The organism is Xanthomonas bromi (assembly GCF_900092025.1).
GTDB lineage: Bacteria > Pseudomonadota > Gammaproteobacteria > Xanthomonadales > Xanthomonadaceae > Xanthomonas > Xanthomonas bromi.
Genome location: NZ_FLTX01000027.1, coordinates 114,026 through 168,544, shown reverse-complemented (window position 1 = coordinate 168,544; position 54,519 = coordinate 114,026). Strand labels below are relative to the sequence as shown.

At 64.0% G+C, this 54,519-nt stretch carries 39 protein-coding genes and 5 pseudogenes (1 of these 44 running past the window's edge); 24 read left to right on the top strand and 20 right to left on the bottom strand.

Features of this window, described 5'->3' with window-relative positions; genetic code table 11:
- Positions 1–22 precede the first annotated feature (22 nt).
- Together XBLMG947_RS09790 and XBLMG947_RS21455 are read left to right on the top strand one after the other, a co-directional pair.
- Positions 23–2,437 (top strand): annotated as a pseudogene (locus tag XBLMG947_RS09790) (pyridoxal-phosphate dependent enzyme).
- Positions 2,434–3,156, top strand: coding sequence for a GNAT family protein (locus XBLMG947_RS21455; protein ID WP_083992996.1), 723 nt, complete (start codon positions 2,434–2,436; stop codon positions 3,154–3,156). Before XBLMG947_RS09790 ends, XBLMG947_RS21455 begins: the two are co-directional and overlap by 4 nt.
- 96 nt (positions 3,157–3,252) lie before the next feature.
- On the opposite strand, the gene XBLMG947_RS09780 is transcribed toward XBLMG947_RS21455, so the two are convergent.
- Positions 3,253–4,071 (bottom strand): IS5 family transposase, encoded by an 819-nt coding sequence (locus tag XBLMG947_RS09780; RefSeq protein WP_245228141.1) that lies wholly within the window; start codon positions 4,069–4,071, stop codon positions 3,253–3,255.
- 542 nt (positions 4,072–4,613) lie between these two features.
- Positions 4,614–6,119 carry a GGDEF domain-containing protein gene (locus XBLMG947_RS09775; RefSeq protein ID WP_181093181.1) on the bottom strand — a complete coding sequence of 502 codons (1,506 nt, stop codon included), beginning with the start codon at positions 6,117–6,119 and terminating at the stop codon, positions 4,614–4,616.
- A 267-nt stretch (positions 6,120–6,386) separates the two neighbouring features.
- On the opposite strand from XBLMG947_RS09775, the gene XBLMG947_RS09770 reads away from it, so the two are divergent.
- The 8 genes from XBLMG947_RS09770 (at position 6,387) to XBLMG947_RS09730 (ending at position 15,969) form a co-directional block, all read left to right on the top strand.
- On the top strand, positions 6,387–7,394 hold the full coding sequence (locus XBLMG947_RS09770; protein WP_065468142.1) for a zinc-dependent alcohol dehydrogenase family protein: 1,008 nt from the start codon (positions 6,387–6,389) through the stop codon (positions 7,392–7,394).
- A 444-nt stretch (positions 7,395–7,838) separates the two neighbouring features.
- The gene (gene paoA, locus XBLMG947_RS09765) at positions 7,839–8,489 is read left to right on the top strand and encodes an aldehyde dehydrogenase iron-sulfur subunit PaoA (protein WP_065468140.1); all 651 of its coding nucleotides are present in this window, start codon (positions 7,839–7,841) and stop codon (positions 8,487–8,489) included.
- Complete coding sequence (locus XBLMG947_RS09760) at positions 8,486–9,436, top strand: FAD binding domain-containing protein (protein ID WP_065468138.1); 951 nt, start codon at positions 8,486–8,488, stop codon at positions 9,434–9,436. Before paoA ends, XBLMG947_RS09760 begins: the two co-directional genes overlap by 4 nt.
- A gap of 1 nt (position 9,437) precedes the next feature.
- Entirely contained in the window at positions 9,438–11,645 is a 2,208-nt protein-coding gene (paoC, locus tag XBLMG947_RS09755; protein ID WP_065468136.1) for an aldehyde oxidoreductase molybdenum-binding subunit PaoC, read from the top strand.
- Complete coding sequence (locus XBLMG947_RS09750) at positions 11,642–12,655, top strand: XdhC family protein (RefSeq protein WP_065468134.1); 1,014 nt, start codon at positions 11,642–11,644, stop codon at positions 12,653–12,655. Before paoC ends, XBLMG947_RS09750 begins: the two co-directional genes overlap by 4 nt.
- A 407-nt stretch (positions 12,656–13,062) precedes the next feature.
- Positions 13,063–13,671 carry a nucleotidyltransferase family protein gene (locus tag XBLMG947_RS09745; protein WP_065468133.1) on the top strand — a complete coding sequence of 203 codons (609 nt, stop codon included), beginning with the start codon at positions 13,063–13,065 and terminating at the stop codon, positions 13,669–13,671.
- A gap of 663 nt (positions 13,672–14,334) precedes the next feature.
- A complete protein-coding gene (locus XBLMG947_RS09735) occupies positions 14,335–14,550 on the top strand; it encodes a hypothetical protein (protein WP_065468129.1) in 216 nt (71 codons plus the stop codon).
- 168 nt (positions 14,551–14,718) lie between these two features.
- Entirely contained in the window at positions 14,719–15,969 is a 1,251-nt protein-coding gene (locus tag XBLMG947_RS09730) for a DUF819 family protein (RefSeq protein WP_065468127.1), read from the top strand.
- Positions 15,970–16,100: 131 nt separating this feature from the next.
- Here XBLMG947_RS09730 and XBLMG947_RS09725 read toward each other — a convergent pair.
- Positions 16,101–16,682: pseudogene (locus tag XBLMG947_RS09725) on the bottom strand (XVIPCD domain-containing protein); the annotation flags it as partial.
- Positions 16,682–16,939 (bottom strand): annotated as a pseudogene (locus XBLMG947_RS23170) (ankyrin repeat domain-containing protein); the annotation flags it as partial. The pseudogenes XBLMG947_RS09725 and XBLMG947_RS23170, both read right to left, overlap by 1 nt.
- Positions 16,940–17,130: 191 nt before the next feature.
- On the opposite strand from XBLMG947_RS23170, the gene XBLMG947_RS09715 reads away from it, so the two are divergent.
- Positions 17,131–17,835: an HAD family hydrolase gene (locus tag XBLMG947_RS09715; RefSeq protein WP_065468123.1), complete on the top strand. Its 705-nt coding sequence runs from the start codon at positions 17,131–17,133 to the stop codon at positions 17,833–17,835.
- Between the two features lie 624 nt (positions 17,836–18,459).
- Here XBLMG947_RS09715 and XBLMG947_RS09710 read toward each other — a convergent pair.
- Both XBLMG947_RS09710 and XBLMG947_RS09705 read right to left on the bottom strand, forming a co-directional pair.
- Positions 18,460–18,684: a YbdD/YjiX family protein gene (locus XBLMG947_RS09710; protein ID WP_005926176.1), complete on the bottom strand. Its 225-nt coding sequence runs from the start codon at positions 18,682–18,684 to the stop codon at positions 18,460–18,462.
- Positions 18,684–20,756, bottom strand: a complete 2,073-nt coding sequence (locus XBLMG947_RS09705; RefSeq protein WP_065468121.1) for a carbon starvation CstA family protein — start codon at positions 20,754–20,756, stop codon at positions 18,684–18,686. Before XBLMG947_RS09705 ends, XBLMG947_RS09710 begins: the two co-directional genes overlap by 1 nt.
- Positions 20,757–20,987: 231 nt before the next feature.
- Here XBLMG947_RS09705 and XBLMG947_RS09700 point away from each other — a divergent pair, with 231 nt between their 5' ends.
- A complete protein-coding gene (locus XBLMG947_RS09700; protein WP_065468119.1) occupies positions 20,988–21,845 on the top strand; it encodes a pirin family protein in 858 nt (285 codons plus the stop codon).
- 699 nt (positions 21,846–22,544) lie between these two features.
- On the opposite strand, the gene XBLMG947_RS09695 is transcribed toward XBLMG947_RS09700, so the two are convergent.
- The 3 genes from XBLMG947_RS09695 to nfi all read right to left on the bottom strand — a co-directional run bounded on the left by XBLMG947_RS09695 (position 22,545) and on the right by nfi (position 25,006).
- The gene (locus XBLMG947_RS09695) at positions 22,545–23,006 is read right to left on the bottom strand and encodes a hypothetical protein (RefSeq protein WP_065468117.1); all 462 of its coding nucleotides are present in this window, start codon (positions 23,004–23,006) and stop codon (positions 22,545–22,547) included.
- A gap of 247 nt (positions 23,007–23,253) precedes the next feature.
- Complete coding sequence (locus XBLMG947_RS09690) at positions 23,254–24,150, bottom strand: pirin family protein (protein ID WP_065468115.1); 897 nt, start codon at positions 24,148–24,150, stop codon at positions 23,254–23,256.
- A 148-nt stretch (positions 24,151–24,298) separates the two neighbouring features.
- Positions 24,299–25,006 carry a deoxyribonuclease V gene (gene nfi / locus XBLMG947_RS09685; protein ID WP_065468113.1) on the bottom strand — a complete coding sequence of 236 codons (708 nt, stop codon included), beginning with the start codon at positions 25,004–25,006 and terminating at the stop codon, positions 24,299–24,301.
- Positions 25,007–25,109: 103 nt separating this feature from the next.
- On the opposite strand from nfi, the gene gpmA reads away from it, so the two are divergent.
- The 4 genes from gpmA to XBLMG947_RS09665 all read left to right on the top strand — a co-directional run bounded on the left by gpmA (position 25,110) and on the right by XBLMG947_RS09665 (position 30,506).
- Complete coding sequence (gene gpmA, locus XBLMG947_RS09680; RefSeq protein WP_065468110.1) at positions 25,110–25,859, top strand: 2,3-diphosphoglycerate-dependent phosphoglycerate mutase; 750 nt, start codon at positions 25,110–25,112, stop codon at positions 25,857–25,859.
- 200 nt (positions 25,860–26,059) lie between these two features.
- Positions 26,060–26,320, top strand: coding sequence for a hypothetical protein (locus tag XBLMG947_RS09675; protein ID WP_245228145.1), 261 nt, complete (start codon positions 26,060–26,062; stop codon positions 26,318–26,320).
- Positions 26,321–26,614: 294 nt separating this feature from the next.
- Positions 26,615–28,717, top strand: a complete 2,103-nt coding sequence (locus tag XBLMG947_RS09670; protein ID WP_065468108.1) for a M13 family metallopeptidase — start codon at positions 26,615–26,617, stop codon at positions 28,715–28,717.
- A 226-nt stretch (positions 28,718–28,943) separates the two neighbouring features.
- Positions 28,944–30,506 (top strand): phospholipase D family protein, encoded by a 1,563-nt coding sequence (locus tag XBLMG947_RS09665; protein WP_065468106.1) that lies wholly within the window; start codon positions 28,944–28,946, stop codon positions 30,504–30,506.
- A 233-nt stretch (positions 30,507–30,739) separates the two neighbouring features.
- Here XBLMG947_RS09665 and XBLMG947_RS09660 read toward each other — a convergent pair whose 3' ends face one another.
- The 10 genes from XBLMG947_RS09660 to XBLMG947_RS09615 form a co-directional block, all read right to left on the bottom strand.
- Positions 30,740–31,879: a protein-glutamate methylesterase/protein-glutamine glutaminase gene (locus XBLMG947_RS09660; protein WP_065468104.1), complete on the bottom strand. Its 1,140-nt coding sequence runs from the start codon at positions 31,877–31,879 to the stop codon at positions 30,740–30,742.
- A complete protein-coding gene (locus XBLMG947_RS09655; RefSeq protein WP_065468102.1) occupies positions 31,876–32,682 on the bottom strand; it encodes a CheR family methyltransferase in 807 nt (268 codons plus the stop codon). Before XBLMG947_RS09655 ends, XBLMG947_RS09660 begins: the two co-directional genes overlap by 4 nt.
- 3 nt (positions 32,683–32,685) lie before the next feature.
- Positions 32,686–33,969 carry an EAL domain-containing response regulator gene (locus tag XBLMG947_RS09650; RefSeq protein ID WP_065468100.1) on the bottom strand — a complete coding sequence of 428 codons (1,284 nt, stop codon included), beginning with the start codon at positions 33,967–33,969 and terminating at the stop codon, positions 32,686–32,688.
- Positions 33,970–33,995: 26 nt separating this feature from the next.
- Positions 33,996–34,511: a chemotaxis protein CheW gene (locus XBLMG947_RS09645; RefSeq protein ID WP_065468098.1), complete on the bottom strand. Its 516-nt coding sequence runs from the start codon at positions 34,509–34,511 to the stop codon at positions 33,996–33,998.
- Positions 34,512–34,521: 10 nt separating this feature from the next.
- Positions 34,522–36,675 carry a methyl-accepting chemotaxis protein gene (locus XBLMG947_RS09640; RefSeq protein WP_065468095.1) on the bottom strand — a complete coding sequence of 718 codons (2,154 nt, stop codon included), beginning with the start codon at positions 36,673–36,675 and terminating at the stop codon, positions 34,522–34,524.
- A gap of 68 nt (positions 36,676–36,743) precedes the next feature.
- Positions 36,744–38,768 (bottom strand): chemotaxis protein CheA, encoded by a 2,025-nt coding sequence (locus XBLMG947_RS09635; RefSeq protein WP_065468094.1) that lies wholly within the window; start codon positions 38,766–38,768, stop codon positions 36,744–36,746.
- 18 nt (positions 38,769–38,786) lie between these two features.
- A complete protein-coding gene (locus XBLMG947_RS09630) occupies positions 38,787–39,116 on the bottom strand; it encodes an STAS domain-containing protein (RefSeq protein ID WP_065468088.1) in 330 nt (109 codons plus the stop codon).
- A gap of 454 nt (positions 39,117–39,570) precedes the next feature.
- Positions 39,571–43,035, bottom strand: coding sequence for a transcription-repair coupling factor (gene mfd, locus XBLMG947_RS09625; RefSeq protein ID WP_065468082.1), 3,465 nt, complete (start codon positions 43,033–43,035; stop codon positions 39,571–39,573).
- Between the two features lie 580 nt (positions 43,036–43,615).
- Positions 43,616–44,158, bottom strand: coding sequence for a GNAT family N-acetyltransferase (locus XBLMG947_RS09620; RefSeq protein ID WP_065468080.1), 543 nt, complete (start codon positions 44,156–44,158; stop codon positions 43,616–43,618).
- 405 nt (positions 44,159–44,563) lie between these two features.
- A complete protein-coding gene (locus tag XBLMG947_RS09615) occupies positions 44,564–45,472 on the bottom strand; it encodes a 23S rRNA (adenine(2030)-N(6))-methyltransferase RlmJ (protein WP_065468165.1) in 909 nt (302 codons plus the stop codon).
- Positions 45,473–45,642: 170 nt separating this feature from the next.
- Between XBLMG947_RS09615 and creB the strand changes: the two genes are divergently transcribed.
- Together creB and creC are read left to right on the top strand one after the other, a co-directional pair.
- On the top strand, positions 45,643–46,347 hold the full coding sequence (gene creB / locus XBLMG947_RS09610; RefSeq protein WP_181093186.1) for a two-component system response regulator CreB: 705 nt from the start codon (positions 45,643–45,645) through the stop codon (positions 46,345–46,347).
- A 48-nt stretch (positions 46,348–46,395) separates the two neighbouring features.
- Positions 46,396–47,846, top strand: a pseudogene (gene creC, locus XBLMG947_RS09605) (two-component system sensor histidine kinase CreC).
- A 130-nt stretch (positions 47,847–47,976) separates the two neighbouring features.
- Here creC and XBLMG947_RS09600 read toward each other — a convergent pair.
- Positions 47,977–48,795, bottom strand: a complete 819-nt coding sequence (locus XBLMG947_RS09600) for a C1 family peptidase (protein WP_065468079.1) — start codon at positions 48,793–48,795, stop codon at positions 47,977–47,979.
- A gap of 443 nt (positions 48,796–49,238) precedes the next feature.
- On the opposite strand from XBLMG947_RS09600, the gene creD reads away from it, so the two are divergent.
- The 6 genes and pseudogenes from creD to gltX form a co-directional block, all read left to right on the top strand.
- Positions 49,239–50,543 carry a cell envelope integrity protein CreD gene (creD, locus tag XBLMG947_RS09595; protein WP_065468078.1) on the top strand — a complete coding sequence of 435 codons (1,305 nt, stop codon included), beginning with the start codon at positions 49,239–49,241 and terminating at the stop codon, positions 50,541–50,543.
- Positions 50,544–50,550: 7 nt separating this feature from the next.
- Positions 50,551–50,972 (top strand): annotated as a pseudogene (locus tag XBLMG947_RS09590) (hypothetical protein).
- A 34-nt stretch (positions 50,973–51,006) separates the two neighbouring features.
- Positions 51,007–51,618 carry a GNAT family N-acetyltransferase gene (locus XBLMG947_RS09585; RefSeq protein ID WP_065468077.1) on the top strand — a complete coding sequence of 204 codons (612 nt, stop codon included), beginning with the start codon at positions 51,007–51,009 and terminating at the stop codon, positions 51,616–51,618.
- A gap of 126 nt (positions 51,619–51,744) precedes the next feature.
- A complete protein-coding gene (locus XBLMG947_RS09580) occupies positions 51,745–52,629 on the top strand; it encodes a carbon-nitrogen hydrolase family protein (protein ID WP_065468076.1) in 885 nt (294 codons plus the stop codon).
- A gap of 20 nt (positions 52,630–52,649) precedes the next feature.
- Entirely contained in the window at positions 52,650–53,741 is a 1,092-nt protein-coding gene (locus XBLMG947_RS09575; protein ID WP_065468075.1) for a DUF3616 domain-containing protein, read from the top strand.
- A 68-nt stretch (positions 53,742–53,809) separates the two neighbouring features.
- On the top strand, positions 53,810–54,519 hold the 5' portion of the coding sequence (gltX, locus tag XBLMG947_RS09570; protein ID WP_065468074.1) for a glutamate--tRNA ligase. The gene runs 694 nt beyond the window's last position; only the first 710 of its 1,404 coding nucleotides appear in the window; it begins with the start codon at positions 53,810–53,812; its stop codon lies off the right edge, out of view.

The following is a 54,519-nucleotide window of genomic DNA, read 5'->3' as shown; positions in this document are numbered from 1 at the left end:
CCTTAGCTCAAACAATCGAAGGGTGTGGGCGAAACTGGAGTGTCTGCAGCGTACTGGCTCTTTCAAATTGCGCGGGGCCTATAATGCGCTGCACTTGCTTGCCCCCGGTGCCTCTGTCTATACGGCCTCGGCAGGCAATCATGGGCTGGCAATTGCCACATTGGCGCGTGAACTCGGCTTAAAGGCAAATATCTTCGTACCGTTGACCGCTTAGGAAATCAAGATTCGTCGGCTGCGGGCAGTGGGGGCGCGAATCGTGCAGGGAGGTAGCGATGTCTCTGAGGCCTATGTCGCGGCCGATCAGGAGGCACAGGAAAACGGCGGATACTATATCTCACCGTTTGACCACCCTGACGTGGTCGCCGGCCAAGGTTCACTGGCGCTGGAAATCGCTGAACAGGACGACCGGCGGTTTGATCACATCCTGCTGCCATTTGGCGGTGGCGGCCTGCTCACTGGTTTCGGCTGTGCGGCCGCCAGGCTATGGTCGGAGACAAGGTTGCATGGAGTGCATCCGGCTACTTTCGGTCGGAACCTGGATAAAGGCTTCGATGGTCAGCAGATGCTTAAACGCGTCATGCCCACGCTTGCCGATGGCCTTGCGATCGAGCACGAACCAGACAACTGGCTGTGGCCGTTGATACAGACATTGGCACCCACTTTTCACGCAGTGCCCGAAGAGCGCATCAAGACCAGCATGATGACGCTCTTGCATCAGGAAAGCATCCTGTCCGAGGGAGCAGGGGCCATCGCCTTGGCGCCCTTGCTGTTCGACGAGAGCCCGACTCTGGAAGGCGATATTCTGGTTCTTGTCAGTGGTGGCAATATTTCTGTTCCGCTGCTGGCGAAAGCCATGACTACCGTCATCGAAGACCAGAAACTGCGCAAGATAAACGGCCTGAGAGCAAGCACACTCGGCATTGAGCTATCGGCCTCCGCGTCAGGTAATACATGTCAGAGCGTCGAAAAAGCCAGTACTTGCAGTACGGCGCCAACCAGCGAGGCCACGCTCCTGTCGATGTGGCTGCAATTGGTAGATCGTGTGGAGCAAGCCTTGAACGAGTTACAAGCAACCCTGCAGCAACACCTGTCGTTTGCCCTGCGCGAGTCGTTACCCGTAGACCCCCTGGTTGAAAGCTTCATGGGCGATGCGCTGGACATCAGCCGTAAAATGATCAGAAGTTGCCGCAGCCCGGGTCTGGACGGGCGTCAGGTCGCGCAGCGATATCGCTTGTTGATTCAGCAGTTCGGACTCGCCCGCTCAGCATTGAACTGGTGCAGTGCAAGTACAGATCAAAGCACAGAGATCATGTTTTTCGATCCTGCGGACCTGCAAACCAGCTCGGTGAACTACGAACGCTATGGTTCGGTGGCCCTGCGCGAACTTGAATTGAACTTGGTGCGTGCGATCGGCTTCGGCGGTGGAGTACTCACAGCGTTGCTAACCTCCAGCGGCCAAGCGGCCTACTCGACGCTGGAAAGCTTTCTTTTACGCGAAGTCTTTCCAAAGCATCCGGAAGCAGCCCGCGTAGCAAGGGTCCCCTATCTATACTTTGAGGCGCTGGAACAACTGGAAGCACTCCCGCAGGTTTCAATGACGATCGCGGAGGACTGGAGTGTAAAGGCGTTGATCGAGTGCGTGGAGCGCACTGACAGCCATGTTGTGTTCGCGGATCCCATGGCTAATATCGGTGAATTGCCCTGCTTTGATTTTCAAGCGCTGGCCAACGCTTTGCGGACCCGCGACTGGCGAAACCGCTGGCTGGTTATCGACGGCACCATGATCTCCGGTGGCTTCAACCCTTTCACGCTATTCGATGCGCCAAATCACCCGCACATCCTGTACTTCGAGAGCGGTAGCAAATACCTGCAGTTGGGTCTGGATCTGCAAATGCTCGGCGTCATTGTTTGCAACGAGCAACATGCGCCTGCCCTTGCCCGGCATCGACGCAACCTCGGCACTGGCCTGTACCAGAATCAGGTAGCGCGCTTTCCGTTGTTCGACCGAGAGCAGCTTTTGCAACGTATGCAGCGTTTGACGCGCAACGCAGAACATCTGGCGGCTTCACTGGATGCCATCGAGCACCCACGCACTCAAGTGCGTGTCGCCTATCCGCGCGACTGGCGCGAGCGCCAGTGGAACCATGGTGGAGGTGTCGTCGCCATCACGTTCGGCGAGCCGGGTTTGAATAATCGGCATTGCCTGGAGGGATTGATCGAACTCATTATCAACAGCTGCCGAAGCGCTGGCGTATCGATCACCAAAGGCGTGAGCTTCGGTTTTGGCGTTACCCGTATTTCAGCGGCTGCGGCAATAGCGGAGTCAACAGACCCCTTCTTGCGTTTCTCGATGGGTGAAGAAACCAGCGAGCAGCTGGAACAGCTGGTCGCCTGCGTTACCCAGTCCATCTACATCTTTCTGGAAACCTTCGAATGAACCTCGACATCAGCGCCGATACCGCATTGATCCGTGCAAGCTTACAGACGCGTGCTGGGTTATTGACGCTGCGCGATGCGGCTGCGCAAGACGCCGACGCCTTTGTCGAGTATTGGACAGGTAGTCCGGCGTCCTACCTGGAAATATTAGGCGTGGATACAGCGCGCTTGGGCGATGCGCAGCAAGTTCGTGAGCGCTTTCTGCGCAACATGCCCTCCAGCGAGCCGCTCATACAATCAACCCTTATTTACTCGTTGTATCTTAATGATACTCTGATTGGTTGCAGCAATATCAATCGATACGACGCTCAGGAGAATTACGTGCATCTGCACATCTATCGTAAAGCTTTGCGTCAAGCGGTAGGTCAAGGTCCGAAACCACAAGCAACCGGAGGTGGCATAGCGGCTTGTCTCATAGGTGTGGGCATAGCGTATTGTCTGGAGAATTTTGACTTGGAGCGTCTGGTTCTCCAGACGCGCACTCGAAACAAACTGATCAACCGTGCGCTAGATCTGTATCTGCCAGCTTCCAACACGTGCTATTTCGAAAAACCTGATGGTCTTTCCGCGCCTGGAAATTTTCAAGTCCGCTTCGCTTATAAAGGTCAGCACCATTTTTACCAAGAGCGAGCGCAGGCATTGTCCAGACAAGAGAACACAGCTGAAACGAATAATGACTTGCTCGAAAATACCGCGTTGGGGAGTCTGCAAAATTTTTAGGCAAGGTCTGAACAACGTTACAGACCACATGAATTCCGCCATCTTGAACACCAGGGGCGCGCAAAGCGGGTTTGCCCGACGATGTTTTGCGCTTATCTAGGGATTTATCCCACGCCAGGCAGCATTACCCTCTGGCCGGCAGCAACTGCCGGTGCACCATCCATAAATTGGAGAGCGTGAACAAGGTCGGGACCTGCGCCGTGTTCTTGACCAGCCGCGATAGCGGCCCTTGGTGTCGTCGAACTGGCGCTTGATCACCCGGAATGGATGCTTGACCTTCGCGCGCACGCTGGCCTTGACGTATTCCCAACGCTGTTCCCGAGCGCGCTCGCGTTTGTTGCCGATGCCTTGAATCGTCGAGGGCCTGGCGGCGATAAAGAATGCAGCCTTGCGCGCCTGCAGTTCTTCGCGTTTGGCCGCGCCGATGTAGCTGCTGTGCCGAACACGCTGTCTTCCTTGCCATGCAGCAACGCGTGCGTCACCGTGACATCGGCGATATTGGCAGCCATGCAGCGGACCTGGTGCAACACCCCGGAATTCATCCACGCCGATGTGCGCCTTCGTCCCCAAATGTCCTTGATTGCCCCTCCTGGTCTGATGCATTGCAGGGTCGCGCGCGTGGTCGGCATTCTTGGTTGAACTGGGCGCAGCGGTCAGCGTCGCATCGATGATCGTTGCCGCCCGCAGGCTCCGGCCATGCCGCGCCAGAGGCGCGTTGACGGCGTCCAGCATCCGTGCAGCAAGCTGATGGGTCTCCAGCAGACGCCGAACGCTGAGAATCGTGGCCTTGTCCGGAACGTCGTCCAAGCCGCCGAGCTGGGCAAAACGCCGCAGGGTTGGGATCTCGTGCAATGCCTCTTCCATCGCCGGATCGCTCAACGGGTACCAGTGCTGCAACAGATGAATCCGCAACATCGTGGCCAGCGCGTACGGCTGCCGCCCCGGCCGCCCTGACGCCGGATATGCGGCTCGATCAGAGCAATCAAGGCGTCCACGGAACGATGCGCTCCATCTCGTCCAGGAAGATCTCGCGCCGGGTCTGCTTGCGCTTGCCCAGGCCTTCAGCATCACCGAACGTCAGTTGCATGGATGCCTCCTCACTCCGAACCGGTAGCGTCGCGTATTTGTGGCGCGTTGTTCAGAGGTTCCCTGACGTGGGGAGGAGGTCAGCTCATGCAGATGTGCACAACCGTTTTGAGGAGCGGCCGGTCGCTGCTTTATCCAGAAAGGCCATCAGTGCGCTCAGACGACGGCAGGTTTTCGTCAGCGCGGCGCCACGAGCGTAGCGGGTATTGTCCGTGGTTGGATGGAGCGCGCGCCGTGCGCGCGGCACCTGTGGCCGCCGTACACGCAACGCGCCCGGTGCGCGAGCTGTGTCTGCGTTCCCTGGATCGGTGACCTCCACCTCGCAACAGCAGCGTGACCTCCAAGGCAAGCCGCCCGCACCGTCTGCATGTCTACGCCGACGTGCGATTCCGTCCCTTCTGCTTGGCGCGATACAGCGCCGAATCGGCATCGTGCACGATGGCGTTGGGACTCAAGGGCGCCTCGCCCGGTTCGAACGTCGCCGCGCCAATACTCACCGTGACATGCGCACTGGTGGGGCTGGACAGGTGCATCAGGCCGAGCTCGGCAACCGCATTGCGCATGGCGTCGGCCAGGCGCAGCGCGCCGGTAGCATCGGTGTGCGGCAGAATCATCCCGAATTCTTCGCCGCCGTAGCGCGCGGCCACGTCTTCGCTGCGTCGCGAGCAGCCGGCAATGGCGCCCGCAATCAAACGCAGGCAGGCATCGCCGTTCACGTGACCATAAGCGTCGTTGTAGAGCTTGAAGTGGTCGACATCGATCATCAGCACCGACAACGGCACTTGCAGGCGTACCGCTTCCTGCAGCGCGTGCGATAGCCGGTGGTCGAAGGCGCGGCGGTTGGCGATGCCGGTCAATGCATCTACCCAGGCTTCGGTGCTCAGCTTGGCTTCGTTGCGATGCATGCGACGCAGTTGCAGGTCCAGCCAGATCCCCACGCCCAACAGCAGCGCGCAGCCCAGCGCCGCCACCACGATGCGCTGGCGTGCCGTTTCCCGCCAGGTCGCCAACGCATCGTCGACCGAGACGCCGGTCAGCACGGTCAGCGGATACGGCCGCGCCGGCGCAAAACTGGAGATGCGCTCCACGCCGTCGATCGGCGAGCGATAGGTGGCTGTGCCGTGCTTGCGTGTGCGCAAGGTCGCGTAGATCGAGGTACCCGCGATCGAGGTGCCGATCACGCCCTGTTTGTCGGGTCTGCGCACGATCACGATGCCATCGTCGTTGGTCATGCCGATGGTGCCGTGCGGGCCGACTTCAAAGGTGCTGTAGTAATTCTGGAAATACTTCAGCTGCAGCGTGACCAGCACCACGCCGGCGAAATCGCCAGTGGGGGTGTTGAGGCGGCGGCTCAACGTCAGCACCCAGGAGCCATCCGAACGGCTTTGCACGGGCGGGCCGACCAACGACAAGGCATCGCGATGGTCGCGGTGATATTTGAAATAGGCGCGGTCGGCGTTGTTGTGTGTCCGGGGGGTGCTGTCCAGCGACGAGCTCACCCAGCTGCCGTCCGCTGCATAGATGAAGATGCCATGCAGGCGATCCGAGCGGCGCGCTTCGCGCACCAGAAACGCATGCATTGCCGAACGTGCGGCGGTCGAGCTCTGGTCGTGTTCGACCCGCGCCACCAGCCCGGACAACACCGCGTCTGCGATGGACAAGGTGTCGCTGGCATGCTGCGCCAGCGAATTGGCCAAGTTCAATGACTGCGCCTGAGCGCTCCCCAGCGCGGTTGCGCGCTCTTCGTGGATGGACCAGTATTCCGAACCGAGCAGTAGCAGGCAGGACGCAGTCAGCACGAAATGCAGCGCGATGCGCTGTGCACGTTGCCGCCACCGCTTGGTTGTTGACGTCACTGTGGCTACCTGTCTGGACATCAAGGCGATGCAACCGGCGTGCCAGCCTACGCGTCGCGGGCCGCGCGGTTAGGTGCGAAGTAGCGCGCAATGACGGATCTGTGATTGATGCCTCACCCAGCACGCAACAGCCCGCTTGCGCACGCGCCTGCAAGCCATGCTGCTGCATCAGCGCTCGCTGTGCATGCGTCAACAACCGCCGCCAGATTGAGTGAAAGCCAGCTCGACTGCGGGTGCATAACGGACTGCGTGGTATCCCAGGCATTGAACATGCTGAGGAGTCCGCCCATGCAAGCCATTCGTCTGCGCAAACCTGCCGCAATCGCGTCGCTACAGTCCGTTGCATTACCCGACCCAGGGCAGCCGGCAGGTGGCCAGATCTGTATGCGCCTGCATGCTAGCTCGCTCAACTTTCATGATCTGGGCGTCGTGCTCGGCCGGATGCCAACCGAAGACGGGCGTATTCCGATGTCGGACGGCGCCGGCATGGTGGAAGCCGTGGGGCCGGAGGTTGAGGAGTTCGCAGTAGGCGACCATGTGGTTTCTACCTTTTTCCCGCAGTGGTTGGATGGCGAGCCGCGGCATGCCGGTTTTGCCACCACCCCAGGCGACGGCGTCGATGGCTACGCGCGAGCTGCGGTGGTGGCCGATGCACAGGCATTCACCCACGCCCCCAGCGGATACAGCCATGCCGAAGCCGCCACGCTGACCACCGCTGGCGTGACTGCGTGGCGTGCGCTGGTGGTCAATGGCGGCCTCACGGCCGGCGACAGCGTGCTGTTGCTGGGCACCGGCGGTGTGTCGATCTTTGCGCTGCAATTGGCCAACGCGATGGGCGCGCGCGTGATTGCCACTTCGTCATCCGACGAGAAGTTAGAAAAGGTACGTGCGCTCGGAGCCGACCACCTCATCAATTACCGACAGCATCCCGAATGGTCGGCGCAGGTGCTGGACATCACCGACGGGCGTGGCGTTGATCATGTGGTCGAGGTCGGCGGACCGGGCACGTTGACGCAATCGATCCGTGCGGCGCGTGTCGGCGGGCATATCGCCTTGATCGGCGTGTTGACCGGTGCTGCCGGGGAGGTGCCGACCGCCGAAATGATGGGGCGCCAGCAACGCCTGCAAGGATTGGTCGTTGGCAGCCGCAAGCATCAGCAGGACCTGGTGCGCGCGCTGGATGGCTTGCCGCTGCGCCCGGTGATCGACCGCAGCTACGGCTTGGAGGAGATTGGTGAGGCCTTCGAGCTGCAGAAATCCGGTGGCCACATCGGCAAGATCGCGTTGGAGTTCTGACGCAGCTTGCTGCGATGCGAGCCGGCGGTGCAGGGCAGTGCCCGCGCCTGAATCCACTGCGCCAGCGCTCGCAAGCAGTACCGCATGCGTAATGCGTTTGGGCGAACGGAACCGACATCTATCGCTAGCGCTTCGATCGCAAGCGCAGTGGCAGTGATACGTGCTGCAGCACGCAACGATCAATCGAGCGCGGAGCGCTATCCCGTGCGTCCGCCCCCATCTTCGGCGATGCCTGAGTTCGTCTAACGCCGTGAGTGGCGTCGTTCATAGGCGCATGCGGTGGTCAGCGCCACTATCGGCGAAAACGGGCGTTAGAGCAGGCACTACCGCAGCGTCACTCCTCCAATCACTCACGCGCACTCACGCGCACTCACGCGCTTGTGACCGACGGCGCTGCACATTAATTAATAACTGTAATAGCCAGCATTGTTGGAGGTGCCAGCCATGAGAGACATCAAGATGACCCGTCGCGAGGTACTGATCGCGGGCACGGCATCCGCAGCCAGCGTTGCCGCCACCCATTCGATGGCCGCCACCGCCGCCACTGCGATATCGCAGCGGCAGGCAGTCGAGCCGGCCAATGCATCCAGCCAGGTTGCTTTCGAAGTCAACGGTAAACCGGTGAGTTTGAACCTGGATAACCGCACCACCTTGCTGGATGCGTTGCGCGAACACCTGCATCTCACCGGCACCAAAAAGGGCTGCGATCACGGCCAGTGCGGCGCATGCACGGTGATCGTGGATGGGCAGCGCATGAATTCGTGCCTGTCGCTGGCAGTGATGCATCATGGCGCCAAGGTCACCACCATTGAAGGGCTGGGCACGCCTGACAAGCTGCATCCCATGCAAGCAGCATTCGTCAAACACGATGGTTACCAATGCGGCTACTGCACGCCCGGTCAGATCTGTTCGGCAGTGGCGGTGCTGGACGAAGTGAAGCGCGGTATTCCCAGCCATGTGACTGAAGACCTCACCGGCAAAACCAAACTCACCACACCCGAATTGCAGGAACGCATGAGCGGCAACATCTGCCGCTGCGGTGCGTATTCCAATATCGTCGAAGCCATCAATGACGTTGCGGGAGACCGCGCATGAAGGCCTTCAGCTACGAGCGCGCCACCTCGCCAGCCGATGCGGCGGCCAAGGCCGCACGCCAGCCCGATGCCAAGTTCATCGCAGGCGGTACCAATCTGCTCGACCTGATGAAGCTGCAGATCGAAACGCCTTCGCATCTGATCGACGTCAACGGCCTGAGCCTGGACACCATCGAGGCCACGCCCGATGGTGGTTTGCGCATCGGTGCGTCGGTACGCAATACCGACCTTGCGGCCGACCAGCGCGTGCGCCGCGATTACGCGGTGTTGGCGCGCGCGCTGCTGGCTGGTGCCTCCGGGCAGTTGCGTAACCGCGCCACCACCGCCGGCAATCTGCTGCAACGCACGCGCTGCCCGTATTTCTACGACACCAATCAGTCCTGCAATAAACGACTGCCCGGCAGCGGCTGCGCGGCCATCGGCGGATTCAACCGCCAGTTGGCGGTGATCGGTGCCAGCGAAGCATGCATCGCGACCCATCCAAGCGATATGGCCATTGCCATGCGCTTGCTCGATGCCGTGGTGGAAACGGTGCGCCCGGATGGCCAGACGCGCGCCGTGGCGCTGTCCGAGTTCTATCGTGCGCCGGGTACGACGCCGCATCTGGAAACGGTGCTGGAACGCAGCGAGCTGATCACCGCAGTGACCTTGCCCAAGCCGCTCGGTGGCATGCATGTGTACCGCAAGGTGCGCGACCGTGCATCGTATGCATTCGCGTTGGTGTCGGTTGCCGCGGTCGTGCAGCGCGATGGAACTGCGCGCGTCGCCGTCGGTGGCGTGGCGCATAAACCGTGGCGCAGCGAAGCAGCCGAAGCCCAATCGAAAAACGGCGCCCGCGCCATTGCGTCTGTGTTGCTCGACGGCGCACAGCCCACCGAACACAACGCCTTCAAGGTGCCGCTGGTGGAACGCACCTTGACCGCGATCCTGGCCGACACGAGGGCCTGATATGAAATTCGACACTCCCGCCGGTACCAATCCCATCGATCAGCTCAAGGTCGTCGGCAAGCCTGTCGATCGCATCGACGGACCACTCAAGACGACCGGGCAAGCGCCGTATGCCTACGAACATCACGATCTGCCTGGTCGCGCGGCCTACGGACATGTGGTGGGCGCGGGTATCGCCAAAGGGACCATCCGCAGCATCGACCTGAGCGCTGCGCGCAACGCGCCGGGCGTACTCGGGATCGTCACTGCACAGAACGCCGGCAAGTTGCAAAAGGGCAAGTTCAATACCACCACGCTGCTGGGCGGGCCGGACATCGCGCATTACCATCAGGCGATTGCGGTGGTGGTGGCGGAGACGTTCGAGCAGGCGCGTGCAGCCGGCCAGTTGATCAAGGTCGATTACGGTCGCCACGTCGGCGCCTACGATCTGGAAAAGGCGCGCGCCGGCGCCAAGGTCACCAAGAAGGGCGACGCGCCCAACAGCAATGTCGGCAATTTCGACGCAGCGTTCGCTGCTGCGCCTGTGCAGCTGGACGCCGAGTACACCACGCCCGATCATTCGCACGCCATGATGGAGCCGTACGCCTCGATCGCCATGTGGGACGGCGACAAGCTCAGCGTGTGGACTTCCAATCAGATGATCAACTGGGGCGCTGGCGATCTGGCAAGAACGCTCGGTATCCCGCGCGAAAACGTGCGGATCATGTCGCCGTACATTGGCGGCGGCTTCGGCGGCAAGCTGTTCCTGCGCGCCGACGCGGTGCTGGCATCGCTGGCTGCGCGTCAGGTCGGGCGTCCGGTCAAGGTGATGCTGCCGCGGTCGCTGATTGCCAACAACACCACGCATCGTCCGGCCACGCTGCAGCGGATTCGCCTTGGTGCTGAACGCGATGGCAAGCTCACCGCGATCGCACATGAAAGCTGGTCGGGCGATCTGCCCGAGGGTAGCCCGGAAATTGCCGCCGCACAGACGCAACTGCTATACGCCGGTGCGAATCGCCTGATTACGACCCGACTTGCGGTACTCGATCTGCCCGAGGGCAACGCGATGCGCGCGCCCGGCGAGGCGCCCGGATTGATGGCGTTGGAAGTGGCGATGGATGAGATGGCCGAAAAGCTCGACATTGACCCGGTCAAGTTCCGCATCGTCAACGATACCCAGGTAGATCCAGAAAACCCGCAGCGTCCGTTCTCGCAGCGTCAGCTGGTCAAGTGCCTGGAAGAGGGCGCACAGCGCTTCGGGTGGTCCAAGCGCAAGGCGACGCCGGCCAGTACCCGCGATGGTCGCTGGCTGGTGGGCATGGGCGTGGCGGCGGCCTTTCGCAACGCGCCGGTCATGACTTCTGGCGCGCGCATGCGCCTGGAGCAGGGTGGGCGCGTGGTGGTGGAAACCGACATGACCGACATCGGTACCGGTTCCTACACAATCATTGCGCAGACCGCTGCCGAAATGCTCGGCGTACCGTTGAACTGGGTCGACGTGCGGTTGGGCGATTCCAGCTTCCCGGCCTCTGCTGGCTCCGGTGGGCAGTGGGGCGCGAACAGTTCCACCGCAGGCGTGTATGCGGCTGCGGTCAAACTGCGTGAGGCGGTCGCCAAGCAACTGGGCCTGGATCCGGTCGCGGCCGAATTTGCCGATGGTCATGTGCGTACCGGCGGCAAGCGCATGGTGCTCGGCGATGCCGCAGCGAATGGCGCGTTGGTGGTGGAAGACAAGATCGAATTCGGCGACCTGAGCAAAACGCATCAGCTTTCGACATTCGGCGCGCATTTCGTCGAGGTGGGCGTGGATATCGCAACCGCCGAAGTACGTATCCGGCGCATGCTGGCCGTGTGCGCCGCGGGGCGCATTCTCAACCCGAAGTCCGCACGCAGCCAGGTCATCGGCGGCATGACCATGGGCGCCGGCGCCGCACTGATGGAAGAGCTGGCGGTGGATAAACGCCTGGGCTTTTTCGTCAACCACGATCTGGCAGGGTATGAGGTGCCGGTGCATGCGGACATCCCGCATCAGGACGTGGTGTTCCTGGAAGAAAGCGACCCGTTGGCGTCGCCGATGAAGGCCAAGGGCGTCGGTGAGTTGGGCATCTGCGGTGTGGCTGCCGCGATCGCCAATGCGGTCCATAACGCAACCGGCGTGCGTGTACGCAACTACCCGGTGACGCTCGACAAGCTCCTGCCGCATCTGCCAGAGATGCTGCGCGCGTGAGTGCTATCGTTGCCCCGTTGACGCAGGCGCCGCCAGCCGAGTCGGCGTGGCCGGCCTGGCCGGGCTATGCGCTGCATGACGATTTGCTGCCCACACTGACTGCGTGGCATCGGGCCGGACACCGCGTGGCCATGGCGACCTTGATCGACGTTCAAGGATCCTCGCCGCGCCCGCTCGGCAGCGAGATGGCGATCAGCGCCGATGGGAAAGTGGCAGGATATATATCTGGCGGCTGCGTGGAAGCAGCGGTGGCGCATGAAGCCATGGCGGCGCTGCGCGATGGCCAGCCAAGGTGGCTGGATTATGGCGAAGGCAGCGACGTGCTGGATATCCAGCTCAGCTGCGGCGGCCGTATCGGCGTGCTGGTATGGCCAGTGCCGGATCTTGGCGAACATCTCGCGCGCTGGCGCAACGCGCGTCAGCATCGGCGCGCGTTTCATGTGGCGTTGGATCGTGTGTCCGGTGCGATGCGTTATCCGGCCAGCACGCAAGATGCGCGGACGGACGAATTTGTGCGGACCCATCGGCCGCCGTTACGCCTGGTGCTGGTCGGCGCCGACCCTGCGCTGCTGGTGCTGGTGGCGCTGGCCAGCCAGATGGGCATCGAGGTGCGCGTGCTGCGGCCGCATGGTCCGAGCGAACCGCCGCCAGGCTTGGCATCCGGGCACTACGACCGACGCGCGTTGGGCGACGCGCTGCAGGATCTGCAGCTGGATGCCGACACCGCGCTGTATAGCCTGGCCCACGACGCCGAGATCGATCTGCAGGTTGCCAGGCGCGGCTTGGCCTCCACTGTGGCCTGCATCGGCATCCTCGGCAGCCGGCACAAACGCGAAAGCCGTTTGCGGGCGCTGCGTGCACTCGGCTACGACGACGCGGCGCTTGCGCGTCTTCGCTTACCCGCCGGTTGGCGCATGGGGCACTCGTCGCCGCATACCATCGCGCTCGGCATCATTGCCGAGGCCACACAGGCGGTGGCAGATCTGCAGGCTGTCGCGCAAAGACCATAGTTCACCACTGCGCTCGTTTCGCGTGGGTGCACCGTCAGCGTGCAAGACAGCCTGGCTGGGATGAAAAACGGCTTGTTTCAAGCCGAATCGCGTATGGCCGTCGACAGCACGCCGTCATCGGCGTCGTAACTGGCGGCAATTCGCTAACGCAGTGGCAGCGCACGCAAGGTGCAGTCACCTTGCACGCACAGCCGGCGCTCTACGCTGCGGCTATCTTCTAGCAAGCATCACGTCGCCATGACTCTTGTTTCCGATCGCCACGTCGACGTATCGCGCCATGCCGTGCGCATTCGCTTTCTCGCCACCGTCCATCCCTCACGCACTCTCTGCGCGGCTACGCATGAGGTCTTTGCCATAGCGCAACCGGTACCGTGTTTTCCTGCCGCCACGCCAGCAGCGTGCATCGCATGAGCAGCGATCACGCCGCATTGGTGCTCGGCGCAGGGGCGGGGCGTCGGCTTGGCCGTTCGAAGCAATTGCTGATGCGCGATGGCGAGCCGTTGCTGCGTCGTGCCGCGCGCATTGCATTGCAGACGTCGCCACGCCGCTGCGTGGTGGTGCTGGGCGCCGATGCCGATGCGTTGAGCGAGGTGTTGCAGGATCTGGATGTGGAAATCCTCCTGCACGCCGATTGGTCCGAAGGCATGGGCTCCAGCCTGGCCGCGTTACGTCGGCATGTTCAGCACGACACGGCGCTGCGACGCAGCCTGATTCTGGGCTGCGATCAACCCGCGCTGGACGCTCCACATTTGCGCACCTTGCTGGAAGAAGCCGATCGCGCCATCTCCGGTTGTGCGACCAGCGGCTATAACGGCGTGCGCGGCATTCCTGCGGTGGTCACACACGCTGCCTGGGCGGATGTCCCATTGCAGGCAGATAGCGGCCTACGCGGTCTGTTCGCCAGCCTGGACATGCAGCGCCTGGGTTGCGTGAGCGCTCCGGCGTTGGCGCTGGATATCGACACGCCGGCCGATCTTGCTGCCGCGCAGCAGCGTGGCTGGCTGGATGCACAGTGAGACGCCATGCCGGGTGCGGAGGCGAATCTCTGGCAGCCTGAGCCCTCATGTGAGTGGTGCAGCGGCAAGCGAAGAGTGCGGGCACTGCACGATCGAACGACGCGCCCGGATCGGTGCCGATGACTGGCAACGGCCCAGGCGCGTCGTCCATGCGGCGCCGCTAACCGAAACGCACAGCCGGCGCTTTCATGACCCACGCGCTCACGACCATAAAACGACCGCTTCCCTGATCACCAACACATAGCAGACCACCATGGCGGTCTTGATCGGAAACTGAAATTTCCTGAGCAGATCCATACAACCCCTCCCCAGAGGCAGCCCTCAAGAGCGACTGATCACCCCACTGCATGCCGTCCACGCTCGTCTGACGGTCGCTGACGACACGGCGTTCACCGGTCCTGGCCGACTGTAACTCTGCATGTGATGGGTGTCACGTAAGAATTTTCCTACCGTCATGCCAGTGTCCTCCTGACGGCATTGGCATGCATAAAAGAACATTCTTGCTATGCCGGACGCGGGGCCTTTGGCCACTCTCCCGCGGCCCCTTGAGTAAGGGCACGCCGGCATACCGGAGGGGAGACCGCTTCCCAGTCATCGCACACCGCAGCTAACTGCGCGTCTTGTGCTCGCTCGACCGCTACACACGCACTGGCCGGAGGCCTGATGGACGAGTCACGTTACGTCGTACGCATACATCCCGAGCAGGGCGGCTGGTGGGTGACCCGCCCGCAATGGTCGCCGCTGCGCTACCTGCGCGAGCAGGGCGCCCTGGACTTTGCCGAATTGATGGCAAAGCTGCACTGCCTGACTACCGGCCAGCCGAGCGGCGTTGTAGTCAACACCGGCAGCGGCGATCGGGTGGTACGCCGTTACGGCTAAGCGAGCGCAAAACACCGCCGTTGATCGGCAGCAGCTCGTTGAAGACGCTGCGGCGATCAGCAGCAGTGCCGGGTTTGCGCAGACGTCCAGGTCGGCTAGATTCGTGGCATCGGCCGCCGTCGGTCCAGTCCGCATGCTGGCGGCCACTTGTCTGGATGTCCGCCTGTCGTGAATGCTGCCGGTGCTGCGCTGATCCAAAACGATATTGTCGTGTTCGGTCTGATCGCCGCCACCCTGGGGGCGGTGTTCTGGACCTCCGCGCGCGAGCAAGGCCTCTGGCGGCGTTTCTACGCGTTCGTGCCGGCCTTGTTGCTGTGCTATCTGCTGCCCGGCATCTACAACACCGTTGGTGTGATCGATGGTGCCAACACGCGGTTGTACAACCCGATCGCCCGCGACGTACTGCTGCCTGCCGCATTGATCCTGCTGACCTTGAGTATCGATCTGCGCGCGATCCTCCGGCTCGGCCCCAAGCTGGTCGCGATGTACTTGGGCGCATCGCTGAGCATCATGCTGGGCGCGGTCGTGGCATTTTGGGTGATGCGCTGGCTGCATCCGGCCACTGTTGCCGGCGAGACCTGGGCCGGCATGGCGGCGCTGGCCGGCAGCTGGATCGGTGGCGGCGCCAACATGCTGGCGATGCGCGAAGTGTTCGATGTGGACGCAACCACCATCGGGCAGTTCGCGGTGGTCGATGTGGGCGTGGGCTATGTGTGGATGGCGGTGCTGATCTTCCTGGCCGGGCGCGCGCGCGATCTCGATGCACGCAGCGGTGCGGATACGCGGGCGCTGGATGAATTGCAGGAGCGCATGGCGCGCTTCCAGGCCGAGCATGCGCGCATTCCCAGCCTGGCCGACCTGATGGTGATCGTGGCGGTGGCATTCGGCGGCGTCGGCCTGGCGCATGCGCTGGCCAATCCACTGGCTGCGTGGTGCAAGGCGCAGTTGCGTTGGGCCAGCCAGTTCAGTCTGGACACGCCGTTCGTGTGGGTGTTGGTGCTGGCGACCAGTCTTGGCCTGCTGTTGAGCTTCACTCGCACGCGCACGCTGGAAGGCGCGGGCGCTTCCAGGATCGGCACCTTGTTGCTGTATTTCCTGATCGCCTGCATCGGCATGCAGATGGACTTGCTGGCGCTGCTGGACCGGCCATGGTTGTTCCTGCTCGGGCTGATCTGGATCGCCGTGCATATCGGCTTGCTGTGGGGGCTTGGCCGTCTGTTGCGCGTGCCGTTCTTTTATTTTGCGATCGGCTCGCAATCCAATATCGGTGGCCCGGCCTCCGCGCCGGTGGTTGCCGCCGCGTTTCATCCGGCACTGGCACCGGTCGGCGTGTTGCTGGGCACGATGGGCTACGCCACCGGTACTTATCTGGCATATCTGGTCGGCATCACCTTGCGCGCAATGGCCAGTGCGGGATAACACCGGGCGCTGCAATCGGCAGCGCCTGCTTGACGGCTGACAGCGACGATTGAACCTTGCGCACAAGCTCCGGCCGGCTCCGCGGGTGCTTGGTGTCCAGGCATCTACTGGCGCGTAAAGGCCGCGACACTTCAGTGTTCGTGAGTATCCGGCGACTGGGCGTGCTGCTGATTGTGCCGCTGCAGCTGGCTGACATTGGTCTGCGCCGGCTCGTTGGCCGCCGACGCGATTTGCGCATGGCTACGCACATGGGCCGGGTCGTCCATCCGGCCCTGCACCGCAATCAGGCTGTCGCCATCGCGGCTGGGCACCAGGTGATCGATACGCTGCAGGCGATCGCGGCCTGCACGCGCGGCCACGCTGGCAGCAGTGTTGTGAAAGGCCGCGTCGTCGCGTAACCCGAGGCGTTCGCGCTGCCCATCCAACTGCACCACCGCGTCGTTGAACAGCTGGCTGCCGGGCTGCAACGCGGCGCCACGCACCTGATCCTGCGACTGCATGTCCTGCGCCTTCATCACCGACGCGATGCCGTGCAGATCCAGCCGATGCTTGAGCATCATGCCCCGCACCAGACGCTGGCCGAACGACAACGGGTCCGGCTCCGGCAATCCGATCTGATGGCCGGCGGCATCGGGCATGGCCCATTCGAGCGGGATGCTGTCTTCCTGCAGATGGGTGAGGATTTCGTTCTTGACATGGTAGCCGCAGATCAATCGACGGTGGGGGCGAGTGCCTTGATCCGTGCGACATCACCGTGCGCGATGGCCTTGGCGATGTCGGTCAGGGCGGGATTGCGAAAGGCGACGGTGTGGTCCTGCAGCGTCGCTGACATGGTGGCTTGCTCCTTGGCACCGGGCGAGGCGGTGCATGAGACCACGAAAAACGAGGTCGCAAGAACGAGCAGGGCGGGGAGTCGCGGTTGCATCGAAATCTCCTTCTCCTGATCGCAATCCTGATAACGCTGCGGCAAGTCCCGCCACAGCGGGGCGGATCCTAGCAGCTGCAAAAATCGCCTGCGGTAAGATTTCGTGACCTGGCTTTTCCTCGCATGACCCAGGGCTGGCCACATGCTCGGGGCCGCTTGCGCCGAGGACGCAGGCGCTCGCCTGTCACGCCAGCCTGCCGCCCGCCACAGCCAACGGTCACACCCCGACCGGCATAATGGCGCTTTGCGCGCAGATGGGTGCAATGGCGTACGAGCTACTGATCAGTGACTGCGATGGCGTTCTTGTCGACAGCGAGATATTGGCCGACCGGGTGATGCGTGAGGCGCTCGCGTCGTTCGTGCCGGGCGAGCCACTGGAACATCTGCTGGAAACCACGTTCGGGCAGACCACACGTGAGGTGTTGCGGCGGGTGGAAGAGCGCTTCGCGCTGCAGTTGCCGGACACCTTGCTGGCGCAAATCCAGGCGTGCAGCGAGGCCTTGATTCAGGCACAGGTGCAGCCGATCGCGGGCGTGCGCGAGGCGTTGGAACAGATTCCGCTGCCGCTGGCAGTGGCTTCCAACAGCCGGCGTCACAATGTGATTGCATCGGTGGAACGTGTCGGGCTCACCGCGCGTGCGGCGGGGCGCGTTTTCGGTGCGGATATGGTGGAGCGGCCCAAGCCGGCACCGGATGTCTATCTGCTGGCTGCACGCACGGCAGGAGTGTCGCCAGAGCGTTGCCTGGTCATCGAAGACAGTCCCACCGGCGCGACGGCGGCCGTCGCAGCAGGCATGCAGGTCCTGGGGTTCACCGGGGCCAGCCATATTCCGCCGGGACATGGCGACACCTTGCGCCGCATCGGTGTGATCGAGGTGTTTGACGACATGCGTGAATTGCCTGCGCTGTTCGCGCGGTTGGCGCAAAGGCGTGTGGGTTAAGTCGAAAGCTTGGTGAGTGGCGTGTGGGGTGTCCTTACCGCTCGCCGGATACGCCGTGAACCCATCCTTGGTGGCTCGATGGCGGCATCTATGCAGTCAACGGTCCCGCAAGCGGCGAGGACAATGCGCACCAGACAGATCGCGGGTGACCAACGAAAAGCAGTGCATGGCTACGAACAGATGCTGCACGTGTCGATTGGGCTGCTGCGGATCGATTGGCCATGACATCCGACAGAGGCAGCGACAGACATCGAATGAGCCAACGCGTGATCCTGTTGATGGCGTGTGCGATGCATCGCTTGCGTCAAGTATGCCAATCAACTTGACGGGTCCCTAGCCGCCACGTTCGCGGTACCTTGCGTGGCATGGATGCCGCGTACAAGGATGTACTTGCAGCGTGGCCCGCGGTGGTAGGCGGGCAAGGAAACTGCAGCACAACCTCAGATCACCGCTCTGCAGACGAATTGCCGCCCTACTTAATCGCGCTAAACAGCGCTCTTGTCCGTAGTTTCCACTTTTCCCATTTCTCTTCGGTCAGGGCATATGCAACAGGGCGCGATCTGCATCGCGCCCTGTTGCGTTTTCCGCTCTCGATCAACCGATCACGACGCGATCAACCACCCATCAACAACAGCGAAACCCACTCTTGCCGCCATAGCGCGCATCCTGGCGCTCGCGGAAAAACGCGGGGTAATCCATCACCGGTTTATCGGGGTGTTTCTCCAGCATGTGGCGCACGTAGTTGTCGTAGTCGGGAATGCCGCAGCACAACCGCGCGGTTTGTATGAGCCGCCGCCAGATGCGGCGATGCACCTGGTATTGGCTGGCAAGAACGAGTTGAGTGCCCATTACAGGTCTGCCATCTGGTGCGGTTGCAACGCCACGTACGGGGTTTCGCGGTCGCTGCGCTGCGGGTTGCGGCGTGCTGCCACGATCGTCTTGATCGAGTGGATCAGGATCGAGGCCACCACGAACAGGAACAGCACCGTCAGCCCGGTGTTGACGTAGGCATTGGTGACGATCTGCTGCATCTGCGGCACCGTCTTGGCCGGTGCGGTGATGGTGTTGCTGGCGATGGCGGCCTGGAACTTGTGTGCCTGTGCCATGAAGCCTTGCGCCGGATTGCTGTCGAAGATCTTGATCAGCCCCGCGTAGGTGGTGCACAGCAATAGCCACAGCGCCGGCACGATGGTGACCCACGCGTAACGGTCGCGCTTCATCTTGAACAGCACCACCGCACCGAGCATCAGCGCGATCCCGGCCAGCATCTGGTTGGAGATGCCGAACAACGGCCACAGCGTCTGGATGCCGCCGAACGGATCGATCACGCCGGTGTAGAGCAGGTAGCCCCACAGCGCCACACAACCGGCGGTGGCGATGATGTTGGCAGTCCACGATTCGGTCTTCTTCAACGCCGGGATGAAGTTGCCCAGCAGGTCCTGCAGCATGAAGCGGCCCGCGCGCGTGCCGGCATCCACGGCAGTCAGGATGAACAAGGCTTCGAACAGGATGGCGAAGTGGTACCAGAACGGCATGGTGTCTTCGCCTGGCAGCAACTGATGCAGGATCTGCGCGATGCCCACTGCCAGCGTGGGCGCACCGCCGGCACGGGCCAGGATGCTGTGTTCGCCGATATCGCGTGCGGTGGCCTCGAGCACCTGCGGAGTGATCGAAAAGCCCCACTCGCTGATCTTGGCGGCTACCGCGACAGTGTCGGTGCCAACCAGCGAGGCGGGACTGTTCATCGCGAAGTAGATGCCCGGCTCGATGATCGATGCGGCCACCAGCGCCATGATTGCCACGAACGATTCCATCAGCATGCCGCCGTAGCCGATGTAGCGCATGTGGCCTTCATTGGCGAGTAGCTTGGGCGTGGTGCCCGAGGCGATCAGCGCATGGAAACCGGAGACCGCACCGCAGGCAATCGTGATGAACAGGAACGGGAAAATGCCGCCTTTCCATACCGGGCCGTCGCCGGTGGAGGCGAACTGTGTCAGTGCCGGCATTTTCAGGTCGGGCATCACGACCAGGATGCCGATCGCCAGCGCCAGGATGGTGCCGATCTTGAGGAAGGTGGACAGGTAATCGCGCGGTGCCAGCAACAGCCACACCGGCAATACCGAGGCGACGAAGCCGTAGCCGATCAGCATCCAGGTGATCTGCTTGGCAGTGAAGGTAAAGGCCGGCCCCCAGGTCGGGTCGGCGGCGACCTTGCCGCCCAGCCAGATCGCGCCCAGCAGCAGGATCAGTCCCACCACCGAGATCTCGCCGATCTTGCCGACGCGGATGTAGCGCATGTACACGCCCATCATCAGCGCGATGGGCATCGTCGCGATGACGGTGAACATGCCCCACGGGCTCTCGGCCAATGCCTTGACCACCACCATCGCCAGCACCGCCAGGATGATGATCATGATCAGGAACGCACCGAACAGCGCGATGGTGCCGGGTACCTGGCCCATTTCCTCGCGCACCAGATCGCCCAGCGAGCGACCGTTGCGGCGGGAGGACAGGAACAACACCACGAAGTCCTGCACCGCACCGGCGAACACCACGCCCACCACCAGCCACAGCAGCCCGGGCAGGTAGCCCATCTGCGCGGCGAGCACCGGGCCGACCAATGGCCCGGCACCGGCGATGGCGGCGAAGTGGTGGCCGAACAGCACGTGCTTGTTGGTGGGCACGTAATCCAGGCCGTCGTTGTTGGCCACCGCCGGCGTGGCGCGGTTGGCGTCCAGCTGCATCACTTTGTCGGCGATGAACAGGCTGTAGAACCGGTAGGCGATCAGATAGATCGACACCGCCGCCACCACGATCCATATCGCATTGATATGTTCGCCGCGCCTTAGCGCTACGGTGCCCAGACAGAACGCGGCCAACAGCGCCAGCGCGCCCCAGGCCAGCTTCGAGAACCCTTTCATGCATACCCCTCGGAAACGATTCGCCCAAGGGTCCACCCACGCCCGGCCGTGGTCAATGCCAGCCTGGCGCGAGTGGGTAAAACTTTGGTCGTAGGGTGCGACGGTCACAGATGGGTTAGAGACGCTGCCGCGCTGGCGACGTTTGGAACGATCGGTTGCAGCGATCGCGGTTGGGCGCCGGGGCCAACGCACCCATCATGGGTGCTTCGCCACAGAGCACAGGGACAAGCGATGAGTACCACGACCACCCCAGCGGCGCACGTGCTGCGCACCATCCGCGGCATGCCGACCTCCGACGGCGCCGGCGTGAGGCTGACCCGCGTCATCGGCACCCAGCAGCTGCCGGAGCTGGACCCGTTTCTGATGCTGGACGAGTTCGGTACCGAGAAGGCCGAGGACTATATCGGCGGTTTTCCAAGCCACCCGCATCGCGGCTTCGAGACGGTGACCTATATGCTCGACGGGCGCATGCGCCACAAGGACAACCACGGCAACGAAGGCCTGCTGACGCCGGGCAGCGTGCAGTGGATGACCGCCGGCCGCGGGCTGATCCATTCGGAAATGCCGGAGCAGGAGTCCGGGCGCATGCGCGGCTTTCAGCTATGGGTGAACTTGCCGGCGCGCGACAAGATGACCGACCCCAAGTACCAGGAATACGCACCCGACCACATCCCGGTGGCGCACCCGGCGCCCGGCGTGACGGTCAAGGTGATTGCCGGTGCGGTGGGCGAGGTGGTCGGGCCGATCGTGCAACCTGCAACCAGTCCGGTGTATCTGGATATCGCGTTGGAACCGGACGTGGAGTGGGAGTATCGGCTGCCCAGTGGACATAACGCGTTCGCGTATGCCTTCGAAGGCGGGCTGACGGTGGGTGAGGAAGATGCTGCGCGTGCACTTCCGGCGCAGCAACTGGCGGTGCTGGGGGGAGGCGAGCGTTTGCGCCTGCGTGCCGGTGCCGACGGTGCGCAATTGATTCTGGTCGCAGGCCGCCCGCTCAACGAGCCGGTGATGCGGCATGGCCCGTTCGTGATGAACACCAAGCAGGAGCTGATGCAGGCGTTTGTGGATTTCCAGGAAGGCCGGTTTTGACAGTCGTTGAGTAGTGAGATGTAACGATGTTTCGTAGATGGAGACCAGTGGTATTTGCGGCGTGATGGTAATGCTGGTGAGCGATACGGCTTCGATCGAGACCGCTGTTTATGTCAAATTCCCGGATGTGATGTAGGAATTTTGCGTAGTTTCCTTGAGTTTAAGCAGGTGCGCTGAAGCGAGTTGTGCGTACCGCTCGTCGTATGTTGAATGGAGCCGCGTGCTGCATCTGCAGCTCGCGTCACCGATACCGGCTATCGATTGAAATTCAGGAGCGAAAATGCGCAAATTTTCTCGTAATTCTTCTCTGCTTGTAGCGTTTTTGTTGAGCTCGATCTGTGCCTGTGCGCAAGCGCAGAAAAGGGTCGGGACGTCGATTTACAATAATTCGCCGGCTGTTGCGTTGAGATACTCTGGCGCGGAGAATGGCTGTTATGCAATTCCAAAACCTGATAGACCCGGCCAGGGCGTCGGAGGGCCTGTACTGGAAACTGGTCAGGTTTACTATATCGTTGCAATGAGCAGCGTCGATTGCGCAGGCGGAACCGGCCTTGCCGGATTGAGTGCCAGGCTTCTGCCAAGACCACGCCAAGCGATCCGTATCTATCGCGATCACATAACGACTGGCACTAATTAATTAGGGCTGATAGCTCTCCACACGCGCCGCTGCATCACGGCACGGCGCGTGTGTTGGTCGAGTCAGCGCTGCAGCGCCAGACTGGCCGGCTGCAGATCCATGTTGTGCACCATCGATTGCATCGAGGCGAGTTCTTCGGTGCTGGCGCCGTCGATCCACAATTGCGCGTAGCGCTTCTTGCCCAGTTCGACCACGGTGACGCGGCGCGATTCCATGCCCGGCACTTCGCGGCGCCCCAGATCGAGCTTGTACCAGTAGAAATCTTCCTGCTGGATCTGGCCCTTTTCGGCGCGGCGGTCGCGTGCCAGCGCCATTGCCGGGTCGCGGGTGGTGAGCATCACCCCGACCACCTGCCGGCCATCGGCGGTCATGGCCTTGCAGACGAGGTAATCGGCGCCAGCGAGTTCGCTCCACTGCAGGCCGGACGCCGGCGGCAATGGCGGGCAGACCGGCGAGGGCTGGGCGTGGGCGGTGGCAGCGGCGAGCAGCAAGCTCAGGCCGACAAGGCAGGATGCAGATTTCATATACGATTCCCCGGCATTGGATGACGATGCGGGCGCGCCAACCTCGTGCCGTTGCAGCGCCCCAAGCTCCCCGCCTCGGGCCTGCCGTCCACGCAACGCGCTCCGTCTATGCAGTCATCACTACCACAGTTTTGCGAACCTGCTCAAGCGATGTCGCAAACGTGCGTGGCGCCGCATATGCGGCGTGGCACTTCCGTTACGAGACCTGGTGTTTACGCACGTGGTTCCATGCGCGCAGCGCACGGTTTCAGGGGTAATTAACCGGTTTTGCGGCCGGCGTTTCCGGCAGCGGAATGTATTCCTTGTCGTCGCCGGGAATGCTGCCGAAGCGACCCGCTTGCCAGTCGTCCTTGGCCTGCTCGATGCGTTCCTTGGAGCTGGAGACGAAGTTCCACCACAGATGGCGCGGCCCATCCAGCGGCTCACCGCCGAGCAGCATCGCCTTGATCGGTGTCTTGGCGCGCAGGCGGCCGCGCGCGCCGGGCGAGGGCACGATCAGGTGGCGAGACGGCACGTCGGCGCCATCCAGCTGCGCTTGGCCTTCCAGGATGTACAGGGCGCGCTCGGCGTGGCCGGTGTCCAGATCGAGCTCGGCATCGGGCGCCAGATCCAGCGCCACATTGAGCGTGCCGCTGAACACCTGCACCGGCGATTCCTCGCCGTACGCGCGGCCGGCGATGACGCGTAGCCACACGCCGTCGCGGCGTTGTTGCGGCAGGCTGGCCGCCGCGTGGTGATGGAAGGCCGGCGCGGTTTCTTCGGCCGAGCGTGGCAGGGCGATCCAGGTCTGCATGCCGTGCAATGCGTGTGCGTGTGCGCGGGCGCGCTCCGGGCCGGGCGTGCGCTCGGAATGCGCGATGCCACGGCCGGCGGTCATCCAGTTGACGTCGCCGGGGCGAATCACCTGGTCCGAGCCCAGCGTGTCGCGGTGGCCGATGTCGCCGGCCCACAGGAACGTCACCGTGGCCAGGCCGATGTGCGGATGCGGGCGGACATCGATGCGGTGATCCGGCTCCAGCAACGCCGGGCCCATGTGATCGACGAACACGAACGGGCCGATGCTGCGTGCCTGCAAGGTGGGCACGGCGCGGCGCACTTCCAGTCCACCGATGTCGTGGACGCGTGGGGCGATCAGGGTGGTCATGGCGGCGGCTCGCGACGAAGTGGGAGACAGAGATTGGCATGTGCGCGGCGCGGCGTGTGTAGGTTCGGCCGCGACGGAATGTTCTGTGCGTGGCCTGCACATCAGCACGCGTTTTTACCTGCGCACTGCGCGGTGCGTCTTCCCGGCGCTAGAGCAGGCTGGCTTGCGTGGGCACATCGATCTCGCCGCGGCGCGAGGCCAGCCGGTCGGCCAGACGCGTGGGTTCGGGCAGGCGATACGCGCGCAATGTGCGCAGGGTCCAGTCGAGCGCGCCTTGCATCGACATGCGATGGCCGGGCGAGACGATCAAGGGATTGCAGCGCGGCTTGCTGCGCAGCGCCCAGCCGATTTGCATGCCACCCAGCAGGATCGGCGTGTGGTCGCCGCGTTCCGGGCCGGGCTCGGCGAAGCTGCCGGCCAGGCGTTGCTTGGCGATGCCGATGCATGGCAGGCCGGTCACCACGCCGAAGTGCGCCGCGATGCCGAGCTTGCGTGGATGCGCGATGCCTTGGCCGTCGATGAAGACCAGATCCGGCGTGCGCGAGAGCAGTGCAAGCGCCTGCAGCAATGCCGGTAATTCGCGGAAACTGAGCAGGCCGGGCACATAGGGCATTGAGGTCGGCACGCGCGCCACGTGCGTTTCCAGCGGCAGCAGTGTGTGCGCATCCAGCACTACCGCGGCCGCGCGCGTGGTCTGGCCATCGTCTTCGAACCCGACGTCGAAGCCTGCAAGCAGCTGCGGGGTGGCGCTCACGGCGTCGTGCAGCACCACGCACTGTGCCAGTTGCTGTTGCAACTGTCGCGCCTGAATCACGCTGCCGTCCCAACCGGCGAAGACGGGGTCGTTGGTCTGCATTCCCACAGCATCGCGCGTTGTCCGTGGCGATCGCGTGCACGCCTGCGCTGCACGCGCTGCCGCTACAATCGCAGGCTGATCGGCCCCCAATCGGAGAACCGTAGTGACCCGTAAACTCGTACTGCTGCGCCATGGCCAGAGCCAATGGAATCTGGACAACCGTTTCACCGGCTGGGTGGATGTGGAACTCACCGAGCAGGGCCGCCAGGAAGCTGCGGCGGCCGGCAAGCTGATGAAGGACGAAGGGCTGCAGTTCGATGTCGCCCACACCTCGGTGCTCAAGCGCGCCATCCACACGTTGCAGGGCGCATTGAAGGAACTCGATCAGGACTGGCTGCCGGTGTCCAAGAGCTGGCGCCTCAACGAGCGTCACTATGGCGGACTGCAGGGTCTGGACAAGGCCGAAACCGCGGCCAAACACGGCGAGGAGCAGGTCAAGATCTGGCGCCGTTCGTACGACATCCCGCCACCTGCAATGGACGTCGCCGACCCGGGTCACCCGTGTCACGACCGTCGCTACGCCACGCTCGATCGCAATGCATTGCCTGGCACCGAGTCGTTGGCGACCACGCTGGTGCGCGTGCTGCCGTATTGGCACGACGCGATTGCGCCGCAGTTGAAGGCCGGGCAGACCGTGCTGGTGACCGCGCACGGCAACTCGCTGCGTGCGCTGTACAAGTACCTCAACGACGTCTCCAACGAGCAGATCCTGGAGCTCAACATCCCCACCGGCATCCCGCTGCTGTTCGAACTGGACGACAACCTGCAGGTGCGCAGCTTCCGTTATCTGGGCGACCCGGAAGCGGCCAAGCGCGCGGCCGAAGCGGTCGCCAACCAGGGCAAGGCGAAGTAATCGCCGCCGGCGTTGCAGCGCTGCGTGCATCGCGCGCAGCGCCGTTTTGTGTGTGGCACCCGGCTGCAAAGCGCTGCGTGCCGTTTTGAATGGACCCGGTGCGTGGGCGTGATGTGCGCGCCGCGCCGAGATGCAGGCGAGACATGATGTCCGGCAAACGGAAAACCCGGCAGATGACTGCCGTTTAGTGTCGCGCGTACCTGGTGACGTTGGGCTTGCTGCTGGCAGGTGCTCCTGCCTTTGTCGCCCTGGCCGCTGGCGACATCTCCGGCCCCGGGCTGGCGCTGGCGCTGCTGATCTGCGCGATGGGCGTGCTGCTGCTGGGGTTTGGCTTTGTTGGACCGGCGCGACAGATGGACGCGTGGGCCGATATGGCGTCCGCGCATGAGGCCGCTCTGGTGCTGATGGTGTTGGCGTATCCGGTGTACCTGTTGATGGCGCCGTTCTACGCGCGGCGTTGACTGCATGCGATGGCGCGCGCTGCGCCGGGGGGCAGCTGTGGGTTGAGAGGTGAGTGGTGCGGCGTCAGCGGTCGATGCAGACGCGCATGTGGGCTGTCGCTACAACGACTTTCGAGAAGGCACGGCATCCGACGCTATGACGTTGCGGTGCCGTTGCAGTGATCCGGTGTGGCCGGTCGTCAAGCGGCTGAAGAAGAGGCGAGCGCCGTTTGATGCGCCGCTCTTCGCAGTCGCTTCCAACCGGCTGCCGACTTTTTTCGACCGCGCATGCGCGGTCATGGCTTGGAGAATTCAATGAAGTTGCGCAAGTTCGCTCCGCTGTCGCTTGCGGTGGCCATCGTGGTAGCCCTGTCTGCGTGCGGCGCCTCCGACGACACGGGCAAGGTGGCGCCCCCCGCAGCGCAGCCGGTCCCGACCAAGGTGGATGTGTCCAAGCTGGATGCGCCGATCGTGGCATTCGGCAGCGGCGATCTGGATCCGACCATCGCGGCGTGCCAGGACCTCAATGGATTCGTCAACGCCAAGTGGCTCAAGGCCAATCCGGTGCCGTCCGACCGCACCAGCTGGGGCAGTTTCGAGGTGCTGGCCGAGCGCTCGCTGACCATCCAGCATGCGCTGGTGGAGCAATTGGCGCGCGGCAATCTGTCGGCCGGGTCGGTGGATGCCAAGATCGCCGATCTATGGCGGACCGGCTCGGATGAAGCGGCGATCGACAAGGCCGGCATCGCCCCGCTGCAGCCGCAGTTGAAGGACATCGATGCGCTGACCGATGCGCCGGCCATCGCCGCGTGGTTGCGCAACAGCTATGCGCAAGGCCAGGGCTTCGTGTTTTCGTTCGGCGCCAATGCCGACTACAAGAATTCCGAACAAACGATCGCCTACGCGGGGCAGGGCGGTCTGGCCTTGCCGGAAAAGGGCTATTACACCGATCCGGCGCAGGCAAAGATCCGCGAGCAGTACGTGGCCTATATCGCGCGGATGCTGGAACTGTCGGGCGTTCCGGCAGCGCAGGCGGCCACCCAGGCCAAGGCGGTGATGGCGTTTGAGACGCGCCTTGCCAATGCGTCGTTGTCGCGCATCGAACTGCGCGATCCGGCCAAGCGCTACAACCCGGTCGACGTGGCCGGCGCCAACGCCATCACGCCGCACTTCGACTGGAAGGCGTTCTTCGCGGCGCTCAAGGTGCCGGCCGGCACATTCTCGCTGAGCCAGCCGGGCTACTTCGCCGAGCTCGATACGATGTTGGCCGATACCCCGGTCGAGACCTGGAAAGCCTATCTGCGCTTCCATAGCATCGACGAAGCGGCGCCGTATCTGGCCAAGCCGTTCGAGCAGGCCAACTTCGATTTCTATGCAAAGACCCTGCGTGGCCAGCAGGACATGCTGCCGCGCTGGAAGCGCACCTTGAATGCGGTCAACGCGGCGCTGGGCGAGGCGTTGGGCCAGCTGTACGTGCAATCTGCCTTCCCGGCCGAATCGAAGGCGCAGATGCAGCAACTGGTGCAGAACCTGTCGGCAGCGCTCAAGGCACGGCTGGAAAAGCTCGACTGGATGAGCGCGGAAACCAAACAGCGCGCATTGGAAAAATGGGCCAGCTTCACCCCGAAGATCGGGTATCCGGACCAGTGGCGCGATTGGTCCGGCCTGGAAACGCGTGGCGACGGATTCCTCGCCAACATGCAGGCCGCACAGGCATTCAACTACCGCTACATGCTGGACAAGATCGGCAAGCCGGTCGACAAGCGCGAGTGGCACATGACGCCGCAGACGGTGAATGCGTACTACAACGCCACCCGCAACGAGATCGTATTTCCGGCAGCGATCCTGCAGCCGCCGTTCTTCGACCCCAAGGCCGATCCGGCGTTGAACTACGGCGGCATCGGCGCGGTGATCGGGCACGAAATGATGCACGGCTACGACGATTCCGGCAGCCAGTTCGATGCCAAGGGCAATTTCGACAGCTGGTGGACCGATGCGGACCGCAAGTTGTTCAACGAGCGCACCGATCAGCTGGTGGCGCAGTTCGACGGCTATGAAGCGATCAAAGGCGTACACGTCAAAGGCAAGCTGACACTGGGCGAAAACATCGGCGATCTGGGCGGCCTGACCGTGGCCTACGACGCCTTGCAGATGGCATTGCAGGAACAGCCCGCCGCCAACAAGGACATCGACGGCTATTCGCAGGGCCAGCGCTTCTTCATGAACTGGGCAACCGTGTGGCGCCGCAATTTCACCGATGGCGAATTACGCGTACGCTTGAACACCGATCCGCACGCGCCGGCGAATTTCCGCGCCAATGGCGCGCCGTCGAACATGCCGGCATTTGCGCAGGCCTTCCAGTGCAAGCCTGGTGATGCGATGGTGCGCGGCGACAGGGAGCGCGTGACCATCTGGTAAGCCGCGGCGTGGCGCGCGAGGTTGTTGCTTCGGTAGCTTGCGCGCGGCTTGTCTGAGAACGCTGTGCGAGTCCTATCGCTGACCATACGCGCCATCATGGTAGTGAAGGCCTCAAGTAAGTGCACTGTTTTTGACCTGCGTTGTTGAGTCCGCTCGTGGCGGCGTCTGCACACCGGTCTGCGCGCGCGGGCCCTACACTGCCGCGCTGTGATTCGCGGAGCCGGCGGTGACGAAGCGGAAGGTTTTCAAATGGTTCGGTAGTGCGCTGGTCCTGCTGGTGTTGGCCAGCGTGCTGTCGCTGTACGGCTATGGACGCTTTGCCGACCGCCAACGTGGCCCGGTCAGTCATGTGCTGCCTGCCACGGCAGTGGCGACGCCGATCGACACGGTGGTGGCGCCCTTGCAACAGGCGCATGCCGATCGGACCGGCATGGTGATCCTGCCGGACAACGTCGATGCGTTCGCGGTGCGTGCACTCACCGCGCGTGCGGCCGGGCGCAGCCTGGACCTGCAGTACTACATCTGGCACGCCGATTTCACCGGCAACCTGCTGCACAACGAATTGCTGCGTGCGGCCGATCGCGGCGTGCGCGTTCGTCTGTTACTGGACGACATGAATATCCACGGCAGCGATTCGGTGCTGGCGGCGCTGGATAGCCACCCGATGATCGAGATTCGCCTGTTCAACCCGACGCGCGCGCGCGAAGGCACCTTGATGCGGGGTGTGGAACTGGTGATGCGCATGTTCAGCATCAACCGTCGCATGCACAACAAGGCCTGGATTGCCGATGGCCGCATCGCGGTGGTGGGTGGGCGCAATGTGGGCGACGAATACTTCGACGCGGCACGTGACACCAATTTCATGGACATGGATGCAGCGCTGATGGGGCCGGCGGTGGGCCAGGCCGAGCAGGTGTTCGACGCATACTGGAACAGCCCCAACGCCTTGCCGTTGTCGGCGCTGGTCACCGCAATGCCGCAAGCGCTGGAGGCGTTGCGTGGCAGCCTGGATGCCGGCATGGCGTCGACGCGCGCGCACCCGTATGTGGAGCGCTTACAGCGTTCGCCCAGCGTGCGCGAACTGATGCAGGGCGACCGCCCGGTGCATTGGGTGTCGCAGGCGCGCATCGTCTCCGATCCGCCGGAAAAAGCCGAAGGCGCGCAGCCGCAAGCCAACTGGATGACGCCGGTGCTGATCGGCGAAATGGCGCATGCGCAGCGCGAACTGAAAGTGATTTCGCCGTATTTCGTGCCGGGTGACGAAGGCATGCGTTGGATCGGCAACCTGCGCCAGCGCGATGTACGGGTGAGCATCCTGACCAACTCGTTGGCGGCCAACGATGTGGTGGCGGTGCACAGCGGCTATGCCGGCTATCGCGTGCCTCTGCTGCAGCAGGGCGTGCGCCTGCACGAGCTCAAGCCGATGGGCAAACCGGACGGCAGCCTGTTCGGTTCCAGCGGCGCCAGCCTGCACACCAAGGCCTTCGTGGTCGACGACAGCAGCGGCTTCATCGGTTCGTTCAACCTCGACCCGCGCTCGATGAACCTCAATACCGAAATGGGCCTGCTGTTCAACGACCGCGTGGTCACCGCAGAACTGGAACGGCTGTACAACCACAAGGTCAGTGCACCGGTGAGTTACCGCGTGACCCTGGACCAGGGCCAGCTGCGTTGGCATGACGATGCCGCACAGCCGCCGGAGGTGTGGTCGCGCGAGCCGGCCGCGAGCGTGTGGCGGCGTGGCGCAGCGACGGTGATGGGCTGGTTGCCGCTGGAGTCGCAGCTGTAACTGCCTGCTCAGGGGGTTTGCCCTCATCCGCCCTTCGGGCACCTTCTCCCGCAGGCGCGAGAAGGGAATGTGGCGGCCTGTGATGGATAGGAAAAATGCGCGCGTCGGTCCTCCCCAGGCGCAGTGGTTCGGTTGGAACACACGCAGTGGTTGTGTCCAGCAGATGCACAGGCTCTGTCGAGCAGAAGACGCGGTGGTTCTGTCAGAGACCTTTCGCGCGTGACGTAGACGTCTTACTGCAGCTGCGTCACGATCTCGCGTGCCATTGCGCCCAGCGGCAGGATGCGATCTGCGCCGCCGCGTTTGATCGCTTCCTTGGGCATGCCGAACACGATGCTGGTCTGCTCGTCCTGCGCCACCGTGCGTGCGCCGGCCTGGCGCATTTCCAGCAGGCCGGCGGCGCCGTCGTCGCCCATGCCGGTCATGATGATGCCCAGCGCATTGCTGCCGGCCGCACGCGCGGCCGAGCGAAACAGCACATCCACCGACGGGCGATGCCGGTTGACCGGTGGGCCTTCCAGCACTTCGACGAAATACTGCGCGCCGCTGCGGCGCAGCAGCAGATGCTTGCCGCCAGGAGCGATCAATGCGCGGCCCGGCATCACGCGGTCGTTATTGGCAGCTTCCTTCACTGCGATCTGGCACAAGCCGTTGAGACGTGCAGCGAAGGCGGCGGTGAACTTCTCCGGCATGTGCTGCACGATCACGATGCCGGGACAGACGCGCGGCAATGCAGTGAGCACTTCTTCCAGCGCCTGGGTGCCGCCGGTGGAGGTGCCGATGGCGACGATGCGTTCGGTGGTCTGCGCCAGCGCGCGCCCGCTCTGCGCCGGCAGGATCACATCGGCAGTGTGTTTGACCTCGGCCTCCAGCGGCGCGGCTGTCGCGCGCGCGACCAGCCGCTTGACGTTGGCGCGTGCGGCGCTGCGCACGGTGGCCACCAGTTCGTCGGCAGAGTCGGTGAGAAATTGCTTGAGCCCCAGCCGGGGTTTGGTCACCACGGCCACCGCGCCGGCGGCCAGCGCATCCATGGTGACGCGCGCGCCTTTTTCGGTGAGCGTGGAGCAGATCACCACCGGCGTGGGCCGCTCGCTCATGATCTTGCGCAGGAAGGTGATGCCATCCATACGCGGCATTTCCACGTCCAGCACGATCACGTCCGGCCACTGCCTGCGCATTTTCTCTATGGCAAGCAACGGGTCGGCGGCGGTGGCGATCACCTCGATGTCGGCCGCGTCGTTGAGCACGTTCACCAGTACCTGGCGCACCACAGCGGAGTCATCGACCACCAGCGCCTTGATGGTCTTGGGGCTGGCAGTCGGGCTGGCAGTGGGGCGGTTGAACGCTGTCGACACGGTGAATCCTTGGGTCATGCCTTGCGGAAAATCGAGGGTGCCACCTGGACCAGATCGATGTCGAGTTCGCTCAGGCTTTCCGAATGGCCGATGCAGAAATGCCCACCCGATTTGAGGTTGGACAGCACGCGCAGGATGACTTCGCGCTTGGTCTGGCCATTGAAATAGATCATCACATTACGCAGGAAAATCGCATCGAAACTGCCCAGTGTCGGCAACGCGGTGTTGAGATTGGCGTGCACGAACTGCACGCGCTCGCGCAGGCGTCGCTCCACCAGCAAGGTGCCGTCGTACTCGCCCTGGCCCCGCAGGCAATAGCGTTTGAGATACGCCTGCGGGATGCCGTCGATGCGTTGCAGCGCGTAATGGCCGGTACGTGCCTTGGCCAGCACGCGGGTGCTGATGTCGCTGCCGACCACTTCGAACGGGCGGCCCTGCAAGGTGTCGTCCAGCACCATGGCCATGCTGTAGGCCTCTTCGCCGCTGGAACTGGCAGCGCTCCAGCAGCGGAACGGCAGCCCGCCGCGGTGTTCGCCGGCCAGCTTGCGTAGCAAGTCGAAATGTTTGGGCTCGCGGAAAAAATAGGTTTCGTTGGTGGTGAGCAGGTCGATCGCGGTCTGGATCTCCGCACGGTCCTGGCGGCTCTCCAGCAACTGCAGATACTGCGTGTAGGTGCTGAACTGATGTTCGCGCAGACGCTTGCCCAGCCGGCCGCACAACATGGCTTTTTTACCCGAGGAAATGCTGATGCCGGCTGCTTCGAAGATGAAGCGCTGGAAGCGGCCGAACTCCTGTTCGGTGATGGCGGTGGCGGTACTCATGGCTCAGGCCACATCCGCATCGCTGGGGAGGGTCGTGTCGCTCAGACGCGCGATGCGCACGGCATGTTCGCGCCACCACTCCGACAGCATCGGCCCGGGCATCGGCGACGCCATCAGATAGCCTTGCGCCAGGTCGCAGCCGAGTTCGCGCAGCAGCCGCCAGTCGTCGGGCGTTTCCACGCCTTCGGCCACGGCGGTGAGTTCCAAGCGATGCGCCAGTTCCAGCGTGGATTCGAGCACGGTGCGCTGGCTGCGGCTGCGATGCGCGGCCTGCACAAAGCTGCGGTCCAGTTTGAGTTCGGTGAAGGGAATGCTGGCCAGGCGTTGCAGCGACGAGAAACCGGTGCCGTAATCGTCGATGGACAGCCCGAAACCGTGCAGGCGCAAACGCGCGAGCATGCTCAAGGCATTGGCCGGCTCCACGATGGCGCTTTCGGTGAGTTCCAGCACCAGATCGGCCGGGCTTAGGCCGTTGTCGCTGAGCTTGGCGCACAGTTCTTCAAGAAAATGATCTTCGCCCAGCAGCCTGGGCGAGAGGTTCAATGCCAGGCTCAGATCGAAGCCTTCGGCGCGCCACTCCACCAATTGCGCAATGGCCTTGTCGATCACCTGCTGGGTCAATGCATGGATCAAGCCTTCGCGTTCGGCCAGCGGAATGAAGCGGTCCGGCCCGATCATGTCGCCTTGCGGGCGGCGCCAACGTGCGAGCGCTTCCACGCCGCGCAGGCGGCCGTCTTGCAGATCGAGTTTGGGCTGGTAGGCCACACGGATTTCGCCGCGGCGCATGGCACGATCCAGACGCGAGGCGGCTGCACCGCCGCTGGACATCAGCGGCGAAATCGCCGCCGGGGCGAATACCGGTGCGCCCGCGGCCGGCTCCGGTTCGCAATCCAGCACGGTGGCCAGGTCCTGCAGGTTCATCGGCTTTTCGATGCCGCCCAGCACGCGCACGCCGGCACTGCGGCTGAGTTGCATCACCGCATCGATCAAGGCGCTGCCACGTTGCGACACCACCACCACCGGCACGCCGTATTTACCGCGCGCCAGGGCATCGAGCAGTTGCACGCCGTCCATGCCAGGCATTTCCAGGTCGACCAGCAGCAACGATGGCGCCTGAGCATGCGTCAGCCATGCCAGTGCCGCGTGCCCGTCGACTGCGCCGTCGACCATGTTGGCGCCGAGCTGGCGACATAACGCCATGGCGTGTTCGCGCTGGACCACGCTGTCGTCCACGACCAGAACCGGGCCGGCCAGCGTGCAGTTGCAGGAGAGAAGAGCAGGGCGCATGGGAGTCCTCGGGTGCATGCGTGAGATCAGGCTGCCAGTTCGGCGGCCGGGAGCTGGGCGAGTGCATGGTTGCCCAGCACGGCATCGGCATCGAGCAGGATCACGAAGCGCTCGCCGATCTTGCCCATGGCGTGGATGAAGTCGCGCGCGATGCCGGCACCGAAGCTGGGCGTGTCGACGATGTCGGCCGGCGCGATCTCCAACACTTCGCTGACCGCATCCACCAACAACCCAAGCACCTGATGCAGCTGGCCGTGCGCGATTTCCACGATCACGATGCAACTGCGCTTGGTGATCGCACTGGCATTGCGGCCGAAGCGCTGCTGCAGGTCCACCACCGGTACGACCGCGCCGCGCAGGTTGATCACCCCACGTAGCGCCGGCGGCATCATCGGCACGTCGGTGGGGACGCGGTATTCGATGATTTCCTTGATGCCCAGGATGCCCAGGCCGAACATCTCCCCGCCCAGCAAAAACGTGAGGTATTGCTGCGGTGCCGTCGATGACGGCACGGCGTGGTTGGTTGCAGTGTGCGCTTGCATCGTCGGCTCCTCAGAAGCTGGCGAATTGCGATTCGTCGATGGCATCGGCGGTTGCCGCCACCACGCCGAGCTGACGCACGTTGGTGCGGCGTGGCGGTGCGCTGATCGGCGCCGAGTGGCTGGCCGGCAAGACACGGCGTGGGCCGCTCTTGTTGCCTGCGCCGGCGCTGCGCCCACCGTTGCCCAGGCGGAAGAAGCCCATCAACTGCTGCAGCTGTTCGGCCTGCGCGCTCATTTCTTCGGAGGTGGCAGCCAGTTCTTCGGCATTGGCCGCGGCCGATTGCGTGGTCTGGTTCAACTGGCCCACGGCCGTGTTGATCTGGCTGACGCCAGCAGTCTGTTCTTCGGAAGCGGCGGCGATTTCCTGCACCAGGTCGGAGGTGCGGCGGATCGAAGGCACCATCTCGCCCAGCACGCGGCCGGCGCTTTCGGCCAGTTCCACGCTGGATTCGGCCACTTCGCCGATTTCCTGCGCGGCGATCTGGCTGCGCTCGGCGAGCTTGCGTACTTCGGCGGCCACCACCGCAAAGCCCTTGCCGTGTTCGCCGGCACGCGCGGCTTCGATGGCGGCATTGAGCGCCAACAGGTTGGTCTGATACGCGATGTCGTCGATGATGCCGATCTTCTTGGCAATGTCCTTCATCGCCACCACGGTGGCGCGCACGGTGTCGCCGCCGTCGGCCGCTTCGCTGGCGGCCTTGGCGGCCATGCTGTCGGTGACGCGTGCGTTTTCGGTGTTCTGCGCGATGGAGGCGGTCATCTGTTCCAGCGAGGCGCTGGTTTCTTCGACGCCGGCTGCCTGTTCGCTGGCCGCCTGGGCGAGCGCCTGCGCGGTGGCGCTGACTTCTTCCGACGCGCTGGCCAGGTTTTCGGCGTTGCGGTTGACCTCATCGACGATTTCGGTGAGTCGGCTCATGGTGGTGTTGACGTAGCGCTGCATGTCGGCGAATGCGCCTTCGTAGCGGCCTTCCACGGTGTGGGTGAGGTCGCCATCGGCCATCGCGCCCATGACCTGGATCACTTCGGAAATGCTGCGCAGGTTGCCGCGTGCGCGTTCCACGGTCTCGTTGATGAAGGCCTTTTTGCCCGGCAGCTGCGCCAGCGGCGCGTCGAAGTTGCCGCGGCCGAACTCGGCCACCACACCCATCGCCAGTTTCTTGACCGCGATGTGCGCGCCGACCATCTGATTGATGCCCAGCGCCATGCTGCGGAAGTCGCCATTGAAGCGCGCGCTGTCGATGACCACGTCGATATCGCCGGCTTCGTGTTCGGCCGACATGTGGTTGATCTCGGCGATCAGGCCGGTGAGATTGCCGCGGACCTGTTCGATGGTGTCGTTGATGAAGCGCTTCTTGCCCGGCAGCAACGGCAGCTGCGCGGTGAAGTTGCCGCGGCCGAATTCGTCGACGCAGGCGATGGCCTGTTTCTTGACGGCGATATGGCTGGCCACCATCGCATTGATGCTCTCGGCCATGCGGCGGAAATCGCCGGTGAAGCGCCGGGTGTCGATGACCACGTCGATATCGCCGGCATCGTGCTCGGCCGACATGCGGTTGACCTCGGCGACCATGCCGGTGAGGTTGCCGCGGATCTGGTCCACCACGTCGTTGATGAAGGCCTTCTGGCCCGGCAGGCGTTCGAGTTCGGCGGAAAAATTGCCGCGGCCGAACTCGGCCACGCACGCCATCGCCTGTTTTTTCACCGCGATATGACCGGCCACCATGCGGTTGATGCCATCGCCCATGGTGCGGAAATCGCCGTCGAAGCGCGCCACGTCGATACGCGCATCGATCTGCCCGGCATCGTGTTCGCGCGAGACGCGGTTGATCTCTTCGTTGACATGGCGGATGCCGCTCTGCACCTTGCGCAGCCCGCGCAGGACGTCGCCGGCCTGCTCGTCGCGCACTTGCGGCAGGGCCACATCGAAGTTGCCGCGCGAGAAGGCGTCCAGTGTGGTGGTGGCCAGCTGCAGCGACTCGCTGGCAAACCGGATTGCCCAGACCAGCAAGGCGCCGCTGACCAGTGCAGCGACGATGCTGGTGCCCAGCAAGGCCGCGTGCGACAGCGTCAGCGCAAAGCCGGCGACGACCACGACGACGGGCAGGGCGACGGCAAGCGCGGCGGTGAACCACAACTGCGTGGCGATAGGGAGACGGTGTGACATGGCGGTGGCTTCCTGGGGTCAGGTAACGACAAACGACGCGATTTGTGCGGTAGCGGTGGTGAGCGCGCTCAGGCAGCCAACGCGTCCTGGTTAGGGTGCAATTGCTGAATCAGGCTGGGCACATCCAGAATCAGCGCGACATCGCCGCTGCCCAGAATGCTCGACCCGCTGATACCTTTGACCTGCGCGAAGACCTTGGACAACGGCTTGATCACCGTCTGCCATTCGCCCAGCAGGGTGTCCACGACCAGGCCGAAACGCTGCGCGCCCTGGCGGATCACCACGATGCTTTCGCGCGACGGGGTCTTGCCGCCCAGCGCGAACAACTCGCGCAGACGGACATACGGCAACACGCTGCCGCGCAGGTCGATGTAGTCGCTGGCGTAGTCGGGCGTGAACTCCACGCACTCTTCGACGACATCCAGCGGCACCACGAAGACCGATTTGCCCACGCCGACCTGAAAGCCGTTGATGATGGCCAGCGTCAGCGGCAGGCGTACCGAAATGGTGGTGCCCAATCCGGCAGCGCTGTCGATCTCGACCGTGCCGCGCAGCGCGGTGATGTTGCGCTTGACCACGTCCATGCCGACGCCGCGCCCGGACAGATTGGTGACCTTCTCTGCGGTGGAAAAGCCCGGTTCGAAAATCATCGCGAACACGTCGCGGTCGCTGAGTTGGCGGCCCGGTTCGATCAGGCCACGTTCGAGCGCTTTGGCCAGGATGCGGTCGCGGTTCAAGCCGCCGCCATCGTCGGTGATCTGGATGACGATACTGCCGGAGTCGTGATACGCGTTGAGCCCAACGGTGCCGCGCGCAGGCTTGCCGCGCGTCACGCGTACGTCAGCCGGTTCGATGCCGTGGTCCATCGCATTGCGCACCAGATGGGTGAGCGGGTCGCCGATCTTTTCCACCACCGACTTGTCCAGTTCGGTGTCTTCGCCGGCCACCACCAGGGCGATGTCCTTGCCGAGCTCGCGCGCGACATCGTGCACCACGCGCTGGAAGCGGCTGAAGGTGCTGCCGATCTTGACCATGCGCAGCTGCAACGCGCTTTCGCGCACGTCTTCGACCAGGCCGGCCAGGATCGAGGCCGATTCCAGCAATTGCGCATCGCCGGTGCGTTGCGCATTGGCGTTGGTGCTGGACACGGCAATGATGAGTTCGCCGACCAGATCGATCATGCGATCGAGCTTGTCGGCATCCACGCGGATGGAGCGCGCGTCGGCGTTGCGTGCGCCTGCATCGGCTGCGGCGCGTGCGGGTGCCGCAGCCGACGCAGCAGCTGGCACTGCGGCAAGTGCAATTGCCGCAGTTGGCGCCACTGCAACCGCAGTCGGCGCGCGCGCGGCAAGCTCGGCACTGTCGGTCGGCGCCGGCACGGCCAGGATCTCCAGATCGCAATCTTCGCGGACGAATTCGAACACGTCCTCGATCGCGGCGCGGTCGGCATCGCTGCGCAACAGGATCTGGAAGCCCAGGTAATTGGCTTCCGGATCGAGGTCGTCGAAGACCGGCAACTGGCTGATATCGGTGCCGATCGATTCGACCGAGCCCAGGCTGCGCAGGTTGCGGATCAGCTTGAGCGGCGAGTTGCCGAAGCGTAGCGCGTCGGCAAACAGTCTCAGGGTGATGCGCCAGTAACCGCTCTGTTTTTCCGGCGTACTGTGCTGGATGGCGGTCGCGGTGACGCCGCACGCGCTGCTTTGCAGGTAGGTCTGCAGTTGCGCCAGCAGCGGCTCGGCTTCGGCAGCCAGGGCGGCCGGGTCGGCGTGGCTGGGGTCTGCAGCGGTTTCGACCAGGGCATGGATATGGTCGCAGCACACCAGCAGCAGCCCGACCAGTTCCGAGCTCAGGGTCAGCGCTTCGTCGCGCACCAGATCCAGCACGCTTTCCACGACATGGGTGAAGCCGACCAGCTGCGGTAGATCGAACAGGCCGCCGGAGCCCTTGATGGTGTGCGCGGCGCGGAAGATGGCATTGACCGCATCGGGCGACGATTCGCCACGCTCGGCTTCGAGCAGATGGCGTTCCATGTCTTCGAGCAGGTCCCGGCTTTCGGCCAGAAAGGTCTGCATCAGTTGGTTCATATCCATTAGCGCGCCACCGGTCCTTTAATGAATTCGTTCGCCCAGGCCTGCAACCGCATGCGGGTACAGGGCCTCGAGCAGGCCGAGCAGTTCGATCACATCGACCACCGCGCGGCTGGAATCGGTCAGCGAAAACGGCCGGCCATCGGCCTGGATCGCCTGCTTGGTGGCTAGCAGCAATTGCAGACCGGTGGTGTCGATCTCGCTGACGGCGGCCAGATCCAGATGCAATCCACCGGGATGCAGCAGGGCCGGCTGCAGCAGCGGCTTGAGCTCGGCGGCACGGCGAATGGTCATCTCGCCCTCCAGGGCAAGCGTCAGCGGAGCAGGTAGATCGGACAGTGGCATGTTCATGTGTGCCTCAAGCGCTGCCGCACGTTGGGTGCGATGACGCGGGGGAGAAGGTCGCGGTGGCATGGATCTGCGTGGCGTTGCTCTGCACGCGGTGTCATGCCGGTCTATGCAGGTATCGGCGCCCCGCTGGAATATTTAGGTCAAATTCAGTCGAATGACGTAAATGTGAGATGTAGTAGCAGTTTTGGAATTAACTGCTCAGGTTTGTCGCAAGCAGGCTCATACGGTGTTTGTCCCGGACAGTCCCGGGACAATGCGCGCGTGTTTCAAACATGCTCGAGCAGAGCAGATCGAGCAGGCGCAAGGGCTGCCAGCCCGTTGCGTGCAATGCAGATCGATGTGGTGTTGGAGACAGATCGTGAGCACGCCCTGCACGCAGGTGGTGCCCACCTGCGTGCAGGGCCTCCAGTTGCGGTCGAGTCTGTTGCGACGCCGTCGAACGCCGCGTTACGCTTCAGTCCGGCGCAAGCGCGGCCAACAAACCGCGTGCGGTGTTGAAGCGGTCCGCGCCCTCGGGCATCGGCAGCTTGATGCGCAGCTTGTCCGGGCCATCCATGGTGTAGATCTTCGGCTGCTTCTGGATCATCTGGATGATGGTCATCGGGTCGATCGCCGGCTTGGCCTCGAACACCAGCCGCCCGCCGTTTTCGCCCAGATCCAGCTTGCGGATCCCCAAGGCATTGGCCTGCAGCTTGAGCTCGGCAATGGCGAACAGATGCTTGACCGGATCCGGCAGCAGGCCGAAGCGGTCGATCATCTCCACCTGCAATTCGCGCAACGCATCGGGGTCGCGTGCACTGGAAATGCGCTTGTACAGCGTCAGGCGGGTATGCACGTCCGGCAGGTAATCTTCGGGAATCAGCGATGCCACGTGCAGCTCCACCTCGGCGCCACGCACTTCTTCGCCGGCATCCAGGTCGGGCAGCTTGCCCTGGCGGATGCTGCGCACCGCGCGCTCCAGCAGCTCGGTGTACAGGCTGAAACCGACCTCGGCCATCTGCCCGCTCTGGTCTTCGCCGAGCAATTCGCCGGCGCCGCGGATTTCCAGATCGTGCGTCGCCAGGGTAAAGCCCGCGCCCAGTTCGTCCATCGAGGCGATGGCTTCCAGGCGCTTTTCTGCGTCGGAGGTCATTGCGCGCCGGTCCGGCACCACCAGGTACGCATAGGCGCGGTGATGCGAACGGCCCACGCGGCCGCGCAGCTGATGCAACTGCGCAAGACCGAAGCGGTCGGCGCGGTTGATGATGATGGTATTGGCGTTGGGAATGTCGATGCCCGATTCGATGATCGTGGTCGACAGCAGCACGTTGAAGCGTTGTTTCTGGAAATCCAGCATCACCCGTTCCAGCTCGCGCTCGGGCATCTGCCCGTGCGCGATGCCGATGCGGGCCTCGGGCACCAGTTCGGAAAGATCGCGCTGCATCCGCACGATGCTTTCCACATCGTTGTGCAAGAAATACAGCTGGCCACCGCGGCTGAGTTCGCGCTGGAACGCTTCGCGCAGCAGCGTGTTGTCCCAGGCGGTGATGAAGGTCTGCACCGCCAGCCGGTTCGGCGGCGGGGTGGCAATGATCGATAGATCGCGCAGGCCGGCCATGGCCATATTGAGCGTGCGCGGGATCGGCGTGGCGGTGAGCGTGAGCAGATGCACGTTGGCGCGCATCGCCTTGAGCGCTTCCTTCTGCCGCACGCCGAAGCGTTGTTCCTCGTCGACCACGACCAGGCCGAGATCCTTGAACTTCACGTCCGGCTGTAGCAAGCGGTGCGTGCCGATGATCACGTCGATCTCGCCGCTGGCGACCTTCTCCAGTTCGGCCTTGATTTCCTTGGTGCTCTTGAAGCGCGACAGCACTTCCACCTTCATCGGGTAATCGGCGAAGCGGTCGCGGAAATTGCGGTAGTGCTGTTCGGCCAGCAATGTGGTCGGCACCAGCACGGCGACCTGCTTGCCGGCGCTGGCCGCGGCGAACGCTGCGCGCACTGCGACTTCGGTCTTGCCGAAGCCCACGTCGCCGCAGACCACGCGGTCCATCGGCTGGCTGCTGCCCAGATCGCGCAGCGTGGCATCGATGGCCGCGAGCTGGTCGGTGGTTTCTTCGAACGGAAAGCCGGCCGCGAACGGTTCGTACATCGCGCGGTCTACCTGCAGCGCCAGACCCGCACGCGCACGGCGACGTGCCTGGATTTCCAACAATTCGGCAGCGACGTCGCGAACCTTTTCGGCCGCCTTGCGCTTGGCCTTGGTCCATTGCTCGCCGCCCAGCGAATGCAGCGGCGCGGTGTCGGCCGAAGCGCCGGAATAGCGGCTGATCAGGTGCAGCTGTGCCACCGGCACATACAGCCGGTCGCCCTTGGCGTATTCGATTTCCAGGAACTCGCCGGGCATGCCGCCGGCGTCGAGCACGATCAGGCCGCGGTAACGGCCCACACCGTGGTCTTCGTGCACGATCGGCGCGCCTTCGGACAGTTCGCCCAGATCGCGGATGATCGCCTCCGGCTCGCGTCCGACCCGGCGCGTGCGGCGCGGTTGGTTGGCCCGCTCCGGGAACAGCTGGCGCTCGGTCAGCAGCGCAATCTGCGGCTGATCCAGCGCGAAGCCGTCTTCCAGCGGCGCCACCGTAATGCCGAAGCGCAGCGTGCCCGCCAGGAAGGCCGGCACATCGGCCACCACCTCCGGCTTCAACTGCGCGGCGGCCAATACTTCCATCAAGGCTTCGCGGCGACCGGCGGAATCGGCGGCGACCAGCACGCGGCCCGGGTAATGGCTCAGGAACGAGGCCAGCGCCTGGCCTGCCGGGGCGTCTTTGGCAGCCACCGGCAGCGGCGGCAACGGTTGGTCGCCGAGCGCGACGGCGTCCTCGATGCGCGCATGATCGCTGGCCCACACCTCGATGCGCGCCAGCTTGTTGAGCCGCTCGCGCAGCGCGTCCGGCGATTGGTACAACTCCTCCGGTGGCAGCAGCGGGCGCTCTACATCGTGGCGGCGTTGCTCGTAGCGGTGTTGCGCCTGCGTCCAGAACGTATCGGCGGCATTGGACACGCCGGTGGCGATCACCGGCAGCACGCGCTTGTCCAGATAATCGAACAGCGTTGCGGTCTGGGCGAAGAACATCGGCAGGTAATACTCGATGCCCGACGGCGCCAGCCCGGATTTGAGATCCTGATACAGCGCGCTGCGCCGGGTATCCACGTCGAAGCGTTCGCGCAGGCAGGCCAGCACGCGCTCCACGCTGGCATCGTCCATCGGCACTTCGCGACCCGGGAGCATCTTGACCGCGTCCACCTTGTCCATGGAACGCTGCGATTCCGGATCGAACACGCGGATCGAATCGATGTCTTCGTCCAGCAATTCGACGCGCAAAGGCGTGTCCGCGCCCATCGGAAAGACGTCCAGCAGGCCGCCGCGCACCGCAAAATCGCCCGGGTCCATCACCTGCGGCACATTGCGGTAGCCCGCGCTTTCCAGACGGCGTTTTTCCGCATCCAGATCCAGTCGCTGGCCGACGGTGAGATCGAAACTGCCGCCGACGATGTAGCTCAGCGGCGACAGCTGCTGCAGCAGCGTCTGCACCGGCACGATCACCACGCCCTTGGTCAAGCCGGGCAGGCGGTGCAGGGCGGCCAGACGCTGGCTGATGATTTCCGGGTGCGGGCTGAACTGGTCGTAGGGCAGGGTTTCCCAATCGGGAAACGGCACCACCGGTAGCGCCGCGTGTTCGCCGAGCAAGGCATGCAGATCGGCTTCGAGCTGATGTGCGCTCTGGTTATCGCGTGCGATCACCAGCAGCGGGCCGGCATGCGCCTCGGCTGCCCGTGCGATCGACCACGCCAGCGCAGTCGGAGAGGACGGGGCGCGCCAGTAGGCGCGGAGCTGGCCGGACTTGGGCAGCGGCGGAGAGGGGAAGGTAGGCGACGGCATCAGCCCACGATTTTATCAGAGCCCCCACTGTGGCCGGTCCATCTGGTGTGAAAGGAGACGCCGGGCGGCCCAGCGTGGGCGCTGCGGGGCGCGCGCGTTGTGCCGAGTGTCTGGAACACGTATCAAGCCGGGCTGTTGGTCGAGTGCGCGGCGTCCTCACCGCTTGCAGGACACGCCGCAAGTACGTCGGTGTAGGCTCGATGGCGGCATCCATGCCGCCAACGGTCCCGCAAGCGGCGAGGACACCGCGCCAGACAGTTGGCTGGTGGCCAATTGAAAGCAGGGCATTGCGTGGTCGGTGGCCGCTACCGCGGATAGCTTCGTTCTGAAACTTGAGAGGCCACCGCCAGGGCGATGGGCGAAGCTAACGATTGACCGACTTGGAACGCGTCTGTGCGGCTCTCGTGTGTACCAACCCGATCGACAGGTCCCGCCTTACGCGCACTGGATGCCGCAGAAGAGCGCCCAAGGCCGTACCCGGGGCGTGTCCCGCGACCGCGGGCGGGCAAAGATCCGCATCAAACCAACAGCCAAAGCGCTTTTAACGAATCCCCAATTCCCAATTCCCAATTCCAGCAACTCAAGCATCCAGCTCCAGCACCATCCGCACAAGCTCCGGCGAATCCGGATGCGCCTGCGGCTTGAAGCCCAGCGACTCGGCCAACTGCAGCATCGGCACGTTGCTTTGCAGCACGTCGCCGAACAGGCAATCCAGATATTTGCGCCTTGCCCACTTGACCAGTTTGCGCATCAGCTGCCGCCCCAGCCCCTGGCCGGCGACGAAGCTGCTGACCAGAATGGTGTATTCGGCCTGACGCGTGCCCGGCACCAGCGCGGCGCGCGCGACCGCACCTACCAGCGCTTCGCCGGGCGGCAACTGCTCGGCAGCGACCAGCACGATTTCGCTCTTGGGATTGGGGTGGGTGAGGCGCTGCACCATCTCCGGGGTGATTTCGGCGGAGGAGCGCACGAAGCGCGCGCGAATTTCCTCCGGTCCCAATAGGCTGAAAGCCCCCTGCAGCGGCGGACCATCCTCGGGACGGATCGGGCGGAGCAAAAGGATGCGGCCATTGGGCAGGCTGAAATTTTCATGCCAGGGAGGCATGCGATTACGAATGGCCATGACCGGTGTTCCTGAAAGATCGGAAGATTCTGGCACCAGCCCGGCGCGAAACCGTGAATGAATCCGGTGTGTCGCCGGGGGCCGACAGGAGGTGGCAGTGCTCCCCACACAACTGTAACGAGCGCAGTCGTGAGCCGGTCGTGAGCGTGGTCGGTGGCGCAGTGTGGCCGATGAATCGCCCAGGCGCGGGCTGGCCGGAAGGCGATTGAAACGGGGCGTGGTCGTGTGCGCGTGGGTCCGCCGGGTGCTGCGCCCGCTTATAGACGCTGCGCTGCCGGTGCTTGCGGCAACGGCCATGTCGGCGGCGCCGCGTGCGGCCCGAGTCACTGCGCCAATCGACCGACAACACTTCCATCCCTGCAGCACCGTGCCCGCGACGATGGTGGCGCGCAGGCGTCTGCCGACTCAGCCGTCCTGGCGCAGCCACTCCAGCCGGGTCGAGGCCCCCGGCTCGCCGAGATGTGTCTTGAGGACTGGCAGCGCCGGCGCCAGCGCCTGGTCGAACTGCCAGGGGGCATTGACGATCAGCAGCCCGCTGCCGGTCAGACGCAGCGGCGAATCGTCCGGGCGCACCTGCAGCTCGGCGACCAGCACCGACTTGGCCGGCAGCGTGGCGGCCTTGCGCATGAACGGCTGCAGGCTGCGGCGCAGCTTGATCGGGTACCACACCATGCAAATCGCCTGCGGCCAGCGCGCCAGCACCTCGCGCACGCTATGGACGATCTGCTGGTATTCGGCATCCCGCGATTCGTAGGGCGGGTCGATCAGCACCAGCCCGCGGCCGATCTTGGTCTCGCCCGCCCGGGGCGGCAGGAAGGCGCGGATTGCCGCATAGCCGTCGCCCGCATGCACGCGGACGCGGCTGTCCCTGGCGAACAGGCCCTTGAGCGCTTCGGCTTCGTCGGGCTGCAGTTCGCAAAACGCCATGCGGTCCTGTTCGCGCAGCGCCTGCGCGGCCAGCAGCGGCGATCCGGGGTAGTAATTGAGCTGGATGCCGGCCGTGGGGCGCATGGGCTTCTGGCCGGGCGTGGCCGGGCGGGCGACGGTCTGGTTGTCGGCTTGCACCGCGCGCAGGTAGCGCTCGACCACCTCGGGCAAGGTCGCCTCGGCCATCAGCCGCATCACGCCTGCATCGGCCTCGTTGGTCTTGCGGCTTTCTTCGCCACCGAGCTGGTAGCGCCCCCGCCCGGCGTGGGTATCCAGCACGAAGAACGGGGTGTCCTTGCGCTTGAGGGTGTCGATCAAGGCAAGCAGGGCGATGTGCTTGAGCACGTCGGCATGGTTGCCGGCATGGAAGGCGTGGCGATAATTCATCGCGGCAGTGTAGAGGCTGCGGCCAGGTTTGTTGCGGCCCATTGCACGGCAGGCCGGCGCAGGTGCGCCGTGGCGGTATCGGAATGTTGCGCGATACCGCACGCAGCGTGCTGTCGCGGCCCCCGCCCGGCGCGGCCCCCCTCGGTCTGTAGGGCGGCCCGCATCCCACCATGCTGCGCGGCATGTCCGAGTCTCCCGCCTGCGTGCTCGTCGTCGAAGACGAAGCCGCCATTGCCGATGCCGTGCTCTACGCGCTGCGCAGCGAGGGCTATGCGCCTGAGCACTGTCTGCCGGGGCGCGATGCGCTGGCGCGGCTGCGCGCCGATCCGGCCGATGTGGTGGTGCTGGATGTCGGCCTGCCGGACATCAATGGCTTCGAGGTGTGCCGCATGTTGCGCAGTTTCAGCGAGGTGCCGGTGATCTTCCTGACCGCGCGCAACGACGAGATCGACCGCGTGCTCGGGCTGGAGCTGGGCGCCGACGACTACATGGCCAAGCCGTTCTCGCCACGCGAACTGGTGGCGCGCGTGCGCGCACGGTTGCGCCGACGCAACGCGGGCGCGGCGGCCGAATCGGGCTGGCAACCGCATGGGGCGTTCGCGATCCACCACGACGGCAGCCGCATCCGCTACGGCGATGCCTTGTTGCCGTTGACCCGTTACGAATACGCATTGCTGGCGGCGTTGCTGCAGCGCCCCGGTGCGATCCTGAGTCGCGCGCAGCTGATGGACCGCGGTTGGGATGCCAGCGCCGACAGTGCCGACCGCACCGTCGACACCCACATCAAGACGCTACGCAGCAAGCTGCGTCTGGCCGGCGTGCCGGCCGACCCGATCCGCACCTACCGTGGCCTTGGCTACGCGCTGGAGGTCTAGGTATGCGCTTGCAAGGATGCAGTGATCCTGGCGAGGCCGCGCGCTGACATGCGGCTCGGTCTCAAGCTGTTTCTGGGCTTCTTCCTGATCTTGGGCCTGGCCGCGTTCTTCGTGATGCGCGTATTCGTCAACGAGGTCAAGCCAGGGGTGCGGCAGGCGATGGAATCCACGCTGGTGGATGCGGCCAATGTGTTGGCGGAAATCGCCAGCAGCGAACTGGTCGCCGGCACGCTTGCCGATGGCAGCTTCGCGCGCAACGTGGCCAGTGCGCAGCAGCGCGATCCCAAGGCGCGGGTGTGGCGTTTTCGCAAGAACTAATGTGGACTAGCGCGTCACCGTGACCGATGCGCGCGGGGTGGTGGCGTTCGATTCGCTGGGCCGCGACGTAGGCCGCGACAACTCGCGCTGGAACGATGTCTACCGCACCTTGCGCGGCGAGTACGGCGCGCGTTCCAGTCCGGAACTCGATGGCGACCCCAGCGCAACCGTCATGCATGTGGCCGCACCGATCTATGCGCCCGACCAACCCGGCAAGTTGATCGGCGTCCTCACCGTGGCCCAGCCCAACCGCAGCATCGATCCCTTCATCCAAGCCAGCCAGCGCAATATCCTGCAGCGCGGTGCCTGGTTGATCGGCATTTCCGCATTGATCGGCATTTTGATGACGTGGTGGTTGATGCGCGGCATCGGGCGGCTCAATCGCTATGCGCAGGCGGTGAGCGCCGGCTTCCCGGTAGCGCCGCCCAAACCGCGTAGCGATGAAATCGGCGACCTGGGCCAGGCGCTGGAACGTATGCGCCGCAAGCTGGAAGGCAAGGCTTGCGTGGAGCAGTACGTGCAGTCGCTGATGCACGAGATGGAAAGTCCGCTGGTGGCGATTCGCGGTGCATCCGAGCTGTTGACCGAACCACTGCCCGAAGCCGATCGCCAGCATTTCGTTGCCAGTATCCGCGCGCAGGAGCAACGGCTGACCGAAACCATCGACAAGCTGCTGGCGCTGGCCGAGGTGGAGCAGCACGGCTGGTTGCCGACGCGCGAGCGCATTGGTGTGGCCGGACTGCTGCAGGCTGCCGTGGAAGCGGTGTCGTTGCACGCGGCGGCGGCGGGCGTTTTTGGTGGAGGTCGATACAGGCGCTGCAATGCCAGGCGATCACCAGGTGCTCAGCGATGGCTTCTTGCTGCGTCAGGCATTGATCAACCTGCTGGAAAACGCCATCGCGTTCTCGCCGCAGCGCAGCCATGTGCGGCTATATGCGCAGTTGCGCCATGGACATTGGGAATTGGCGGTCGAAGACCGCGGCAGTGTCGTGCCGGATTACGCGATCGAGCGCGTCTTCGAGCGGTTCTATTCGCTGGCACGCCCGCAGACCGGTCAGCGCAGCTCCGGTCTTGGCTTGCCGTTCGTGCGTGAGGTTGCGCGCCTGCATGGCGGAGACGTGAGGTTGGGCAATCGCAACGGTGTCGGTGCGATTGCGGTGTTGCGCCTGCCAGCCGGCTGAGTGGTCAGGCAGAGGGTTTGTAGCGGTTGGTCACCGAGGGGGGGCGGCATCGGGTCTGAGGCTGCGGCATGCGCCAGAGCGCATGCCGCAGCCGCTTCAAGTCCGCCGCACAGCGTGTGGTCGCTGCAAGTTAGTGGACAACGTCGGCGGCGATGACGTCCTTGGCGACGACCGACCAGGACAGCTTGCCAAAGCCCTTGTTGCCCCATTCGGTGCCCCAGCTGTTTTCCACGATCAGTCCTTCGCTGTCGTAGCCCAGCGCGACGACCCCATGTCCACCCAGGATCGGCGTCTTGATGTCGTAGTCGACCTGATTCTTGGGTGTCAGTTCTTCAAACCCTTCGCGCACATAGAAGCCGATCGCCACCGGTGTGGAAGAGGCAAGGGCGAGTTTGATCTGCTCGATCAAGGCGCGTCCACCGTTACCATTGCCCGAATACAACACGGTGTATTTGCGATACGGCGTCGGGTTCTTGGCCGCATTGGCACGGTCGGCGGCGGTGGGTTGGCTCTTCCAGTCGTAGTTGCCCCAAGAATAATGCTGCTCGGTGTCGATGCCCTGCGCCAGCGCCACTTCCAACGGGGCTTCCAAGGTGGAACCTCCATCGGCGCCGCCGTTGACCTGGCTATAGAGATACATCGGGGCAAAGCGGGTCTGCGCCTGTTTGTTGGCGTTGGCATACCAACCGGTCAGGGTATAGCCAGTCGCCCAGGATGCGCATGACCCAACCTGCCCCTGGTCGCCCGGCGTGACCGCCCACGCAGTCAAGTCGACACTGGCGGGTAACGATTTGCTGACGCTTGCAGTGCCGAACAATGGAGTCACCGGCTGCATCAGTGACGAAGGTTTCAGGCCCATCCCGTGCACTGCCGCCTGCGCGGCGGTGGCGGTGGCGGTCAGGCTCAGGGTGGCGAGCAGGCAAAGGGCAAGCGAGCGTTGCGTGGTCATGTAAAGCAGACTCCGGGCAAAAAAAGGGGGATGCAGTTGTGCGCAGCTCTGAAGCAATCGCCGAGCAGGCATGCAGCCGCAACCAAGCGGCTGCAGTGCACGCGACTTAAAAAAGTCATCGACGAACAGTGGAAATGGAAAGCCCCAACCAACGAAAAACAATCACCCAAACAACGCGACGCTTCAGGAGTGCGCAACTGCCCGTGCATCGTTGCGCGTGGCGTCGATCTCTGTGCGGGCAACGCGAAGCGTTGTCGATGAAAAGGAAGTTTGTTATGGGCGTGGCTCGCACTTTCGGAATCTGAAAGGCGCATGTCTTCATCGCGTCATGGTGCTGGCCGGCGAGCATCCGGGTCGTTCACTTCACATTCGCTTCAAATTCGCCTCAAACCCCCCATGCCGGCGCATCGCACCCTGGCGACCTCCCAAGCTGAGGATGGCCGATGAAATCCCTGACACTGTTATTGCGGTTCGCCACCATCGGCGGGCTGATCCTGCTGTTGCTGATTCCACTGCTGTTGATCCGTGGCGCGGTGCAGGACCGCGCGCGCTACCGCGACGAGGCGGTGAAGCGGGTGGCGCAGAGCAAGGCCGGCGAGCAGCAGTTCATCGCGCCGGTGCGGGTGCTGCCGTATACCGAAGAAGTGCAGGTCACCGAGCCGGACGAGCAGGGCAACCAGCGCAAGGTGTGGCGCAAGCGCGAAGGTGCGCTGCTGCAAACACCGCGCAGCCTGAAACTCAGCGGCGAGCTGGTGCCCTCGGTAAGAGAGGTGGGCATGTACCGGGTACATGTGTACTCCTGGAAAGCCACACTGCATGCCGAATACGATCCACTCGATTACGCGGCGGCGCCAACCCGGGTGTATGGCCAGCCGCACTTGGCGATCGGCATCTCCGACGTGCGCGGGCTGGTGGGCGCGCCGCGCCTGCAGGTGGATGACCGCACACTGGCATTGCAGAGCGGTGCAGGCGCGTTGGCCGATCGCTCGACGGGCATCCATGCCCCACTGCGTCCGCTGGCCGACCCGGTCGCTGGCCGGCTGCAGGACGGCACTGTGGTGAACATGCAGTTCGTGCTGGACGGGACGCGCCGGCTGGCCATCGCACCGATTGCCGACAACAACGAGATTGCGCTGCGCTCTACCTGGCAGCACCCGTCCTTCGGTGGCCGCTTCCTGCCGAAGGCGCCGAGCATCGGGCCGAGGGGCTTCGATGCGAGTTGGTCGCTGTCGTCGCCTGCTACCAGTGCGCAGACGCAGTTGCAGTCCAGCCAAGCGTCGCTGGATACGCTGGAAGTGCGCCTGGTCGACCCGGTGGACGTGGATACCCAGGCCGACCCGGCCAGCAAGGACGGCATCCTGTTCGTGGTGCTGACGTTTGTGGCGTTCGTGCTGTTCGAGTTGATCAAGCGTCTGCCGATCCATCCATTGCAGTCCCTGTTGGTGGGGCTGGCGCTGGCGATCTTCTTCCTGCTGCTGCTCAGCCTTTCCGAGCGCATCGCGTTCTGGCAGGCGTATCTGGTCTCGGCGGCAGCGTGTATCGGGCTGCAGGGCGTGTTGCGCAGCTGGGTGCGTGCGGCGGGTTTTTCGGTGCTGCTCACCGCGTTGTACGCCGTGCTCTACAGCCTGCTGATCTCCGAAGACAACGCGCTGCTGATGGGGGCGTTGATGCTGTTCGGCATCCTGGCCAGCATCATGTGGGTGACCCGCAAGCTCGAGTGGTACGAGCTTGGCAACAGTCTGCGCTGAGGCCGGCATGAGGGCGCATGCGCAGTTGCATCGGTGGGCGCAGCGTTTGCGGCCCGCCGGTATCGACACGGTGGCGCTGCTGCCCGTAGCGCGGCCGCAACCCTGGGGATGCTCGGCGCTATCGGCCTTGCCGCTGAATCGCGACGGGCGCCGCGGCGTGGTGGGCCTGCAGATGCACGCAGGCACCGCGCAGCGGTTGCGCATTGGCGGGTCGCGTTTTTGCAGTCATCGCCGCAGCAATACACTCCCACCGGCGACGCACGGACGCGCAGCGACGGACCGTGGCAACGGCTGCGCGATGGCAGCGACTGGGCACGCAGCATTGATGGGCTGCTCGGGGTATTGCTGGCGACCGAAGAAACAGCGGTGTGGTTGTTGTGGCAACAGCCCGAGGCCAGCATGGCGAACCATGGTCGTTGGCTGCGTTGAGTCTGGCAGTGCAGTCGCACCTTGCTGGCTTACCATGGCCGGCATGACTGGCTCCTCCTTGATTGTGGAAACGGTGCGCGGCACGCAGGTGCTACCGCATCTGGATGCGGTGGCGCAGCTGCGCATCGCGGTGTTCCGGGCCTGGCCGTATCTGTACGAAGGCGATGCCGCTTACGAACGCGAGTATCTGGCCGCTTATGCGGCATCGCCAGAGAGCGTCTTCGTGCTGGCACGCGATGGCGATGCGGTGATCGGCGCATCCACCGGGTTGCCGTTGCTCGACGACAGCGCTGCTTTCCACGCACCGTTCCGTGCCGCCGGCATCGACCCGGCCAGCGTGTTTTATTTCGGCGAATCGGTGTTGCTGCCGGCGTATCGTGGGCAGGGCATCGGTCATGCATTTTTCGACCGGCGCGAAGCGCATGCACGCACGTTGGGCCGCTTTGCATTGACGGCGTTTTGTTCGGTGGAACGTGCCCCCGACGACCCACGCCAGCCAGCGGACTACCGCGGCAATGAGGTGTTCTGGCGCAAACGTGGCTACGCCCCGCAGCCGGGCATGCGCGTGCACCTGGAGTGGGCCGAGTTGCAACACGGTGAGATCGACCACAGCTTGAGTGCGTGGACACGTGCGTTACCGCAGTGAGCGGCAGCGGCCGCCCGACCGCGGCTGACAAAACATCTCGGGCAGTCCGCAAGGCAGCAGCACGCTACTTTCGCTGGCTGCTCTGATTGCAGCGCCACTTCGATCCAACAACCCAAAGGCCGCCAGATGAAAATCGCCGTCGCCAAATACCCGATCGGCAAACCCGCCGATTTCGCCGCGTTTGCCGCGCGTCAGTCGGCCCTGGTCGGCGAGGCCGCCGCTGCCGGTGCGCGGGTGGTGGTGCTGCCCGAATATCTGTCGCTGGAGCTGGGCGCAACCTTCGGCACGCTTATTTCGGCCGGCTTGCCCGAATCGCTGGCCGCTATCCAGGCACTGCGCACGCCGTGGCTGGAGCTATTTGCCGGGTTGGCGCGGGAACATCGGCTGCATCTGATCGCCGGCAGCTTTTTGCTGGATCTGGGCCATGGCCGCTACCGCAATCGCAGCGACTGGTTCACCCCGGAGGGCCTGCATGGCTGGCAAGACAAGTTGCAGCTCACCGGCTTCGAAAAAGCCACCGGGCTGATCGAGCCCGGCGATGCATTGAAGGTGTTCGAACTGGACGGCATCCGCGCGGCAATCGCAATCTGCTACGACAGCGAGTTCCCGCTGCCGGTACGTGCGCAATACGAGGCCGGTGCGCGGTTGTTGATCGTGCCCAGCTGCACCGACACCGCGGCCGGTGCCATGCGCGTGCGCATCGGCTGCCTGGCGCGCGCGCTGGAAAACCGCGTGTTTGTCGCGCAATCGGTGACCGCGGGCGAAGCGCCCTGGAGCCCTGCGTTGGACATCAACACCGGCGAGGCCGCGGTGTTTGCACCGATGGATGTCGGCTTTCCCGCCGATGGCGTGCTGGCGCAGACCCGGGGCGAGACGGTGTGGGCACTGGCGGAGTTGGACTTCGCTGCGTTCGAGGCCAGCCGCGCGCAAGCGCAGGTGGCCAACGACCGCGATTGGCCAGGGCAGTTGGCGGCCGGTGTGGCGCGTGCCAAGCTGACCGCGTTCGGTTGATCCACCACCCACAGGTTCCCATGGCCAAGAAAACCCTGATTCCGCATAGCGTCCGGCTCGAATTCGCGCCCGGTGCGCTGGTGCATAGCAATCTGTCCGGTGCCGCGTTCACCGATGACTGGTTGTGGGTGGCCGGCGACGAAGCCTGCGCGGTGGACCGGCTGCGCAAGCTCGATCCGGTCCAGCACGAGACGTTGCGCTTCGGCGCAGGGCAGAGCTTTCCGTTGGCGGACCTGCTGGATCTGCCGGGCGAAGACGGCGAGGAGGCGGACCTGGAAGGCCTGGGCCTGTCGGACGGATTTCTCTGGGTGATCGGCTCGCACGGCAGCAAGCGCAAGAACGCCAAGCCTGGCCGCGACGATGCCGAAAACGCCAAACGCCTGACCAAGTTGAAGCTTGACGGCAACCGCCGTCTGTTGGCCTGCCTGCCGATCGAACATGCACAAGACGGCACCCCGCAGCTGGTACGCGAAGCCGCCGACGGCCGCCGCGCGTTGCGTCTCAAGGGCGATGCCAAACACAACCAGCTCACCGATCTGCTGGCCGACGACCCGCATTTCGGCCCTTTCCTGAAGATTCCCGGCAAGGACAACGGCTTCGATATCGAAGGCATCGTGGTCGATGGTCATCGTTTGCTGCTGGGCCTGCGCGGGCCGGTGCTGCGCGGTTGGTCGGCGATGCTGGAAATCCAGGTGGAAGCGCATGGCGACCATCTGCGCCTGGCGCCGCTGGACGAAGACGGCACGCTGTTGCGTAAACACTTCCTGCAACTGGGCGGGCTGGGCATTCGCGATCTGCATTATTCCGGCGACGATCTGTACCTGCTGGCCGGACCGACAATGGTGCTGAACGGCGAGATCCGCCTGTTCAAATGGCCGGATGCGCGCACCGTGCTGGCCACCAACCGCGCGCCAGTGCGCTTTCAGCACGACCTGCTGGAATCGGCGGTGCTGCCGCACGGCAAGGACAGCGACCGCGCCGAGGCCATCTGCAACCTGCCCAAGCCGCTGGCCGGCCAGATTCCCACCTGGCTGGTGCTGTACGACGCCCCGGGCACGGCCCGCAGCGGCGGCGATTGCGTGGTGTACGGCGACCTGTTGCGCAACCGCTGAGCCACCGGCCGGGCAGGGCCACGCTGCGCAAGGTAAAATCAGGGGACTCCCGTTCTGCCGAGCGCTCCATGGCCTGCCGCACCCGTTTTGCCCCCAGCCCCACCGGTTACCTGCACATCGGCGGCGCGCGCACCGCCCTGTATTGCTGGCTGGAGGCACGTCACCGCGGCGGGCAGTTCGTGCTGCGCATCGAAGACACCGACCGCGAGCGCAGCACCCAGGCGGCCATCGACGCCATCCTGGAAGCGATGGAATGGCTTGGCCTGGGTTACGACGAAGGTCCGATCTACCAGACCCAGCGCGTTGCCCGCTATCAAGAGGTTGCCGAGCAGTTGCTCGCGCAGGGCAAGGCCTATTACGCCTACGAAACCCGCGAAGAACTCGACGCCATGCGCGAAGCGGCCATGGCCAAGCAGGAAAAGCCGCGCTACAACGGCGCTGCCCGCGAGCAGAATCTGCCGTATCGCGACGATCCCAACCGCGTCATCCGCTTCAAGAATCCCATCGGCGGCACGGTGGTGTTCGACGACCTGATCAAGGGCCGCATCGAGATCGCCAACAGCGAGCTCGACGACATGGTGATCTTCCGCCCGGACGGCTTCCCCACCTACAACTTTGCGGTGGTGGTGGACGATTGGGACATGGGCATCACCGAGGTGATCCGTGGCGACGACCACATCAACAACACCCCGCGCCAGATCAATATCTATGAGGCGCTCGGCGCACCGGTGCCCAAGTTCGCGCACATGCCGATGATTCTGGACGAGCAGGGCGCCAA

Bases quoted from the DNA above. Each gene is read 5' to 3' on its own strand.
- XBLMG947_RS21455 (WP_083992996.1), top strand. From the start codon at position 2,434: ATGAACCTCGACATCAGCGCCGATACCGCATTGATCCGTGCAAGCTTA.
- XBLMG947_RS09780 (WP_245228141.1), bottom strand. From the start codon at position 4,071: ATGTTGCGGATTCATCTGTTGCAGCACTGGTACCCGTTGAGCGATCCG.
- XBLMG947_RS09775 (WP_181093181.1), bottom strand. From the start codon at position 6,119: ATGTCCAGACAGGTAGCCACAGTGACGTCAACAACCAAGCGGTGGCGG.
- XBLMG947_RS09770 (WP_065468142.1), top strand. From the start codon at position 6,387: ATGCAAGCCATTCGTCTGCGCAAACCTGCCGCAATCGCGTCGCTACAG.
- paoA (WP_065468140.1), top strand. From the start codon at position 7,839: ATGAGAGACATCAAGATGACCCGTCGCGAGGTACTGATCGCGGGCACG.
- XBLMG947_RS09760 (WP_065468138.1), top strand. From the start codon at position 8,486: ATGAAGGCCTTCAGCTACGAGCGCGCCACCTCGCCAGCCGATGCGGCG.
- paoC (WP_065468136.1), top strand. From the start codon at position 9,438: ATGAAATTCGACACTCCCGCCGGTACCAATCCCATCGATCAGCTCAAG.
- XBLMG947_RS09745 (WP_065468133.1), top strand. From the start codon at position 13,063: ATGAGCAGCGATCACGCCGCATTGGTGCTCGGCGCAGGGGCGGGGCGT.
- XBLMG947_RS09735 (WP_065468129.1), top strand. From the start codon at position 14,335: ATGGACGAGTCACGTTACGTCGTACGCATACATCCCGAGCAGGGCGGC.
- XBLMG947_RS09715 (WP_065468123.1), top strand. From the start codon at position 17,131: ATGGCGCTTTGCGCGCAGATGGGTGCAATGGCGTACGAGCTACTGATC.
- XBLMG947_RS09710 (WP_005926176.1), bottom strand. From the start codon at position 18,684: ATGGGCACTCAACTCGTTCTTGCCAGCCAATACCAGGTGCATCGCCGC.
- XBLMG947_RS09705 (WP_065468121.1), bottom strand. From the start codon at position 20,756: ATGAAAGGGTTCTCGAAGCTGGCCTGGGGCGCGCTGGCGCTGTTGGCC.
- XBLMG947_RS09700 (WP_065468119.1), top strand. From the start codon at position 20,988: ATGAGTACCACGACCACCCCAGCGGCGCACGTGCTGCGCACCATCCGC.
- XBLMG947_RS09695 (WP_065468117.1), bottom strand. From the start codon at position 23,006: ATGAAATCTGCATCCTGCCTTGTCGGCCTGAGCTTGCTGCTCGCCGCT.
- XBLMG947_RS09690 (WP_065468115.1), bottom strand. From the start codon at position 24,150: ATGACCACCCTGATCGCCCCACGCGTCCACGACATCGGTGGACTGGAA.
- nfi (WP_065468113.1), bottom strand. From the start codon at position 25,006: ATGCAGACCAACGACCCCGTCTTCGCCGGTTGGGACGGCAGCGTGATT.
- XBLMG947_RS09670 (WP_065468108.1), top strand. From the start codon at position 26,615: ATGAAGTTGCGCAAGTTCGCTCCGCTGTCGCTTGCGGTGGCCATCGTG.
- XBLMG947_RS09660 (WP_065468104.1), bottom strand. From the start codon at position 31,879: ATGACCCAAGGATTCACCGTGTCGACAGCGTTCAACCGCCCCACTGCC.
- XBLMG947_RS09655 (WP_065468102.1), bottom strand. From the start codon at position 32,682: ATGAGTACCGCCACCGCCATCACCGAACAGGAGTTCGGCCGCTTCCAG.
- XBLMG947_RS09650 (WP_065468100.1), bottom strand. From the start codon at position 33,969: ATGCGCCCTGCTCTTCTCTCCTGCAACTGCACGCTGGCCGGCCCGGTT.
- XBLMG947_RS09645 (WP_065468098.1), bottom strand. From the start codon at position 34,511: ATGCAAGCGCACACTGCAACCAACCACGCCGTGCCGTCATCGACGGCA.
- XBLMG947_RS09640 (WP_065468095.1), bottom strand. From the start codon at position 36,675: ATGTCACACCGTCTCCCTATCGCCACGCAGTTGTGGTTCACCGCCGCG.
- XBLMG947_RS09635 (WP_065468094.1), bottom strand. From the start codon at position 38,768: ATGGATATGAACCAACTGATGCAGACCTTTCTGGCCGAAAGCCGGGAC.
- XBLMG947_RS09630 (WP_065468088.1), bottom strand. From the start codon at position 39,116: ATGAACATGCCACTGTCCGATCTACCTGCTCCGCTGACGCTTGCCCTG.
- mfd (WP_065468082.1), bottom strand. From the start codon at position 43,035: ATGCCGTCGCCTACCTTCCCCTCTCCGCCGCTGCCCAAGTCCGGCCAG.
- XBLMG947_RS09620 (WP_065468080.1), bottom strand. From the start codon at position 44,158: ATGGCCATTCGTAATCGCATGCCTCCCTGGCATGAAAATTTCAGCCTG.
- XBLMG947_RS09615 (WP_065468165.1), bottom strand. From the start codon at position 45,472: ATGAATTATCGCCACGCCTTCCATGCCGGCAACCATGCCGACGTGCTC.
- creB (WP_181093186.1), top strand. From the start codon at position 45,643: ATGCTGCGCGGCATGTCCGAGTCTCCCGCCTGCGTGCTCGTCGTCGAA.
- XBLMG947_RS09600 (WP_065468079.1), bottom strand. From the start codon at position 48,795: ATGACCACGCAACGCTCGCTTGCCCTTTGCCTGCTCGCCACCCTGAGC.
- creD (WP_065468078.1), top strand. From the start codon at position 49,239: ATGAAATCCCTGACACTGTTATTGCGGTTCGCCACCATCGGCGGGCTG.
- XBLMG947_RS09585 (WP_065468077.1), top strand. From the start codon at position 51,007: ATGGCCGGCATGACTGGCTCCTCCTTGATTGTGGAAACGGTGCGCGGC.
- XBLMG947_RS09580 (WP_065468076.1), top strand. From the start codon at position 51,745: ATGAAAATCGCCGTCGCCAAATACCCGATCGGCAAACCCGCCGATTTC.
- XBLMG947_RS09575 (WP_065468075.1), top strand. From the start codon at position 52,650: ATGGCCAAGAAAACCCTGATTCCGCATAGCGTCCGGCTCGAATTCGCG.